Origin of the sequence: Arthrobacter oryzae, assembly GCF_003634095.1 — a bacterium.
Classification (GTDB): Bacteria; Actinomycetota; Actinomycetes; order Actinomycetales; family Micrococcaceae; genus Arthrobacter; species Arthrobacter oryzae.
Genome location: NZ_RBIR01000010.1, coordinates 1 through 57671, shown reverse-complemented (window position 1 = coordinate 57671; position 57671 = coordinate 1). Strand labels below are relative to the sequence as shown.

50 protein-coding genes, 1 tRNA gene and 2 riboswitches (1 of these 53 running past the window's edge) are annotated in these 57671 nt (G+C 67.1%); of the genes, 34 read left to right on the top strand and 17 right to left on the bottom strand.

All coding sequences use genetic code 11. The features are described 5' to 3' along the window. Together C8D78_RS17370 and C8D78_RS17365 are read right to left on the bottom strand one after the other, a co-directional pair. Positions 1–1786 carry the 5' portion of a helicase-associated domain-containing protein gene (locus tag C8D78_RS17370; RefSeq protein WP_120955194.1) on the bottom strand. Its footprint begins 713 nt before the window's first position, so 1786 of the gene's 2499 nt are visible here — the first part of the coding sequence; the start codon lies at positions 1784–1786; its stop codon lies beyond the left edge, outside the window. 10 nt (positions 1787–1796) lie between these two features. Then, positions 1797–2030 carry a hypothetical protein gene (locus C8D78_RS17365; RefSeq protein ID WP_120955118.1) on the bottom strand — a complete coding sequence of 78 codons (234 nt, stop codon included), beginning with the start codon at positions 2028–2030 and terminating at the stop codon, positions 1797–1799. A gap of 177 nt (positions 2031–2207) precedes the next feature. Here C8D78_RS17365 and C8D78_RS17360 point away from each other — a divergent pair, with 177 nt between their 5' ends. Genes C8D78_RS17360 through C8D78_RS17350 form a run of 3 tightly spaced genes read left to right on the top strand, consistent with a single transcriptional unit; the run spans position 2208 to position 4707 of the window. Continuing rightward, positions 2208–2591, top strand: a complete 384-nt coding sequence (locus C8D78_RS17360; RefSeq protein WP_120955117.1) for a cold-shock protein — start codon at positions 2208–2210, stop codon at positions 2589–2591. A gap of 8 nt (positions 2592–2599) precedes the next feature. Continuing rightward, positions 2600–3235 carry a DUF3027 domain-containing protein gene (locus tag C8D78_RS17355; protein WP_120955116.1) on the top strand — a complete coding sequence of 212 codons (636 nt, stop codon included), beginning with the start codon at positions 2600–2602 and terminating at the stop codon, positions 3233–3235. A 44-nt stretch (positions 3236–3279) separates the two neighbouring features. After that, on the top strand, positions 3280–4707 hold the full coding sequence (locus C8D78_RS17350) for an MFS transporter (RefSeq protein WP_244208470.1): 1428 nt from the start codon (positions 3280–3282) through the stop codon (positions 4705–4707). On the opposite strand, the gene serC is transcribed toward C8D78_RS17350, so the two are convergent. Further along, entirely contained in the window at positions 4697–5827 is a 1131-nt protein-coding gene (serC, locus tag C8D78_RS17345) for a phosphoserine transaminase (RefSeq protein ID WP_120955115.1), read from the bottom strand. The genes C8D78_RS17350 and serC overlap by 11 nt on opposite strands. 335 nt (positions 5828–6162) lie before the next feature. Between serC and C8D78_RS17340 the strand changes: the two genes are divergently transcribed. The 9 genes from C8D78_RS17340 (at position 6163) to C8D78_RS17300 (ending at position 16987) form a co-directional block, all read left to right on the top strand. Further along, entirely contained in the window at positions 6163–6858 is a 696-nt protein-coding gene (locus C8D78_RS17340; RefSeq protein WP_120955114.1) for an iron-dependent transcriptional repressor DtxR, read from the top strand. 150 nt (positions 6859–7008) lie between these two features. Further along, a riboswitch (cyclic di-AMP (ydaO/yuaA leader) is annotated at positions 7009–7219 on the top strand. Between the two features lie 4 nt (positions 7220–7223). Further along, positions 7224–8045 carry a M23 family metallopeptidase gene (locus C8D78_RS17335; protein WP_120955113.1) on the top strand — a complete coding sequence of 274 codons (822 nt, stop codon included), beginning with the start codon at positions 7224–7226 and terminating at the stop codon, positions 8043–8045. Positions 8046–8180: 135 nt separating this feature from the next. Further along, positions 8181–8350, top strand: a riboswitch (cyclic di-AMP (ydaO/yuaA leader). A 296-nt stretch (positions 8351–8646) separates the two neighbouring features. Next, positions 8647–9396: an NlpC/P60 family protein gene (locus C8D78_RS17330; protein ID WP_120955112.1), complete on the top strand. Its 750-nt coding sequence runs from the start codon at positions 8647–8649 to the stop codon at positions 9394–9396. Between the two features lie 223 nt (positions 9397–9619). Continuing rightward, a complete protein-coding gene (locus C8D78_RS17325) occupies positions 9620–10120 on the top strand; it encodes an HNH endonuclease (protein ID WP_120955193.1) in 501 nt (166 codons plus the stop codon). Between the two features lie 125 nt (positions 10121–10245). Further along, on the top strand, positions 10246–11034 hold the full coding sequence (mobA, locus tag C8D78_RS17320) for a molybdenum cofactor guanylyltransferase (RefSeq protein WP_120955111.1): 789 nt from the start codon (positions 10246–10248) through the stop codon (positions 11032–11034). Between the two features lie 21 nt (positions 11035–11055). Further along, on the top strand, positions 11056–11343 hold the full coding sequence (locus tag C8D78_RS17315) for a DUF6457 domain-containing protein (protein ID WP_120955110.1): 288 nt from the start codon (positions 11056–11058) through the stop codon (positions 11341–11343). Positions 11344–11441: 98 nt separating this feature from the next. After that, a complete protein-coding gene (locus C8D78_RS17310) occupies positions 11442–12863 on the top strand; it encodes a molybdopterin molybdotransferase MoeA (RefSeq protein WP_244208469.1) in 1422 nt (473 codons plus the stop codon). 112 nt (positions 12864–12975) lie between these two features. After that, positions 12976–13848, top strand: coding sequence for a formate dehydrogenase accessory sulfurtransferase FdhD (gene fdhD, locus C8D78_RS17305; protein ID WP_120955108.1), 873 nt, complete (start codon positions 12976–12978; stop codon positions 13846–13848). Positions 13849–13951: 103 nt separating this feature from the next. Then, positions 13952–16987 (top strand): alpha-mannosidase, encoded by a 3036-nt coding sequence (locus C8D78_RS17300; RefSeq protein WP_120955107.1) that lies wholly within the window; start codon positions 13952–13954, stop codon positions 16985–16987. 245 nt (positions 16988–17232) lie between these two features. Here C8D78_RS17300 and C8D78_RS17295 read toward each other — a convergent pair whose 3' ends face one another. Genes C8D78_RS17295 through C8D78_RS17285 form a run of 3 tightly spaced genes read right to left on the bottom strand, consistent with a single transcriptional unit; the run spans position 17233 to position 19494 of the window. Beyond that, positions 17233–17976, bottom strand: coding sequence for a hypothetical protein (locus tag C8D78_RS17295; protein ID WP_120955106.1), 744 nt, complete (start codon positions 17974–17976; stop codon positions 17233–17235). Positions 17977–18004: 28 nt separating this feature from the next. Next, on the bottom strand, positions 18005–18751 hold the full coding sequence (locus C8D78_RS17290) for a hypothetical protein (protein ID WP_120955105.1): 747 nt from the start codon (positions 18749–18751) through the stop codon (positions 18005–18007). Further along, positions 18748–19494: a hypothetical protein gene (locus C8D78_RS17285; protein WP_120955104.1), complete on the bottom strand. Its 747-nt coding sequence runs from the start codon at positions 19492–19494 to the stop codon at positions 18748–18750. The genes C8D78_RS17290 and C8D78_RS17285 overlap by 4 nt, the downstream gene beginning before the upstream one ends. 271 nt (positions 19495–19765) lie before the next feature. On the opposite strand from C8D78_RS17285, the gene C8D78_RS17280 reads away from it, so the two are divergent. Together C8D78_RS17280 and C8D78_RS17275 are read left to right on the top strand one after the other, a co-directional pair. Continuing rightward, entirely contained in the window at positions 19766–21433 is a 1668-nt protein-coding gene (locus C8D78_RS17280; protein ID WP_120955103.1) for an ABC-F family ATP-binding cassette domain-containing protein, read from the top strand. After that, positions 21430–23343 (top strand): ABC transporter ATP-binding protein, encoded by a 1914-nt coding sequence (locus tag C8D78_RS17275; RefSeq protein WP_120955102.1) that lies wholly within the window; start codon positions 21430–21432, stop codon positions 23341–23343. The genes C8D78_RS17280 and C8D78_RS17275 overlap by 4 nt, the downstream gene beginning before the upstream one ends. Positions 23344–23464: 121 nt before the next feature. Here C8D78_RS17275 and C8D78_RS17270 read toward each other — a convergent pair whose 3' ends face one another. The 3 genes from C8D78_RS17270 to C8D78_RS17260 all read right to left on the bottom strand — a co-directional run bounded on the left by C8D78_RS17270 (position 23465) and on the right by C8D78_RS17260 (position 24479). Then, positions 23465–23875, bottom strand: coding sequence for an NUDIX hydrolase (locus C8D78_RS17270; protein WP_120955101.1), 411 nt, complete (start codon positions 23873–23875; stop codon positions 23465–23467). After that, a complete protein-coding gene (locus C8D78_RS17265) occupies positions 23872–24405 on the bottom strand; it encodes a DUF6314 family protein (protein WP_120955100.1) in 534 nt (177 codons plus the stop codon). Before C8D78_RS17265 ends, C8D78_RS17270 begins: the two co-directional genes overlap by 4 nt. Before the next feature lies 1 nt (position 24406). Continuing rightward, positions 24407–24479, bottom strand: a tRNA-Arg gene (locus tag C8D78_RS17260). Between the two features lie 83 nt (positions 24480–24562). Between C8D78_RS17260 and C8D78_RS17255 the strand changes: the two genes are divergently transcribed. Beyond that, positions 24563–25315: a DUF998 domain-containing protein gene (locus C8D78_RS17255; RefSeq protein ID WP_120955099.1), complete on the top strand. Its 753-nt coding sequence runs from the start codon at positions 24563–24565 to the stop codon at positions 25313–25315. A 79-nt stretch (positions 25316–25394) separates the two neighbouring features. On the opposite strand, the gene C8D78_RS17250 is transcribed toward C8D78_RS17255, so the two are convergent. Beyond that, a complete protein-coding gene (locus tag C8D78_RS17250) occupies positions 25395–26996 on the bottom strand; it encodes a chitinase (protein ID WP_244208462.1) in 1602 nt (533 codons plus the stop codon). Between the two features lie 212 nt (positions 26997–27208). On the opposite strand from C8D78_RS17250, the gene C8D78_RS17245 reads away from it, so the two are divergent. The 3 genes from C8D78_RS17245 to C8D78_RS17235 are packed head-to-tail and all read left to right on the top strand — an operon-like array spanning position 27209 to position 31474. Then, positions 27209–29554: a glycosyltransferase family 2 protein gene (locus C8D78_RS17245; protein WP_425266717.1), complete on the top strand. Its 2346-nt coding sequence runs from the start codon at positions 27209–27211 to the stop codon at positions 29552–29554. Continuing rightward, entirely contained in the window at positions 29551–29955 is a 405-nt protein-coding gene (locus tag C8D78_RS17240; protein WP_120955097.1) for a DUF7793 family protein, read from the top strand. The genes C8D78_RS17245 and C8D78_RS17240 overlap by 4 nt, the downstream gene beginning before the upstream one ends. Beyond that, positions 29945–31474 carry a putative bifunctional diguanylate cyclase/phosphodiesterase gene (locus C8D78_RS17235; protein ID WP_120955191.1) on the top strand — a complete coding sequence of 510 codons (1530 nt, stop codon included), beginning with the start codon at positions 29945–29947 and terminating at the stop codon, positions 31472–31474. The genes C8D78_RS17240 and C8D78_RS17235 overlap by 11 nt, the downstream gene beginning before the upstream one ends. A gap of 126 nt (positions 31475–31600) precedes the next feature. On the opposite strand, the gene C8D78_RS19760 is transcribed toward C8D78_RS17235, so the two are convergent. Beyond that, positions 31601–31750 carry a hypothetical protein gene (locus tag C8D78_RS19760; RefSeq protein ID WP_167467947.1) on the bottom strand — a complete coding sequence of 50 codons (150 nt, stop codon included), beginning with the start codon at positions 31748–31750 and terminating at the stop codon, positions 31601–31603. 221 nt (positions 31751–31971) lie between these two features. Here C8D78_RS19760 and C8D78_RS17230 point away from each other — a divergent pair, with 221 nt between their 5' ends. Continuing rightward, the gene (locus C8D78_RS17230; protein ID WP_120955096.1) at positions 31972–32994 is read left to right on the top strand and encodes a tetratricopeptide repeat protein; all 1023 of its coding nucleotides are present in this window, start codon (positions 31972–31974) and stop codon (positions 32992–32994) included. 256 nt (positions 32995–33250) lie between these two features. On the opposite strand, the gene C8D78_RS17225 is transcribed toward C8D78_RS17230, so the two are convergent. After that, positions 33251–33901 carry a hypothetical protein gene (locus C8D78_RS17225; protein WP_120955095.1) on the bottom strand — a complete coding sequence of 217 codons (651 nt, stop codon included), beginning with the start codon at positions 33899–33901 and terminating at the stop codon, positions 33251–33253. A 77-nt stretch (positions 33902–33978) separates the two neighbouring features. Here C8D78_RS17225 and C8D78_RS17220 point away from each other — a divergent pair, with 77 nt between their 5' ends. From C8D78_RS17220 to sucD, 4 genes are all read left to right on the top strand, one after another. Next, positions 33979–34836, top strand: a complete 858-nt coding sequence (locus tag C8D78_RS17220; protein ID WP_120955094.1) for an inositol monophosphatase family protein — start codon at positions 33979–33981, stop codon at positions 34834–34836. Between the two features lie 461 nt (positions 34837–35297). Then, entirely contained in the window at positions 35298–37871 is a 2574-nt protein-coding gene (gene pcrA, locus C8D78_RS17215) for a DNA helicase PcrA (protein WP_425266719.1), read from the top strand. A 376-nt stretch (positions 37872–38247) separates the two neighbouring features. Continuing rightward, on the top strand, positions 38248–39417 hold the full coding sequence (gene sucC / locus C8D78_RS17210; protein WP_120955092.1) for an ADP-forming succinate--CoA ligase subunit beta: 1170 nt from the start codon (positions 38248–38250) through the stop codon (positions 39415–39417). A 12-nt stretch (positions 39418–39429) separates the two neighbouring features. Further along, entirely contained in the window at positions 39430–40332 is a 903-nt protein-coding gene (sucD, locus tag C8D78_RS17205) for a succinate--CoA ligase subunit alpha (RefSeq protein WP_120955091.1), read from the top strand. Positions 40333–40454: 122 nt separating this feature from the next. Here the strand turns inward: sucD and C8D78_RS17200 are convergent, their stop codons facing one another. Together C8D78_RS17200 and C8D78_RS17195 are read right to left on the bottom strand one after the other, a co-directional pair. After that, entirely contained in the window at positions 40455–40937 is a 483-nt protein-coding gene (locus tag C8D78_RS17200) for an SRPBCC family protein (protein ID WP_120955090.1), read from the bottom strand. Continuing rightward, positions 40934–41296, bottom strand: a complete 363-nt coding sequence (locus C8D78_RS17195; protein ID WP_120955089.1) for an ArsR/SmtB family transcription factor — start codon at positions 41294–41296, stop codon at positions 40934–40936. Before C8D78_RS17195 ends, C8D78_RS17200 begins: the two co-directional genes overlap by 4 nt. Positions 41297–41573: 277 nt before the next feature. Here C8D78_RS17195 and C8D78_RS17190 point away from each other — a divergent pair, with 277 nt between their 5' ends. The 9 genes from C8D78_RS17190 (at position 41574) to C8D78_RS17150 (ending at position 52341) form a co-directional block, all read left to right on the top strand. Next, the gene (locus tag C8D78_RS17190) at positions 41574–41978 is read left to right on the top strand and encodes a tautomerase family protein (RefSeq protein WP_120955088.1); all 405 of its coding nucleotides are present in this window, start codon (positions 41574–41576) and stop codon (positions 41976–41978) included. 213 nt (positions 41979–42191) lie between these two features. Next, a complete protein-coding gene (gene iolC / locus C8D78_RS17185) occupies positions 42192–43193 on the top strand; it encodes a 5-dehydro-2-deoxygluconokinase (protein WP_120955087.1) in 1002 nt (333 codons plus the stop codon). After that, a complete protein-coding gene (locus tag C8D78_RS17180) occupies positions 43190–44149 on the top strand; it encodes a Cgl0159 family (beta/alpha)8-fold protein (RefSeq protein WP_120955086.1) in 960 nt (319 codons plus the stop codon). Before iolC ends, C8D78_RS17180 begins: the two co-directional genes overlap by 4 nt. A 6-nt stretch (positions 44150–44155) precedes the next feature. Continuing rightward, complete coding sequence (gene iolD, locus C8D78_RS17175; RefSeq protein WP_208641999.1) at positions 44156–46105, top strand: 3D-(3,5/4)-trihydroxycyclohexane-1,2-dione acylhydrolase (decyclizing); 1950 nt, start codon at positions 44156–44158, stop codon at positions 46103–46105. A gap of 64 nt (positions 46106–46169) precedes the next feature. Then, positions 46170–47684, top strand: a complete 1515-nt coding sequence (locus tag C8D78_RS17170; RefSeq protein WP_120955084.1) for a CoA-acylating methylmalonate-semialdehyde dehydrogenase — start codon at positions 46170–46172, stop codon at positions 47682–47684. A 203-nt stretch (positions 47685–47887) separates the two neighbouring features. Then, positions 47888–48799 carry a sugar phosphate isomerase/epimerase family protein gene (locus C8D78_RS17165; RefSeq protein ID WP_120955083.1) on the top strand — a complete coding sequence of 304 codons (912 nt, stop codon included), beginning with the start codon at positions 47888–47890 and terminating at the stop codon, positions 48797–48799. A gap of 38 nt (positions 48800–48837) precedes the next feature. Next, a complete protein-coding gene (locus C8D78_RS17160) occupies positions 48838–49851 on the top strand; it encodes a Gfo/Idh/MocA family protein (RefSeq protein WP_120955082.1) in 1014 nt (337 codons plus the stop codon). 94 nt (positions 49852–49945) lie between these two features. After that, positions 49946–50821 (top strand): sugar phosphate isomerase/epimerase family protein, encoded by an 876-nt coding sequence (locus C8D78_RS17155; RefSeq protein ID WP_120955081.1) that lies wholly within the window; start codon positions 49946–49948, stop codon positions 50819–50821. Continuing rightward, complete coding sequence (locus C8D78_RS17150) at positions 50818–52341, top strand: sugar porter family MFS transporter (RefSeq protein WP_120955080.1); 1524 nt, start codon at positions 50818–50820, stop codon at positions 52339–52341. The genes C8D78_RS17155 and C8D78_RS17150 overlap by 4 nt, the downstream gene beginning before the upstream one ends. An 80-nt stretch (positions 52342–52421) precedes the next feature. Here C8D78_RS17150 and C8D78_RS17145 read toward each other — a convergent pair whose 3' ends face one another. Continuing rightward, entirely contained in the window at positions 52422–52871 is a 450-nt protein-coding gene (locus C8D78_RS17145) for a MarR family winged helix-turn-helix transcriptional regulator (protein WP_120955079.1), read from the bottom strand. A 165-nt stretch (positions 52872–53036) separates the two neighbouring features. Here C8D78_RS17145 and C8D78_RS17140 point away from each other — a divergent pair, with 165 nt between their 5' ends. Then, complete coding sequence (locus tag C8D78_RS17140; protein ID WP_120955078.1) at positions 53037–54266, top strand: MFS transporter; 1230 nt, start codon at positions 53037–53039, stop codon at positions 54264–54266. A 103-nt stretch (positions 54267–54369) separates the two neighbouring features. Here the strand turns inward: C8D78_RS17140 and iolB are convergent, their stop codons facing one another. Then, positions 54370–55266 (bottom strand): 5-deoxy-glucuronate isomerase, encoded by an 897-nt coding sequence (gene iolB / locus C8D78_RS17135; protein WP_120955077.1) that lies wholly within the window; start codon positions 55264–55266, stop codon positions 54370–54372. Between the two features lie 163 nt (positions 55267–55429). Further along, on the bottom strand, positions 55430–56170 hold the full coding sequence (locus C8D78_RS17130; protein ID WP_120955076.1) for a GntR family transcriptional regulator: 741 nt from the start codon (positions 56168–56170) through the stop codon (positions 55430–55432). A 361-nt stretch (positions 56171–56531) separates the two neighbouring features. Between C8D78_RS17130 and C8D78_RS17125 the strand changes: the two genes are divergently transcribed. Next, positions 56532–57527, top strand: a complete 996-nt coding sequence (locus C8D78_RS17125; protein ID WP_120955075.1) for a substrate-binding domain-containing protein — start codon at positions 56532–56534, stop codon at positions 57525–57527. The last annotated feature ends 144 nt before the right edge of the window (positions 57528–57671 follow it).

Sequence of the window (57671 nt, the reverse complement as noted above, 5' to 3'; positions counted from 1 at the left end):
CCTGGCCGGCGTCGAGGGCCCGGCGGACCGATGCGACGGAAAAGCGGTAGATGGTTGCCGGGCCCTGGCCTTCTGCCGCGGCCATGGTCAGCAGCCGGTCGCTCAGTTCGGGATCCAGATAGCCCGGTGCCACCGCCGTCAGGTCCGCCTGCAGCAACACGTGCTGCAGGGCCGCGGGCAGGTGCTCGCCCAGGATCCCCAGGGCAGCATCGGGCTGCTCGCCGGCGATCGCGGCGCCCAGTTGGCTGAGCGCCCCGGAACCGATCAGGCCCAGCATCTCGGCCTCCATGAGGAGACCGCGGATCAGCGAGCTGAAGCGGCGGGCCATCCGCGGCTGCGCCCATTCGGCACGTTCCAGCACGGCTGCGGCATCCAGGACGGGCGCCTGCCCGTCCGGCGCAGCGGCCTCGAGGGTGAGCTCGTGCAGGATTTCCAGCACGCGTCTGCGGACCACCGGGGCGTCGGGCCGCTGCGCCTCGGCGGAGAGCGCGTTGATGGTGGTTCCGGCCGGCCCGCGGTGGCCGGCCGCCCCCGGGGCGGCCGCATTCACGGGCTGTCCCACGAGGGAAGGCGCGCGCTCGCTGGCCAGCCAGGCATTGACCAGCCACAGCCACTGTTCCTGGCGCGGAAGCGACAGCCACTCCAGCTGCGGCGGCTGCACCCACGCGGAACTGTCGACGTCGAGCCGCAGGAGACCGGCCATCCCGCAGAGCTCCGCGAGCACGCCGGCCTGGTGCACGTCGATCCGCAGGGAATCCGCCAGCCGCCGCATCTCCCGCACGCCGACGCCCCCGCTGCGCAGCGTCGCCAGAGGCTGCGCACGCACGGCGTACAGCACCTCGCCCACAAGCCGCAGTGTCTCGGCGATGGCGCCCAGGGCGGCGTTGCGGCGCAGCCCTGCGCTCGTGTGGCCAAGGTGGGGGACCGGAGGCAGCAGAGAAAAGTTCTCAATGACGAACCCGCCGCGCAGCGACACTCCCACGCTGTGCGGCAGTTCGACGTGGGCGGCGTCCAACGGCACCAGGAGTCCGCGCGCCAGAAGCCAGTCCACCGGGCCGACGTCGGCACTTTCGTGGACCACTGAGGCGCGGCGCTGGGCCTGGGGAACGGCGCCCATAGCCCAGTTTCCGAACCGGGCCAGGAGCGCGGGGGTCCGGTCCGGCGCCGTGGCCAGGATGGCCTGGAGCGACTCCGGTGTTGCCGTCCAGTGCTGCAGCGACAGGGCCGCTTCCATCGGCGTCGTGGCGGGCGAGACGGACGCGCCGCTGCGGTGCAGTTCGCCGACCAACTGCACCACCCGTTGCGCGAAGGCCGGCTGGAGCCGCACGAGTTCGGTGTAGCTGCGCCCCAGCCCTGCCGGGTAGATGCCAATGACATCCTTGAGGCTGCCGACCGGAAGGTAGTGCCGCTGTTTGGCGGCCGCGGAGGTCACGCCGTGCGGGGGCTCGGCGCGGTGGACGAGGGCCAATTCCTGCAGCGAAAGGAGCAGCCGCTCGATGGCGGCCATCGAGGAGCCGTTGATCAGTTTCTTCAGCATCGCCGCCGACGCGCTGTGCCCGGTATCGGCGTTCGTGCACAGGTGCAGGGTCTCCAGCACCTGCATCTGCGGACGGTTGAGCCGTTCGAGCGCGCGCTGCACGCTGACCCGTCCGCTGGCACGCGCGGCGAGGGCCGCGAAGTCCGGGACGCCGGGAGAAATCAAATCCGGCCGCGCGCAGAACAGGGCCCGCAACGAATCGTCGCTCCGTGCCTGAAGTTCCTTGCTGAGCGCGCGGATGAGGGACATCGTTCCCACGTTACCTTTCGTCAGGCCGGCGCGGGCCGCGCCGGGCGACCACGCCGTCCACAATGAGCGCGAGCATGAGAATGAACGCCACGGGGAGCCCGTAGAGGGCCAGTGAGGTAATCCAGGCGGGCGCCACCGCATGGTTGACGGCCATGGCCATGACGGTGCCGACGGCAACAAGGGACAGCACAGCAAGGGTGGCCGCGATGATAGTTACGGGCCGCCGGTAACGCGTGAGTGTCATGTGGGCAACGCTAACAGTCCGGCCTCGCCCGCGCCTCAAACCATCAAAGTGAACAAGGCAGGATAACCTTGGAGATACAGACCAACACGGTCCGGGCAGTCATACCCTGAACCCGCGTATCCATGCGGATGCGGTGGCCGCCGGTCGTGTCCCCGCAGAACGAAGAAGGTTGATTACGTGCCTACCGGCAAGGTCAAGTGGTATGACAAGGAAAAAGGCTTCGGATTCCTCGCTGGCGAGGACGGCCAGGAAGTCTTCCTGCCCAAGTCCGCGCTGCCCGAGGGCATCACGGAGCTGAAAGCCGGAACCCGCGTTGAATTCGGGGTAGCCGACGGCCGCAAGGGCGCGCAGGCGCTCGGCCTGCGTGTGCTGGACAAGACGCCGTCCATCGCCAAGGCAAAACGGCCGAGCGCCAAGGACCTCGCCCCGCTGGTCCAGGACCTCGTCAGCGTGCTGGACAACCTGTCCGGGACCCTGTCCGCCGGAAAGTACCCGGAAGGCAACAAGGGTAAAGCAATAGCGGCCGCCCTCCGTAAGGTTGCCGACGAGCTGGACGTATAAGGCTCTTGATGACTCAGGAACCTGATAACTTGCCGGCGCCGGATGCCGGATCCACAGCGACGGCCGGATCCAAGGGAGCCGGCTCAAAGCAGGGGTCCCGCCCGCGCGCCGGTGTGCCCGTTTGGCGAACCGGCAAGCCTGACGCCTTCCTGGCCGCCGCCGTCGACGTCGCCCGCACCGCTGTGGAGGGCATTGCCCCCGCCGAACAAATCGGCCAGCACCTCGGTGCCCGCAGCGAAGGCGACCGCCTGGTGACCCATCTCTTCGAATCCAAGCTGCCCGGCTACGGGGGCTGGCAGTGGTACGCCGTGCTGACCCGCAACTCGCGGTCCAAGGTGGTGACGGTCGACGAACTCGGCCTCCTGCCCTCGGAGGACTCCATCCTGGCTCCGGCCTGGATCCCTTGGGCTGAGCGGGTCCGCCCGGAAGACGCGCAGGCGGACGAGGCGGCCGGGGAAACATCGGGCGCCGAAACGCCGGCACAGGACTCAGGCGCCGGGCACGCCTACGATGACGCTGCCGCCGCCGCCGACGACGCTGATGACGACGACGACGCTGACGCTGACGACGCCGACGCCGCCGCTGACGACGCTGAGGCGGGTCCGGACGACGAACGGGAACGCCCCGCCGATGAGGCCGACTAGCGGTTGAAAGAATCCGGGAGCGGGCAGGGGGAGGGCTGGGCATGATGTCCACGTTCAGATCCCTGCGCATCCTGAACTACCGGCTGTGGTTTGTTGGCGCGCTCATCTCCAACATCGGCACCTGGATGCAGCGCACCGCCCAGGACTGGCTGGTGTTCGCCCACCTGACGGACCACGATGCCGGGGCCGTGGGGATCACGATGGCCCTTCAGCTGGGCCCGCAGCTCTTCCTGGCGCCGGTGGCCGGGCTTCTCACGGACCGCTTCAGCCGCAAGCGGCTCCTGGTGCTGACCCAGTCCTCCATGGCGCTGCTGAGTGCCGGGCTGGGCATCCTTGTGCTGTCAGGCGCGGCACAGCTCTGGCACGTGTATGCCTTCGCCCTGATGCTGGGGGTGGTTTCCGCGCTGGACGCCCCCGTGCGCCAGACCTTCGTCTCGGAACTGGTCCAGGACGACTACCTCCCCAACGCCGTGGCCCTCAACAGCGCCTCGTTCAACGTCGCCCGCATGATCGGCCCGGCAGTCGCCGGCGTTCTCGTGGCCATTATCGGACCGGGCTGGGTCTTCCTCCTCAACACCCTCACCTTCGTCGCACTGTTGCTGAGCCTGGCGAAAATCCCCTCGGAATCGCTGCGGCGGCTGCCCCGGGCGCCGGCGGGCAAAGGCAGGATCCGGGAGGGGCTGCAGTATGTGCGGTTCCGCCCCGACCTCGTCGTGGTGCTTGTTGCCGTCTTCATTGTGGGAACCCTCGGGCTGAATTTCGCCCTGTTCATTGCGGCCATGGTCGGCACGGAGTTTGGCCTCGATGCGGGGGCTTTTGGCCTGATGAACTCGATCATGGCCATCGGCTCGGTCGCCGGGGCGCTCTTGTCCGCCGGCCGCGGCAAACCTCGGCTGCGTGTCATTTTCGCTGCGGCCGGAGCCTTCGGCGTGACATCGGGCCTTGCGGCGCTGGCGCCAAGCTACTTCTGGTACGGCATCGCGCTGGTGCCGGTCGGGCTGTTCGCGATCACCATGATGACCAGCGCCAACGGCTACGTCCAGACCACGACGGACCCGGTGATGCGGGGCCGCGTGATGGCCCTGTACATGGCGATTTTCATGGGCGGAACGCCCATCGGGGCGCCGTTTGTCGGCTGGGTGGCCAACACCGCCGGACCTCGCTGGTCCATGGCGGTCGCCGCCGGCGCAGGGCTGCTCGCGGCGCTGATCGGGCTGCTGTGGATCATCCGGGCGAAGCACCTGCGGCTCCACTTCAACCGCCGGGCGCGCGGGCTGCGCTACTTCCGCCTGGAACCGGGCGCCAGCCCGGCCGGCTCGCCCGGCGACCGGTCCGGTGCGGAGCCGACCGGACATGCTGACGCAGCGTTGGACCCAGCTTCGGAAGCAATGGACCCAACGGCGGACACAACGACGGCGCCATCCGGGCACCGGGCCGGGACGACGCCGTCGGACGCTGAGGCTACTTCTTGAGTTCGGCCACAACGAAATCGATGCATTCGAGCAGCGCCGAGACATCGTCCGGCTCGATCGCGACGAAAGTGGCGATGCGCAGCTGGTTCCGGCCCAGCTTGCGGTAGGGCTCAGTGTCCACCACGCCGTTGGCCCGGAGAACCTTCGCTATGGCCGAGGCGTCGATCGATTCGTCGAAGTCGATCGTGGCGATCACGTTGGAGCGGTCCTCGGCCTTGGCCACGAACGGCGTTGCGTAGCTGGACGCCTCGGCCCAGCGGTAAATCCGGCCGGCCGAATCCGCGGTCCGTGCCGCGGCGAAGTCCAGGCCGCCATTGGCGTTGAGCCACTGCACCTGAGAGTCCAAGGTGACCAGGGTGGCCAGTGCCGGGGTGTTATAGGTCTGGTTCAGCCTTGAGTTCTCGATTGCGGTCTGGAGGTCCAGGAAGTCGGGGATCCAGCGGTTGCTGGCCTTGATCCGTGCTGCCCGCTCCAGTGCCGCCGGGGAGAACAGGCCCAGCCACAGTCCACCGTCGGATGCGAAGTTCTTCTGCGGCGCAAAGTAGTAGACATCGGACTCCGCGACGTCCACGTCCAGCCCGCCGGCGGCCGAGGTCGCGTCCACCAGCACCAGCGACCCTTCGTCGGCCCCTGCCACGCGCCGGACGGGGGCGGCCACGCCGGTGGAAGTCTCGTTCTGCGGCCATGCGTAAACGTCGACGCCGGACTCCGCCTGGGCGGTGGGACGGGTGCCGGGCTCGGCCTTGAGGATGGAGGACTCGGCGAGGAACGGCGCCTTGTTGGTTGCCGCGGCAAACTTCGAGCCGAACTCGCCGAAGGACAGGTGCTGTGCTTTGTTCTCCACGAGGCCGAAGCTGGCAATGTCCCAGAACGCCGTGGAGCCGCCTACACCGAGGATTACTTCATAGCCCTCGGGGGCGCGGAAGAAATCGCTGAGACCGCTGCGGACGGAGCCGACCAGGTTCTTCACGGGTGCCTGCCGGTGCGAAGTCCCCAGAAGCTTCGCCGATGCCGCGGCGAGGGCCTCCATCTGCTCCGGCCGGACCTTGGACGGGCCGGCGCCAAACCGACCGTCCTTGGGGAGGAGGTTGGCGGGGATCGTGATGCTGGTGTCGCTCACAGTGGCTCCAATTTTTCGGCTGGTTTCGTAGCGTGGCGGTGAGGTGGCCTGGTTGGGGCAGCTACAACGGATGCCCCTTTTCATTCTGCCTGACGGGTCCCGGGGACGCGGAAAAGGATCTGTCATAGTCCGGTCATTGAGACGCCCCAGGCTGCGCAGTACACCTGGTGCCGGACCAGCGCCCGGGGATGGAGGAGAGATTATCCGGAGTAATTCAAAATAGGCTAGGCTGTCCTGCGAACGTACGGCGGATCCCGCCAGGGCGCATCCTGCAGGCAGCCCGCCCGCGGTACGGTGGGAATGACGCAAGTACTGCGCTCGAGGAGCTGAGCTGAATGACGGATCTGATCGATACCACTGAGATGTATCTTCGGACCATTCTGGAACTTGAAGAAGAAAACATTGTCGCCCTCCGCGCCCGCATCGCCGAACGGCTCCGCCACTCCGGACCCACTGTTTCCCAGACCATCGGCCGCATGGAGCGGGACGGCCTGGTGGTTGTTTCGGGCGACCGGCACCTTGAACTGACCGAAATCGGACGGAAACGCGCCATCGGGGTCATGCGCAAGCACCGCCTCGCCGAGCGCCTGCTCGCAGACGTGATCGGGCTCGACTGGGCCTACGTCCATGAGGAAGCCTGCCGCTGGGAGCACGTGATGAGCGAACGCGTCGAGCGAAGAATCTTCGAACTGCTCAACCACCCGACCGTTTCGCCCTACGGCAATCCGATTCCGGGGCTGGCGGAACTCGGCGGCGCGCCCTCCGGGGCCCTCGCTGACGGGATCGTGAACCTGCTGGACGCCATGGCCGGTTATGGTCCGGGCTCGCGGATTACGATCAATCGGCTCGCGGAGCCGATCCAGGTGGAACCGGAGCTTCTGGCCCAGTTGGACGAGGGCGGAATCCGGCCCGGCGCGCCTGTGTCGCTGGAGCGCGTGGGGGAGTACATCTCGGTCCGCGTTCCTGATATCGAAGGCGCACTGGAGTTGCCGCCGGAGGTTGCGGCGCACGTCTTTGTAACCGTCGGCTGACCAGCCACGACGTCCCGGTCATGGGACAACCCATGTGTTCTGCACAGGAGCGATTACGGATTTATTACCGGGCGGCTTGATCCCCTATAGTTAGTGCCCAGTACCGATATCAAAGCGTTACCTGATCCGAAGCCGAGCCCTGCCAGCGGATCAGTAGCAGAACCACCTCCTGGCAGGGGCGGGGGAACCACTTTCGGCTGCTTCACGGCAGCCTCGGGGTGAAGTCCGTCAGCGGCAAGCAGCTTCCACAGTGGTCCCCAGGGGTGCCTTTGTGGCCGGGTGCTTGCAACGGCGGACCGGGTCTGTGAACTCTCTGACCCGAATCCGACAGCTAACTTCGCAGGCTCTCCAGAGAGGAACCGTTCTTGACCACCCAGACCGCCAGAGGCCGTCGCCGCGCGATCGGTCCGGCTCAAGAGCCGCGTCCCGTTCCCGCGCAGACCGCCGAACGTCCGCGCGACCCGCACCGCGATGAACGCCGTCGACGACGCAGTGCGTTCCGTCAGGTAACGGACTTTGCCGCTGCCAGCGGCGTCGGCCAGAAGGCCGGAATAGTCCTGGCCGCAGCCGGTCTGATCCTCACGGCCACGGCCCCCCTCACAAGCCCGGTCATGGCCGCGAACGCGGGCGGATCGGGCGCGCTCTCCGCCGCTGTACAGCCGGATGTCACGGCCGCCGCCGCCGCAAAGATCGATTTCAGCCGGACCGCGATCACCACCAAGGGCGACCCGGACGGGAAGCTCAAGCAGCTGCTCAGCTCCCAGTCGGTCGGAAGCATCACCCGCGCGGCATCGGCCGGCACGCTGGGTCCGCCGCTGGACCAGCTGATCACAGCCTCGCCGTTCGGCTACCGGGTCAGCCCCATTACGGGCACAGTGGGTGAATTCCACCGCGGCCAGGATTTCGTCGCCCAGTGCGGCACGCAGGTCCATGCCGCCGCCAGCGGCACCGTGACCTTCAATGGGTGGCACCCCTACGGCGGCGGAAACCGAGTGGTTCTTGATCACGGCGACGGCCTGGAGACCACGTACAACCACCTGTCCTCGTCCCTGGTCAAGGTCGGCCAGAAAGTCTCCCGCGGCGATGTCATCGCGCTGAGCGGGACCACCGGCGCCTCCACGGGCTGCCACCTCCACTTTGAAGTGATGGTCAACGGCAACGTCGTTGATCCGCTCGGCTGGCTCTAAAAGACGATGGACCGCTCTCAAATGCATGTGACACGCCGTGATCTGAATGTGACATTGACTCCAGACTCCTGTAGGGTTTGAAGCACGCCAACTTTTCCGAAGTTGGCGCTCTTGAGTGGATTGCCTAGCTCTGCCACCGCTCAAGGTCCGTTCGCATTACATCGTCTGGCAGGGGCGGGGGAACCAATTTTGGCCTTCGAAAGAAGGCCTTGGGGTTAAGTCGCAAAGCTTCCCAGGAAGCAGCGCGGCCGGGTGACTCCCATCCGAATCCGACAGCTCACCTCGTAGGCATTGGGAGAGGCTACTTTCGTGTCTTCACGCCACAATGCTGCGCGTCTGCGCACAGGCGCGGCTCTTATGAGCCCGCTTGAATCCTTATCACGTACCGCCCTTGCCGGCGCCCTGATTAGGTCACGTTCCGCAGGCTCATTCTCTATCGAGCCCGGACAGCATGCAGTTCCCGCTTTTGGCGCGTCTTCGCAGTACACCCTTCGCTAAGTAACCCATTTCGGGGCGATCCGGCGTACCCCCAAGATGCCGGAGCGTCCTCAGCCCGCGCCCAAAAACGCGCGGTCCTCAGGATCACGAAAGAGAGAACTTAATGACTACTCGTGCGACCATTGCACGGCACCGCGCCGAGGTCACCAAGACCAACTCGCTGGCTGTTATTGCCAAGGCAGTCGGCGACAACGCCGGCGGCATGGGCCGTCAGGCAGCGGTCATCGCCGCAGCCTCCGGTCTGGTTCTGACCAGCGGAATCGCAGCCAACGCTGCTGAGACCAACGTTCAGCGCGAATCCACCTCCGCTTCAGCCCTCGAAGTCCAGGCGTCCGCTCCGGCGACGATTTCTGCCGCTTCCAGCATCGCGATCTCGTACGAGAAGCCCGCTGTGCACACGTCGCCGGCTCCCGTCGTCGAGGCTCCCAAGCCGGTCGTGAAGGTCCAGGAAGCCGCGACTGCAACCACCCAGGCCGGCGCCACCGCCGCAGTGGCAGCCCCGGCTGCAGCCGGTGTTGCCAGCGGCATGGGCGCCACGATCGCTGCCGCCGCTTACGCCCAGCTCGGCGTGGCGCAGGACTGCACCGCACTGGCCACCAACGCCCTTGCCGCCGCCGGCATCCACTACCACGGCTGGCCGGCAGGTTACCTGTCCCTCGGCCGTACCGTGAGCGCCGCCGAGGCTCGTCCGGGCGACCTTGCTTACTACCAGAACGGCGGCGTGGGAATGGCCCACATCGCGGTTTACGTTGGTAACGGCATGGCCGTTCACGGCGGCTGGAACGGTGGGACCACCGCGCTGTACAGCGTGAACATCGGCTCCGGCCCGGTCTTCATCCGCGTCGGCGGCTAGTCACAGGCACCCCGCATTTTCGAAAGACCCCCGCCTCTCGAGGCGGGGGTCTTTCGCGTATCCGGGCCCCGGCCTTTTCGGGTCCGCCACCGCACCGGCGAAAAAATATTCGGTGATCGGGCAGTTGAGTGTTTACTCTTGTCTTGTCGATCCATAGCCCGACCATGCACAGGGCAGCCGGCCCTCGTGCCCCTGGCGGGTGCGGCCGTGAAGAGGTATGCGGATGCGCACTCTCGTTCTGAATGCTGGATATGAACCGCTGGCGGTAGTCACCTTCCGCCGGGCGCTCGTCCTTGTCCTGACCGGAAAGGCCAGCGTCGTGGCCGAAGGTGAGGATCCCGTCGTCGGCCCCCAGGACGTTCTGGGCCGGCCGTCAGTGATCCTCCTGCACCGCTACATCCGGCCGCGGTACAACACCATGACGGCAGTCAGCCGCCGCGGGGTGCTGCGTCGGGATGCCCACCGCTGCGCCTATTGCGGCAAGGCGGCCCACACCATCGACCATGTCCAGCCCAAGTCCCGGGGCGGCGCCGATTCTTGGGAAAACCTGGTCGCGGCCTGCCTGCGGTGCAACAACGCCAAGGGCGACCACACTCCGGCGGAGATGGGCTGGAAGATCGGGTTTGTGCCGGGGCAGCCGAAGGGTGCCATCTGGCAGATCAAGGAACTCGAGAAGCCGGCGCCCGCCTGGGATCCGTTCCTGTTGCCGGAATCGGCCGCCTGAACCGTCCGCCGGACACATCGCCTGCAGCTCCGTCGCAAACACCGCCTCACGTCGCCGCTGCGTGGGCGGCCATGCGCCATGACGTCAGGATTCGCCGGCAGCCCGCACCGCGATAGGCTGAATCGGTGGAGTTCGATGCCATCATTCTCGCCGGGGGGAGATCGTCCCGCCTCGGCGGCGTGCCCAAGGCCGGGCTGATATACGGCGGCGCCACGCTCCTTGAGCGGTCACTGCACGCAGCGGGCGCGGCCGCGCGCACCGTCGTCGTCGGCCCCGACCCCGGCAACCTGCCCGACGGCGTGCTGAGCTGCCGGGAAGAACCGCCATACGCCGGGCCGGCCGCGGCTATAGCGGCGGGCCTCGGAGCGCTGGCCGTGAGCCGCGCGGGCCGCGACGGAACCGTTGCCCCGCCGCCGCCGCCGCCGTTCGTCCTCGTCCTGGCCTGTGACATGCCGCGATCGGCCGCCGCCGTCCGCGTCCTGTTCAATGCGCTGGCCGGTGCGCCGGCCGAGTCCCCGGCAGCCGAGCAGGGCAGGGCCAGCAGCGACGCCGACAGCAAAGGCGGTGTTAGGAGCGGCGTGGACAGCAACGACGTTTACGGCAACGGCGGTGACAGCAGCGGCGGTGACAGCCGAGACGGAGTCATGGCCGTCTCGGCCGACGGCCGAAAACAGCCACTCCTGGGACTTTATAGCACAGCTGCGCTACAACGATGCGCTGCAGACGCCGCGCGCAGCGGCAGCCTGGAAAACGCCTCGGCCTTCGCCCTTCTTGCTAGGCTGGACGTGCAGGAAGTTCGCGTTCCTTCCGGGTCCACGGATGACGTTGACACGTGGGACGACGCTTCCGCACTAGGGGTATCCGGCACTATTCCAGACCTCGGTCCGGACTCCGGCCCGGAACTCCGCAGCTGAACCCGACCATGGAGGCAAACGGTGAAAAGCCAGGATGAAACGCTGGAAGACTGGTGCCGTGCCCTGCTCCAGGCTCTGGAGCTGGAAGATATTGAGATTGACGTGAACGAGGTGCTGGCTCTGGCAGGCGTGGCCGCCCATTCGGTGGTCCGGCCGGCGGCGCCGCTGACCACGTTCATTGCCGGCTATGCCGCCGGACTGGCCTCGGGCTCCGGGCAGACCACGGACGCCGCATCAATGCAGGCCGCCATGGCCGTGGCCCGCCGCCTCGCCACAGACTACGCAGCCGCCGAAGCTCCCGGGGCATGACGCCTGCCCTCCCGGACGGCGGCGGACCGGCTTCCGCAGGCGGGGACGGGCCCACCGCCCCTCCCGATTCTGTAAACCAGGACGCGGCCGGCACGGCCATGGAAGACCAGGACACGGCTGCAGCGCCGCATCGTCACCTGGCGCACACCTGGCAGGAGGCCCGGCAACTCGCCTTCGACTGTGCCGTTCCGATCCCGGCCGCCCCCGTCCCCCTGCGACAGGCCCTGGGCCGGACCCTGGCAGCCGACGTGGTTGCCTCGCAGGACATACCTCACTATGCCTCCTCGGCCATGGACGGCTGGGCCGTCAACGGCAGCGGTCCCTGGATCCTGGCCGAACCCAACCAGCGGCTGGCTCCGCATCAGGCCAGTCCGATTTCCACCGGCGGCCTCATCCCGGGCGGGGCCAAGGCGGTGCTGCGCAGTGAAAGCGGCGTCATCGACACCGACGACGACGGCTTGCCGGTCCTGAAGCTGGGCGGCAGCGCCAAGCCGGGGGACCCGCGCAACGGCGACCACATCAGGAAAGCAGGGGAGGAGGCCGCCGCCGGTGACCTCCTGATCAAGCGCGGCACCGTCCTGAACCCTGCGCACCTGGCCCTCGCCGCGTTGGCCGGCAGCGACACCCTCCCCGTGCTCGGCAAGGCCGTGGTGCGGCTCGTCCTCACAGGCTCAGAGGTCGTCACGTCCGGAATGCCGGCCCCCGGGCAGGTGCGCGACACCTTCGGACCCCAACTGGCCGCCGTCGTGGGAATGCTCGGCGGGATCTGCACCGAAGAAGTGAAGATCGGCGATACCTACGCCGAATGGCTTACCGCGCTCGAGGACAGCGAGCCGGCCCGGGGGGACAGCGAGCCGGCCGGCCATACGCCGGGCGATACCTCCGGCGGCGGGGCCCCCGCACCGGCAGCGGAACCTGCCGGTGAAAGCCTGCCAGCCGACGTCGTCATCACCACCGGTGGCACGGGCCGCTCCGGAACGGACCACCTGCGGCGTTCGGTCGCCGAGCTGGGCGGACGCCTGCTGATCGACGGGATCGCGATGCGGCCGGGCCACCCCGCCGTGCTGGCTGAACTGCCGGACGGCAGGTACATCCTAGGCCTGCCAGGAAACCCGCTCGCGGCCATGATGGCGCTCTCCACCGTCGGGGCACCCCTTCTGGCCGCCCTGGGACACGGGCCCATGCCTCCGCTTAGCGAGGTGCCCTGCGGATCAACGATTGACCCCGATCCCGGCCGGACGCGGCTCATGCCCTTCCGGCTTCTCTACGGCATGGCGTCGCCGGCGCAGCACACCGGACCGGGCATGATGCGGGGCCTCGCCGCCGCCGACGGCGTGCTGGTGGTTCCACCCCACGGCGTGCAGCTGGGGGAGCTGGTCGCCGCTTTCGCGCTCCCGTGGAGTGCGCCCCTCCCGGACCCCGCGGCGGCGTCGGCCGCACCGAAGCCTGCCGCCAAGCGGCCGGCGCGGAAGCCGGCAGCCAGCGACGGGCCCGTGGACTGGAGTGCCCTCCTCGGCTGAAAGCCGCCGGGAGGCTGGCTAGGACGGGGCCCGCTGGCTTCGGGGTCAGGCGCTTGCAATGATGGAACTAACAGAGAACCAACCCGCACAACATGTTGCTTAGGAGTACCGGATGGGCCGTGTCACCCAGCGCCGCAAGGTGCACAAGATCGTCCTGGACGGTTCCCCGCAGGCCCTCGAATTCCCGGTCCGGCACCGGGAGGACGTCCTCGCCGTCGAGGAACCGCTGGAGATCCGGCTTGGAAGCATGTCCTTCTCCGTCACCATGCGAACGCCGGGCAACGATTTCGACCTCGTCGCCGGATTCCTCGTCTCGGAGGGGATCATCTGGGCTCCCGAGCAGCTGGTCTCGCTCCGGTTCTGCGCCGGCGAGGACGCCGACGGCATGCAGACGTTCAATGTCGTGGAGGCCCAACTGCGGCCTGACGTCGTCCGGCCGGAGACCGGACGCAGCTTCTTCACCTCCAGTTCCTGCGGCATTTGCGGGACGGACTCGATCGACGCCGTGCGCAAGTCCTCGCACTTCAGCCCGGCCGGGGATCCGTTGACCGTCCCCGTGGAAACGCTGGCGGCCCTCCCGGACGCCCTCCGGTCCGCGCAGGACATCTTCGACGTCACCGGCGGCGTGCATGCGGCCGGCCTCTTCCGGATCTCCGACGACGGCTCGGCCAAGTTGCTGTGCCTGCGCGAAGACGTCGGACGACACAACGCGGTGGACAAAGTGGTTGGCTGGGCGCTCCGGGAAGGCCTGCTCCCGCTTCGGGGAACCGTGCTGCAGGTGTCCGGCAGGGCATCGTTTGAGCTCGTCCAGAAAGCATCCCTGGCCGGGATCCCGGTGCTCGCCGCCGTCAGCGCTCCCTCCAGCCTCGCCGTCGAGCTCGCCGAGGCCAGCGGGATGACCCTGGCCGGGTTCAGCCGCCGGACCAGCTTGAATGTGTACGCTGGCCAGCACCGTGTGGTGGTTCCGGTCCCCGCGGCCGGCTGACGAGGCAAGCCGGCGGCGCGACTTGGCCGGAAGGGTGCCCGCGACGTAAGTTTTATCCATCGATTGGAGCCAATCGGGTCCCCCGGCGCTGAAGAGGATCACATTGCACGACGACCGCCGTCTTACGGAAGTCCGGCTGGACCGCTTTCTGCGCGACCGCATAACCCCCGCGGTCTACCCGCGCACGGTGCCCCTGACGCTGAGCAGCTGGGACGCACCGGACGAACCAGTGCCGGCACTGGAGGCGCTGCGGCAGGAGTTTACGCCGCAGGAACACGGCGCGGCCTGGGGCCGGCCGTGGAGCACCAAATGGCTTCGGCTCCAGGGTGAAGTGCCGGACGCCTGGGGCACGTCTCCCGGCACATCCGTGGAAATCCTCGTCGACCTGGGTTTCAGCGGCGATCTCCCGGGCTTCCAGTGCGAAGGCATCGCCTGGCGGTCCGACGGGACCATCATCAAGGCGATCTCTCCGCGGAACCAGTACATCCCGCTCAAACTCCTGGGCGGCGGCATGGCCGTCGATTTCTACGTCGAAGCCGCCGCCAACCCCGACCTGTCGCAGAACTGGACATTCGCGGCCACCCCCTACGGCGACAAGGCGACGTCGGGCAGCGAGCCGAAATACCGCCTCGGCCGGATCGCCATCGCCGAGCGCAACCAGACGGTCTGGGAGTTGCAGCAGGACATCCTCGCCCTGAGCGGGCTCATGCACGAACTTCCCATGGAGCTGCCCCGCCGGCATGAGCTCCTGCGGGCGCTCGAACGCATGCTGGACATCATGGACCCCGACGACGTCGCCGGGACCGCGGCCGCCGGACGGGCTGCCCTGGCCGAAGTCCTGTCCCGGCCGGCGTATGCCTCGGCACATCAGCTCGTGGCCACAGGGCACGCCCACATCGATTCAGCGTGGCTCTGGCCCGTGCGGGAAACGATCCGCAAGTGCGCCCGGACGTTCTCCAACGCCGTCGCGCTGATGGACGAGCACCCTGATTTCGTTTTCTCGTGTTCCTCGGCCCAGCAGCTCGCCTGGATGAAGGAGTATTACCCGGAGCTCTTCGAGCGCATCCGGGACAAGGTCCGGGCCGGCCAGTTCGTACCCGTGGGCGGCATGTGGGTCGAATCAGACTCCAACATGCCCGGCGGCGAGGCCATGGCACGGCAGTTCCTCGAGGGCCAGAGCTTTTTCCTGGCCGAGTTCGGCGCCGAATGCCAGGAGGCATGGCTCCCGGACACGTTTGGGTACTCCGCCGCGCTGCCACAGATCATCAAGGCCGCGGGCAGCCGCTGGTTCCTGACCCAGAAGATCTCCTGGAACCAGGTCAACCGGATGCCGCACCACACGTTCAACTGGGAGGGAATCGACGGCACCCGCGTGTTCACCCATTTCCCGCCAGTGGACAGCTACAACTCCGACCTCAGCGCCAAGGACCTGGCCCACGCGGAACGCAACTACCGGGACCACGGACACGGAACCACTTCCCTGGTTCCGTTCGGGTACGGCGACGGCGGCGGCGGCCCCACGCGCGAGATGCTCGCCGCGGCGCAACGCACGGCTGACCTGGAAGGGTCCCCGAAAGTCCGGGTCGGCTCGGCGGCCAGCTTCTTTGACCGGGCCCAGGCCGAGTACGAGCCCCTGCCGGTCTGGGTGGGGGAGATGTACCTGGAGCTGCACCGCGGCACGTACACCAGCCAAGCCAAGACCAAGCTCGGGAACCGGCGCAGCGAGCACCTCCTGAGGGAAGCCGAACTTTGGAGTGCCACGGCGGCTGTGCGTGCCGGCCACAGCTACCCGGCTGCGGAGCTCAAACGCCTATGGCAGCTGGTCCTGCTCCAGCAGTTCCACGACATCCTGCCCGGCAGCGCCATCGCCTGGGTCCACCAGGACGCCGAACGCAATTATGCCGCCGTCGAACGGGGGCTGGAGGCGATCATCACGGATGCCACCGCCGCGGCACTGGGTTCCGGGAACCGGGAATTCCTCCTCAACGCTGCCCCGCACGAACGCCTGGGCGTGCCGGCCCTGGCCGTTGCCGAGCCGGTCCGTTCCGGTACTCCGGTGACGGTCACCGAGGCCGACGGCGGCTTCATCCTGGACAACGGCATCATCCGGGCGGTGGTGGACGCCAACGGGCTGCTGGCCTCGCTCATGGACCACGCCACCGGCCGCGAGGCGATCGCGGCCGGGGAGTCCGGCAACCTCCTGGAGATGCACCGGGACACGCCGAACGAATGGGACGCCTGGGACATCGACGCGTTCTACCGCCGGAACGTGGTCAGGCTGGTCGAGGCGCGCTCGGTGACGCTGGAGCGGGACCCCCGGGGGGAAAGCCCGAACGCCGTCGTGGTGGTGGAACGGATGGCGGGCTCCTCGGCCGTGACCCAGAGGATCGCGCTGGATGCCGGGGCCGGCTCACTCGCGATCACCACGGCCGTGGATTGGCGGGAAAGCGAAAAGCTACTCAAGCTCGGCTTTGCGCTGGACGTCAAGGCGGACCGCTCGGCGGCGGAGACGCAGTTCGGGCACGTCTTCCGCCCTACCCATCTCAATACATCCTGGGAAGCCGCGAAATTCGAGATCTGCGCCCACCGCTGGATCCACGTTGCCGAGCCCGGCTACGGGGTGGCCATCTCCAACGTGTCCAGCTACGGCCACGACGTCACCCGCAACGTCCGGGAGGACGACGGCGGAACCACCACCACGGTGCGGGTTTCCCTCCTGCGGGCACCGAAGTTCCCGGATCCCGGCGCGGACCAGGGCAGGCACGAACTGCACGTCACGATCCGGCCGGGCGCTACCATCGCCGACGCCGTCGAAGAAGGCTACCGCACCAATCTGGCCCCGCGGGTTGCACGGGGCGCCCACGGAGTGGAGCCGCTGTTCACCGTTGCGAACCCGGGGCTTGTCATTGAGGCGGTCAAACTTGCTGAGGACGGATCCGGCGACGTGATCGTCAGGCTGTACGAATCGCTGGGGGAGCGGTCTGCGGGTCGCGTCACGGCCAATTTCCCGGCCCACGGAGTGCAGGCCGTGGATCTGCTGGAACGCCCCGCTGCGGCCCCCGGGGTGGCGACCGGCCTCGATTCCGCCGAGCTCACGCTCCGGCCGTTCCAGTTGGTCACCCTCCGGTTCACGCGCTGATACCGGCAACCGGCAGGCTCCGCGACGGCCCCCAGCGCGGTCCTGGCCTCCTGCGGGCAGCGGAAAACCAGGGAAATCCCCTTAAACAGGCTGAGTGGGAGCGGTCCTTGCGGACCGCTACCACTCATCCCCCCAATGGCGTTTGGACGACTGCCTCTGCTTTGCACGGCTGACTTCCGTACGCAAAGCGGTGTCGCTTTCACACAATCATGATTCTTTCACGGTCTAATGATTTTGTGAATGGCCTACCCCTTGTTCTTACGAAATGTTGCCCTAGCGTTACCGGATTTGTTCGCAACCAGCCCGGAAACCCAGAACAGGCACAGTCCCAGGACATAACCGAGGACGGCCAGGTTGTTGACCGTCACCTGCGCTGGGATCCAGGAATCCGGGGCGAAGGAAGCAGGGAGGCCGAGGACGGCCGCCACCGCACCGAGGGATGTCAGGACGGCCCCGGCGCGCACCAACCGCGGCAATTGGCTCCGGGCGGTGGCCAGCAGGGCCGGCAGAAGGGCGAGCGAGACAAAGGCCGGATAGGTGCGGCCGGCGGCGGCATAGAACGGTGCCAGGACGGCATTGTGGCCACCGTTGTCCGCTATGCCCAACAGGCCCACCGAGGACCCGCGGGTGTCCATGAGGGCGAACGCCCCGGCCACCGCGGCACAGCTTAAGGCCAGAGCCCAGCGTCCGGCCGGGCCCGCAATGAGGCGGTAGCCGCGTTGATCTGCCAAGCCCCGGGCAATCCGCAGGCCAACCAACAGAACTGCGGCGAACACCAGGATGCGCAGGACGAGATGGGTGAGGTTCCAGCCCCCCAGAGCAGCGTCGATCGCCTCATAAGGCCCCGGCACCGAGAGGAGGCTGCACAGCGTCGCGAGAACCAGAATCCCAAAGACCATCCTGTTCCGCCCCTGGACCGCGTCCGGAACGCGGAGGAGGAGGGCCACGGAACAGATGATCAGCGTGCCCCACTGGAGGGTTGCAATCATTCCGGGTTCTCCCACATCACTTGCCGGCTCAGCGCCGAGGCACGCCGGAGAGGCTAGCTTGCTTCTTGGGGGCCCGCTGCGCAAGGGCCTTGGCCAGCCAGAACAGGACCAGCCCCAGGACCACGCAGAGCACCGCCATGTAATTGATAACGTAGCGCAGGAAGCCGAGGGGCGGCGGAATAACGGGAAACAGCAGGCTCAGGGACATGGCCACGGTACCTACCGCCAGCAGTGCCGCGCCGCACCGCACCAGGACGGAGAGGCCGCTGCGAAGTGTCCGCACCATTGCCGGAAACAGGGCCAGCATGATGAACGCCGGATAGAGCCGCCCGGCGGCACCGTAGTACTCCACCAAGGCAGCATTGCGGGCGCCTTTGGCGGCCACGGCGACCAGCCCCGCCGAGGAACCGGCCGTGTCCGTCATGAGGAAGACCACCACCACCGCGGCCGAGGCGGCTGCGGCTGCCGCGATGCCGACGGGCCCGGTGATGAGCCGGAGGGAATCATCCGCGCCAAACCCCCGGGCCATCCGCAGCCCGAGGAAGAAGACGGCGGCGAATATGACGAACCGGAGCACAAGATTGGCGACGTTCACGCCGCCCAAGGCCTGGTCGACGGCCACATACGGGGCATCAATGCTGAGCAGGATGGCCAGGGTCAGCAGCGCCAGGATGGAGAACAGGGACCGGTTCTCACCCCGAAGGGCACTCGGAACCCGGAGAAGCGTGGCGATGCCGCATACCGCCAGCGTGCCCCACTGCAGGACGCCTATCATCCGAGATTCTCCCAAATTTTCTCTGTTTGTGCTTGCTCCTGCTCCTGGCGGCGCAGCGATTTTCCGAGCGCTTGAAGCCGCTCTCCGGCGAGGGCGGTGAGTTCTCCGTCGGAGAGCGCGTCCAACGCCGTCTGTTTGGCCCCTGGCGGCCAGCCGGCCTCCTCCTCGGTTATCAAGCCGGTGGCGACGAGCCCGCCTGTGAATCCTACGCCCGCAGCCCGGGCCGTCGCGACGGCCAATTCGGGGGACAGCCTGTTGGCCGTGAGCTGGGCCGAATAGTTTTGCGGCGCCACGCCTGTGGCCGCCGAAACCCTGTGGCGCAACTCGCCGTCGTCGATCGCATCCACCCAGTTCCGCACGGACGTGGCGTGGGGGGCCGGAGTCAGATCGGGGGTCATTGAGCTGCCGTTGTCGCCATAGCCGCCGTAGGCCGGCGAGGACCGCGATATGACCGCCCGCAACAGGTCCATGGTGGCGATCTGGCTAACGAGTTCGGCGGCGCTGGGAGGCTGCTGCCGGGTGGCCAGCTCACCGTACTGGTCGAACGAGGCCAGGGCCGCCAGCGGACTCAAATCCAAGGCCCGGCTGATGCTGACCAATGTCGATTCGGCCACCTTGCCGCGCACCAGTTGCTGCGCAAGAGTGGTGCGCTTGATCCCGGAGATCCTGCAGATATCGGCGGTGCTCGCGGACGGGGCAACCTGATGAAGCCAGAGTTGGAACGCCTTTGCGGGTAGTGGCATCTAGGGCTTCCTGCGGAGTCGACGGGCAGTGTGGCTACTGGTATGCGGTGGGGCAGTGGAGGCTGGTGGTTGTGGTGTGGCGGTACATCGTGCGGAGATTTTACGTGAGGTCCTAATTCAACTATGCTAAATGGTCGAACCCGCTGGTCCGTACACCCCCCAAGTCCGGACCGGCGGGTTCTTCTATGCCCGGGTGGTTTCGGCCCGTCGCGACGGCCGGTTTCTGCCAGTCGGGACGACCCGTTTTGGCCCGCAGTGAGAGGATGAAGTAATGACTGCAACCCTTGTTGCCAAAGACCTTTCCGGCGGTCACGACCACCGCACCCTCTTCTCGAAACTCTCCCTGACGGTGGCCCCCGGTGACGTCGTCGGCGTCGTCGGTGCCAACGGTGCCGGCAAATCCACCCTGCTGCGGCTGCTGGCCGGCGTCGACGCCCCCCAGGACGGCACAGTGAGCCTGGCCCCCGCCGACGCCTTTGTGGGCTGGCTGCCGCAGGAGCACGAGCGGATTGCCGGCGAAAGCGTCGCCGGGTATATCGCCCGGCGCACGGGCTGCGCCCAGGCAACCGCAGCCATGGAATCCACCGCCGAGGCTCTCGGCTCCGGCGCCCCGGGCGCGGACGACGCCTACTCCCTCGCATTCGACCGCTGGATGGCCTCCGGCGCCGCCGACCTGGAAGACCGGATCCCGGCCGTTCTGGCGGACCTGGGACTTGAGGTGGGCCCGGACGCCGGGATGACGGGACTGTCCGGGGGCCAGGCCGCCCGCGTCGCCCTCGCAGCGCTGCTGCTCAGCCGCTTCGACATCGTGCTGCTCGACGAGCCCACCAACGACCTTGACCTCAATGGCCTGGCCAAACTGGAAGCCTTCGTGCAGGGCCTGCGCGGCGGCGTCGTCCTGGTCTCGCACGACCGCGAGTTCCTGGCCCGCTGCGTGACCACCATCGTGGAACTGGACCTGGCCCAGAATTCGGTGGCGGTGTACGACGGCGGGTACGAGTCGTTCCTGGAGGAGCGCGCCGTCGCGCGCCGCCACGCCCGTGAACGCTTCGAGGAATTCGCCGCCACCAAGGCCGACCTCGTCTCCCGGGCCCGCACGCAGCGCGAGTGGAGCTCCCAGGGCGTGCGGAATGCCATGAAGAAAAACCCGGACAATGACAAGATCCGCCGTGCGGCCAGCACCGAGTCCTCGGAAAAGCAGGGGCAGAAGGTCCGGCAGATGGAATCGCGCATTGCCCGGCTCGAAGAAGTGGACGAGCCGCGCAAGGAGTGGCAGCTGCAGTTCAGCATCGGGGCCGCGCCCCGGTCCAGCGCGGTCGTGGCCACCCTGCGCGACGCGGTCGCGCAGCAGGGCGACTTCACCCTGGGCCCGGTGAACCTGCAGCTGAACGCGGGGGAACGGATCGGGATCACCGGGCCCAACGGCGCCGGCAAGTCCACCCTGCTCCGGCTCCTGCTGGGCGTCCAGCGTCCCGACGCGGGGGACGCGTCCATGGGCGCGTCCGTGGCCGTCGGGGAGATCGACCAGGCCCGCGGGCTGCTGGCCGGCGAGCTGAAGCTGGGAGACGCCGTCGAGGCCGTGCTGACCGAGCAGACCCCGGCCGAGGTGCGGACCCTGCTGGCAAAATTCGGGCTCAAGGCCGATCACACCAGCCGTCCCGTCGACTCCCTCTCCCCGGGGGAACGGACCCGGGCCGCGCTGGCCCTGCTGCAGGCCCGGGGCGTGAACCTCCTGGTCCTGGATGAACCCACCAACCACCTGGACCTGCCCGCGATTGAACAGCTCGAGGAAGCCCTCGAGAGCTACGACGGCGCCCTGCTGCTCGTCACCCACGACCGCCGGCTGCTGGAAAACGTGCGCCTTGACGCGCGTTGGAACGTCGAAAACGGCGTCGTCACCGAACTGCACGCCGATGCCCCGAAAGGCAACACCAAATGAGCATGGACCGGGTCGCCTGGAGCTCCCTTTACAACATCACCCGCGCATCGAGCGGGTCCAAGCCGTTCTCGAAGGAGACACTCAAGCGCGTCTTCGGTTTTGCCCGGCCGTACCGCGGCAAGCTGATCGCGTTCGTGCTGCTCTCCATCGTGATGGCCGTGCTGGCCGTCGCCACCCCGGTCCTCGCCGGGCAGGTGGTTGACGAGATCATCGCCCACGCGGAAGCGTCGAAGGTGATCTGGCTGGCCGTCCTGATCGCCATCGTGGCGGTCGCCGAGGCCGGAATCGGGCTCGTGACGCGCTGGCTGTCCTCCACGATCGGCGAAGGCGTGATCGTGGATCTGCGCACCAGGGTCTTCGACCACGTCCAGAAGATGCCGATTGCCTTCTTCACCAGGACCCGCACCGGGGCCCTGGTGAGCCGGCTGAACAACGACGTCATCGGGGCGCAGTCGGCCTTCGCCGGCACACTCTCCGGCGTGGTCAGCAACGTCGTGGCCCTGGCGCTGACACTCGTGGTCATGCTCAACAAATCGTGGCTCGTGACGATCCTCGCCATGATCCTGCTGCCGATCTTCCTCATCCCGGCGCGCCGGATGGGCTCGAAACTGGCCGACCTGCGGCGCGAGGCCGCCGAGCACAACGCCTCCATGGGAACCCAGATGACCGAGCGCTTCTCCGCCCCGGGCGCCACCCTGGTCAAGCTGTTCGGCCGCCCCGACGAGGAATCCCGCGAGTTCGCCCTCCGTGCCGGCCGGGTCCGGGACATCGGCGTCCGCACCGCCATGCTGCAGTTCACCTTCGTCACGGCGCTGACGCTGGTCTCCGCCCTGGCCCTCGCCCTGGTCTACGGGCTGGGCGGCTGGCTCGCGCTCGCCGGGCAGCTGGCGGCGGGCGACGTCGTCGTCCTCGCGCTGCTGCTCACGCGCCTGTACGCGCCGCTCACGGCGCTCTCGAACGCCCGGGTGGAGATCATGAGCGCCCTGGTCAGCTTCGAGCGGGTCTTCGAGATCCTGGATCTCAAGCCGCTGATCGAGCAGAAGCCGGATGCGGTGGCCTCCCCGCGCGGCCCGCTCTCGGTCGAGTTCGACGACGTCCGCTTCGCCTACCCCTCGGCGGACAAGGTCTCGCTGGCCTCCCTGGAAGACGTGCTGACCCTGGACACCCGCGGCGGCGAGGAAGTGCTGCACGGCATCAGCTTCCGGGTGGAGCCGGGCCAGACGGTGGCCCTGGTGGGCTCCTCCGGCGCCGGCAAGTCCACCATCGCGCAACTTCTTTCCCGCCTGTACGACGTCGACTCGGGGGCCGTCCGTTTCGGCGGCACCGAGCCCGGCACCGGCGTGGACGTCCGGGACCTTACCTTTGATTCGATGCGCGAGACCCTCGGCATGGTGACGCAGGACGGTCACTTGTTCCACGAGAGCATCGCCTCCAACCTGCGCCTGGCCCGGCCCGAGGCCACCGAAGAGCAGATGTGGGACGTGCTGCGCCGCGCCCGGCTCGAGGACATGATCCGGTCCCTCCCCGACGGCCTGAACACCGTGGTGGGGGAGCGCGGCTACCGGCTCTCCGGCGGCGAACGGCAGCGCCTGACCATCGCCCGCCTGCTCATCGCCCAGCCCCGGGTGGTCATCCTCGACGAAGCCACCGCCGCGCTGGACTCCACGAACGAAGCCGCCGTCCAGGAGGCGTTGGGCGCCGCGCTGGAGGGCCGCACCGCCGTCGTGATCGCCCACCGGCTTTCCACCATCCGCGCGGCAGACGCGATCCTCGTGGTTGAGGGCGGCACGATCGTAGAGCGCGGCACCCACAGCGAGCTCCTCGCCGCCGAGGGCCGCTACGCGGAGCTGTACCGGACCCAGTTCGCCGAGGCCAGCGCGGTGGCCGAGGAGGCTGTTCCCGGCTATTAGGCCCGGGTACTGAGCCGGGAACCGGGGCGGAGTCTTAGGTCCGGGCTTCGGGCCCAGTGCCGAGCCCCGCTCCGGGCCTTCTGCCCTGGTCTCCCTGCTCTGGGCCTCCGGGGCTGCGGGCTCAGCCGGCTGCCGGTTTGGCGGACAGCGCCGGCAGCACATGGTCCGTCAGGAGAGGGGCGAGGTCGCCGGGCAGTTCGGCGGTCAGGTCCAGCCAGCGGATCTCGGCGATTTCAGCCGACGGCCGGGCACTCCAGACCCCGGGAGCGGTGAAGACGGTGGCCTCGATCTGGGTGGCCGCCTCGTTTGCGGCGTCCGCCAGCCAGCAGCCCAGCAGGTCCAGCCGGTCCGGGGCCAGCACGATCCCCACTTCCTCCTGGAGCTCGCGCGCCGCGGCCTCGGCCGCGCTCTCGCCCGCCTCCGGTTTGCCGCCGGGATGCATGAACTTGTCCGTACCGCGTTTGCGGACGGTCAGCAGGCGTCCGGAGCCATCAAAGACGCACACGGCCGAGACCACAATGCGGGGGTTCACGCGGCAGGCCTGACGCCAGGGCCCCGGGCAGGGGCCGTGCCCCCGGCCGAATCCAGCCGGCGCAGGGCCGACTCGAGCAACTGGTCCTTGGCGGGCCCGGTGACGTCCCAGCGGTAGCCGCACTCGTCCGGTCCACGCAGCGTGTACGTCACCCGGTACGTGTCGGGGTCGCACCAATGCACATCGTGGTTGGACTGCCCGGCAAATCCCATGCGGTGGAAGGGACGGCCGTCCGGGAAGTACACGTCCAGGACTGCAGGGGTGTCCGCCGGCCGCAAAGCGTATTCCCGGCTGGCGGGCCCGCTGAACGGCCCGCCGCTCAAGGACGCCCAGCGCACGGTGCCTTCTTCACGCCACTGCAGGCCGCCGTCGGGCTGATCGATGAAGCGGACGACGCCGGTGAAGGTTCCGCGGGCCCCGGTGCTTCGGTCCAGGAGCGTGCGGTCGACGGACCAGGATCCACGCAGGTAGGCGCGGAGGTCAAAGTCCGGACCCAAGTCCGGGGTTTCGTCCGGGGCAGGAATATTCAAGTGCCCTCGATTGGAATCGAACCAACGACACCGGCTTTAGGAGAGCCGTGCTCTATCCACTGAGCTACGAGGGCGGGCGTCCGGGGCCGGAAAAGGGCCGGCCCGGTCGGACACGGATATAAGCATACAAGGTGAGCACGCGTACTACGCTCTTGGCATGACTGCAGGAACAACCGAGGTGTCCGCCGAAGCCCTCTATTACCCAGACATCGCCTCGACGCAGTTCTACGTCGGAGCCCTGGCGAAGCTGAGCGTGCTGCAGTATTTCGTGGCGGAGTCGGCAGTGATCGGCGCCTGGGCGGGCGCCGAACCCTACAGCCGCCGCACCGGCTACATCAGCGACCTCGGCGCCTCGGCCTGCGGGGACTTCTCGGGCCGGGACGTCTGCTCGCCGGCGCATCTGCTGATGAACGTGTCCTTCGTGGTCCAGGGCCTCGGCATGGTCATTGGAGCGCTCTTGCTCGGATCGGCGCTCCTGGCCTGCGCCGCGCGGCGCGGCGTTCCGTCCGTGCGGGGACGGATGACGGGCCGGATCACGGGCACGGCCCGGCTGCTGACCGGCATCGCCGGGGCGGGCACCGTCATCGTGGGGCTGGTACCCGAGGACGCCGGGTCCGCTTGGCACGTGGCAGGGGCCCTGATGTATTTTGCGGCAGGTGCCGTGGCGCTTCTGGTTCTGGGCGGACTATGGCTGCGGCAGACAGCGCTGGCGTGGATCATCCTGGCCTGCGGCGCGGTGTCCCTGACGGCGCTCATAGCGGGCGGCCTGACAGGCATGCACGTCCCGGAGCCGGGCACGCTGGAGAGGTTTATGGGTTACCCCATTACGGTTGGCGTGGCCGCGGCCGGCCTCGTGATCGCCCAGCGGGTCCAGCACGAGCGGGCGCTGCGCCGGCATGCCCGGTCCTAGAAACGCCGCAGCGGGCCCGCACACGCGGGCCCGCTGAACAGCCGCCAAACGCGGGCCGCTGAACGGCCCCGCGCGCCCCCTACGGAGCCGGAGCGGAAGCCGTCGTGCTTGCCGTCGGCGCGGAGGTTGCGGTCGCCGCGGCCATGACCTTGAGCAGTTCCTCGTCACGCAGCTTGGACCACGGCGAGTCGGGCGATCCCTGCAGCGAAGCTTCGGGGCTGTCGGTCTGGGTCCACCATTTTGCTTCGAAGACCCTGCCCTCGAACAACACCCGGTCGCCCTTGCGGTATACCTTGGCCGGCTGCCAGTCCGGGGCCGTGCCAGCCGGTGCCGTGAGCTGGGGCGTCGGCCGGTCACCGGCCAGGACCGGGCCTATGATCCGCCACGGGGTCGCGGTGCCCTGGAGTACGGGGTCGTCCGGGGTGTCGGCGCGGGTCCACCACTTGGCCTCGTACACGTTCGAATGCCACACGATCCGCTCGCCGGCGGTGTAGGCGGCGGTCTCCGACCACACCGGATAAGGGCTGGTGGAGGGATCGTCGCTGACAGCCGGGGCGGGAGTCTGTCCGGCCGTGGCGGCCGGGGCGGCAGACGGGCTCGCCATCACACCGGCGCCGAGGATCGTGGCGAAGGATGAGCCGCCCTGGTCCACGCCGCTGCAGCCATCGGAAACCTTCGTAACGTCCGGGAAGTTCTGGCTGCACGTGCGGTCGCGGTTCAGGGACCACATGGACAGCCGGCCGACGCCGTGCGCGCTGGCATAGGCGCTCAGTTCTTGGGCGTCCTTGAGCGTGAAAATTTCGCCGGCGATGTCGTTCTGGCCGATCATCGGCGTCAGGCCGACCTTCCGCCACACCGTTTCGCTGCCGAGCTCGCTGCCGGCCGCCCGGTACAAGCCGGTCAGCTGCCGGTGGGTGGCTTCCGCGGCGGACACCGCGTTCTCATACATGGACCGGCCGGGCAGCTTGCTCCCGCCGTAGTCCATCGTCATGGCGTTCACGCCCGCGAGGTCGACGCCTGCGGTGATCATCCGGCTCACGGCATCCGTGCCCGCCGCCGTGAGGCCGTTGGGATCCGCCGGCAGGGTCAGCCACACGCTGAGGGTCTTGCCTTCGCGCTGGCGGTCCTGCTGGATCGCGGCGATGGCCGCCGACCGCCGTTGAAGGGCCGCGGAGTTGGACAGCGCCTCGCCTTCGACATCAAGATCGATGCTGCTGACGTTGTAGCGCGAAACGACGGCGTCATAGGCCGACTTCAGCTTGGCGGGATCCGTGCAGCTCACGGCCAGTTCCTGGTTGGTCAGCCCGCCAAAGGACACGGCCACGGTGCCGCCGAGCTGCTGGAGCCGGGCCACGCGCCGGTCCAGGTCCAGCGAGGCCGCCGCGTCGGAGAGCGAGTAGGCGGCGCCCCAGGAAGGCGTGCATGGATCCTTGGGATCGGCGACGACGAAGGACAGCACAACCTTGTCGGCCTCCTTGGAGACCGGGGCCTCGAAGGCGTACCGCGGAGTCGCGGTGACGTCCACGTATCCGGAGAATACGGACGGAATGGCCTCGGCCGCCCGGACGTCCTGGAAGTTGCCCCACGCGGCCACTCCGCCGGCGGCCGCAGCCACCACGGCGCCGATGAGCACGCCCACCCGGACTACCGATAGCTTGCGGCCTGGGAATCGATCGGACACAGCGCCCCCTATGTGCATAATGCGTAATTGGTTGACAGCCGGGATGTGCCGGCGGCCGGTATCAGCTCGTGTGATTTTCCGGGGTGTCTGATGTCCGGCAAGCGTCTGACCTTGCATTATCATAAGGGCACTCACCGGAACATCCGGTGCGGCGTGCGGGCTTTGACGTAGGTGCGCACCAATATGCCGAATTTGCAGTCTTATGGGGACTAATGCCAGATCAGCTTGTCTTGCCGCGCGTAGAAGCGGAAAGCGTCACCACCGAACAAAAGGGTGTGGTCCGGCGCCGCCAATGGGGGGCCGAAAGGCGTTCCGAACCGCTATCAATTGTTCATCCGAGGCCCTCCAGGCGCAAAATAATCCTCGGCCGGCTGGGAATTCTCACCACCCTGGGGGCCTGGGTAACGTACGTCATCTCCACCATCCTTAAAGAGCTCGCGGACAACCCGAACGCGGGCTTCAGGTTTCAGTTTGAGACGATTTCCTATCTTGTCGTCGTAACATTCCTGACATTTTCCGCCCTCATGTATCTTCTGGCCCGGCAAGGGGCCCTTTACCGGTTCCGTGACCATTCCCGGGTGCCGCGCGGCGAGCTGGACCGCCACTTCGCCGAGTACTCCGAGGGCATCACCGTCCTTGTTCCCTCCTACGCCGAGGAACCCCAGGTGGTGCGCGCCACGCTGTGGTCCGCGGCCCTACAGGAGTTCCCCGAGCTCAAAGTGGTCCTGCTCCTTGACGACCCGCCGCACCCCTCGGACCCTGCCGACCGGGCCCGGCTGGACAAGACCCGCGCGCTGACCTCGGAGATCGCCGCCGCGCTCAGTGTCCCGGCCGCCCGTTTCAACGCCGCCCTGGCCGAGTTCCGGCGCCGGGGCAAGATTTCCGGCGGGCATGAGGCGGCCGAGCTCGGCATGCTGATCGATGAATACGAGGCCGCCGCCAGATGGCTTGAAACGATGGCCGCCGCCGAAAATGTGGACGACCACGTCGACGAGTTCTTTGTCGACCTGGTCCTCATGGGCCTGGCCCGCGAGTTGAGGCTCGTACTCCTGGGCCTGAACGCAGCTTCGGTGCAGCAGGCCTCACCGCCGCGGTCCCGGATCGAGGAGCTGTATCTCCGGCTGACCTGGATCTTCAACGTCTCCACCGAGACGTTTGAACGCAAAAAGTACGCCAGCCTGTCGCACGAGGCGAACAAGGCCATGAACCTCAACGCCTACATCTCGCTGATGGGGCACACCTGGATCAAGGAAACCACCGCTGACGGCGTGGTCCTCCGCAAGGCGACGGCCGACGTCGGGCTCGCCGGGCAGGACCAGGCCATGGAGGTCCGCGACACCACGTATCTGTTGACGCTCGACGCCGACTCTCTGCTACTGCGCGACTACTGCCTCCGGCTGGTGTACTTCCTGGAATCGGCCGGCAACGAGCAGGTCGCGGTGACGCAGACGCCGTACTCTTCCTTCCGCGGCGCCCCCACCCGCATCGAGCGGGTTGCGGGAGCTACTACCGACCTCCAGCACATCCTGCACCAGGGCATGAGCTATTACGGTGCGACGTTCTGGGTGGGTGCGAACGCGGTCATCCGCAAACGCGCCCTCGAGGACATCGTGGAGGTGGAAACCAACGGGGCCTTCGAGATCCGGACCTACATCCAGGACCGTACCGTCATCGAAGACACCGAATCCAGCATCGACCTCGGCCAGCACGGCTGGACCCTGGTGAACTATCCGGAACGGCTTAGTTACAGCGCCACCCCTCCCGACTTCGGCTCCCTCGTGGTCCAGCGCCGCCGCTGGGCCAACGGCGGTCTGCTGATCCTGCCCAAACTGTGGGCCCAGCTCCTCCAGCACCGGTCCGACCGCCGCAAAATCCTGTTCCGGGAGGTGCTGCTGCGGGTGAATTACATGGCGTCCATCGCCTGGGCAAGCTTCGGCCTCGTCTTCCTCCTGGCGTACCCCTACGACAGCCGGCTGCTGAGTCCCATCGTGTTCCTCGCGGCCCTGCCGTACTTCCTGGCGATGGGCAGCGACCTGCGTGACTGCGGGCACCGCTTCAGCGATATCTTCCGGATCTACGGTTTCAACCTGGTGCTGCTGCCGGTCAACCTGGCGGGCGTGCTGAAATCGCTGCAGCAGGCCGTCACCGGCGACAAGATTCCCTTCGCCCGCACCCCCAAGGTCAAGGACCGCACCGCGGCCCCGGCCATCTACGTGCTGACGCCCTACGCGATCGTGGCCTTCTCGCTGCTCACCGTGTGGCGGGACGCGCAAGTGGGGAACTGGGGCAACGTGGCCTTCGCGTCGCTGAACGCCGTCCTGGCAGCCGGCGCGATTCGTGCCTACATCGGAGTTTTCAATTCCGCCGTCGATGTGTTCCTCGGGATGGTTAACTGGCTGTATGTCAGTCCCCGGCCCAAGAGCGTGAAGGAGACCCCCGTGATTGCCAAGACAGCCGAGGAAGTCGACTGGGAAACCATCCTCTACCACGGCGACCGCCGGCTGAACCGTGACCTCCGCGGGTCCACGGACCGCCGCCGTCGAATCGCGGTCCGATGACGGCCGAGGCCCTGGCGGGGCCCGGTGCGGACCGCGCGGACCGCGCCATCGGGGTGCGCATGCTCGACGGCGGAATCATCGAAGTCCTGCTGCCCCCGAACCACGAAATCGAAGGTCCCGAGGCACGCGTTGCGGGGGACGCCGTCCGGTCCCTCGCCGCAGGCCGGCGGGTGCCCGTGCTCCTGGTGATCACCGGCGTCGTCGGCGTCAGTGTTGAAGCCCGGCAGGTCTATACCGGGTCCATAGCGGCGACAGCGTTCGCGCTGGTAGGTGAGAGCCCGGTGGACCGGGTCATCGCCCACTATCTCCTGCGGTCCAGAAGCGAAACGATTCCGGCGCAGTTCTTCGGCTCCGCACCCGAGGCCGTTGAATGGCTAAGGCAGTATGCCCGTGAAGAGTGACGCCCCGGACCCCCGGCTGCACGCCCTCGTGGAGGGCATTGTCCGTATTGCCGGCGGCGACCTAAGCACCAGAATCCCGTCGTCCGGGGCCCGCGACGACGTCGCCGCCGTCATTGCCGGCATCAACCTGATGGCTGATGACCTGCAGACCATCTACCAGGAGCTCGAGGAGCGCGTCGAAAGCCGCACGGCCATGCTGCGCGAGGCGCAGGTGGAACTCGAGCGCATGGCACTGACCGACCCGCTGACCCAACTCGCCAACCGGACCGCACTCAATTCGGTCCTGAGCCACGCCCTGGCCGAATCCTCGCGCGGCGAGATGCCGCCGGCACTGCTGATTCTTGATCTCGATTCGTTCAAGGGCATCAACGACACCCTGGGTCACAGCGCCGGCGACGACGTCCTGCGCGTGATCGCGCGCCGGCTCCAGGACGCCGTGCGCGAGACGGACACGGTGGCGCGCCTCGGCGGCGACGAATTCGCGGTGATGCTGCCGAAGTCCAACCTGGTGCGGGCGCGCCGGGTGGCAAACAGGATCCTCAAGGCGCTCAACGAGAGCCTCGACGTCGGCGACCTCCGCATCACCTGCGGGACCAGCATCGGCCTGCGGATTGCCGAACCCGGCCAGTCCGTCGATGACCTCGTCATGGAGGCCGACACGGCCATGTACGCCGCCAAGGCCCAGCCGCACAGCAGCATCAAAGTCTTCGAGCCGGCGCTGCTGTACGCGCGGCGGCTCCAGAGCGTCATGGTCACCGAAATGCGCGAAGCGATCCGGCAGGACCAGCTGACCCTGCACTACCAGCCGGTGGTGGACCTCGCCACGGGCAGGGTGGAGGGCGTGGAGGCGCTGGTCCGCTGGAACCACCCGGAGCGCGGCCTGCTCATGCCGGACCAGTTCATTCCCCTGGCCGAGGAAACCGGCATGATCGTGGACCTGGGCCACTGGGTGCTGCGCAATGCCGTGCGTCAACTGCGGCAATGGCAGCAGGATCAGCAGGTGGACAGCACCTTCAACGTCCGCGTCAACATCTCCACCACGGAACTGCAAAACCTCGAGCTGATCGAACACGTGCGGGACATCCTCAGGGAGACCGGGGTGGACGCGTCCAACCTGATCGTGGAACTGACGGAGTCCATGGCCGTCAACGGCGGGGACGTGGACCAGTATTCGCTCAACGGCCTCCGGCGGCTGGGCGTGCAGCTTGAGATCGACGACTTCGGCACCGGCTATTCCTCCATCAGCTACCTGCGGAAGCTGCCGGTGAACGTAGTCAAGATCGACCGGAGCCTGATCAGCGGCCTGGGCGACGACGAGCAGCAGCGGGATTTTGTGGCCGCCGTGTTGCACCTGATCCACGCCTGCGGACTCAAGGCACTGGCGGAGGGGATCGAAACGCTGGAGCAGGCGGACGTGCTCCGCGAGATGGGCTGCGGCAGCGGTCAGGGCTACTATTTCGGCAGGCCCGCACCGGCGGCCGAGATCATGACGCTGATCAACAGCAGCAAAACTACATAGGACGCGCTAGCGGGGCCGTTGGAGTCTCCGGCCCAATAGCCGTTGCTGGCGCTGGCCGAGGGTTAAACAACGACGGTGGGTGTTGGAATCACTTCCGACACCCACCGCCAGTCAATGCAGTCTCCGTTACTTCTTTGTGGAGTCCGGCCACCAGTTCACAGCTTGGACCGAGCCCTGACCTGAATTGCTGCCGCTAGCCGAGATGGCAGATGCAGCAGACAGGCCAGCGGCGGCCAGCGCACCGGCGACGAGGAGTGTTGCAAGGGTCTTCTTCATTAGGACTCCTGATACGTAAGAGGCTGATGTGACTCATGTGATGCAAGTTCAGTATAGGGGTAAGCGACACGCCGCGTTATAACAATTCGTTCATCCAATCACGGGCCTGTGCTATTCGGGCGCACCTGCGCGGGAGCTAGGGATTTCCTGCGGGAACATTGCGTAGGTCTTGCTTGCGCGGTTTGTTCGATTCCGCTTCCGCGGCAAAGGATAATTGAAGCATGCAACAAAACGCCGTTTCATCCTCGTACGTAGCTGCAGAGTTGCAGGCGCGCGAGCACCGGTCCAATCATGAGTTCCGAGAGGCCGCGATCACCGCGCAGGTGGCCGCTGAGATCGGCCGTGCGGAAGGCGACGGTGCGTCGTGGTGGGGCATGACCTTATTTGGGGCTGAGTGCCTGCTTGCCGCTGGCGACTTTGAGGCCAGCGCCGGAGTTGCTGGCTCCCTGCTGGAGCAACCCGGAGACGCAATGCCGCAGCTCCGAGCGCAGGTGCACATTCTCCTCGCAAAGGCGTATCAAGGACTCGGCCTCTTGGAGCAGGCAGCCGACGAGGCCAGGGCGGCGGCCGACCTCATGAACGGCGAGGACGACGTCGAAATCGCCGTCAAGGCCCGGCAGGCGCTCATTGCGGCGCTTGCCGACAGCGGGAGACTTGACGAAGCGTGGGCGGAAAGCCTCGTCATGGCCGACGTCATTTCGGGCGAAGTCGACGACCAAATCGTGGGTAAGGCGTACTGGGTCATCGGAAACGTCGCGTTCCTCTGCAGCAAAGTCGCGGAAGGGCTGCACTATCACGAGCTCGCCGCTGCGACCTTCTCACCGGCTCGAAACCTCACGGTCTGGGCCAAATTCAACAAGGCCTCCGCGGCCATGCGACTCGCTGCTGACGTTGCGGACTCTGACACTCTCCGCTGTATTGAACGCGCGGAACTTGCCACAGATGTCATTGGCGGCAGCCCCAACGACTTTCTGTTGTTGAAATTGAACCGCGGCCACTGGAACTACCTCGCAGGAGAATCCGCCGCAGCCGTCAAACTGCTCGAGCAGATTTCTGTAGATCTGGAAACGCCTTCGCCTCAGATTTTGGGAGAGGCATGCTTGCTGCTGGGCCGCTCCCACGCCGATTTGGGCAACTGGGCCGAAGCGCGGAAACACTTGCTGGAAGCCGCCGACCACTTTGAGAAGGCAGGAGCCCCGCAACGTGCGGAGCAGGCCCTTGAATTCCTCAAGGACGTACCCTGAACTCTCCACTGATGTGGAGTTGCCCTCCGCTGGTCGTGAGGACTGGACATAGGTCCACTTGGCCCAGTGTGCGTGCCGAGGAATGGGCATGTCCCGAGTTCTGCGCCCCGAGCTAGGGAGGAGTCCGGCGGGTGGATCCAGTGACGGACTTGTCCGGTGTTGGATCCTTGGTGAAAGCCGACCCCCTGTTGAGGCTCAGGAGCGGACATGTCCCGTGTTGGAAACCTGGTGCAAGCAGCCGGCCCCCTGTTGAGGCTCAGGACTGGGCATGTCCCACGGTCGGAGAATCGGCCGCGGCCTTGCGTCCCAGGAAGACGGCCGCGACGCCAGCCAGGAGGCTAAGCGCCAGAAGTGCCCAGCCGGCCACGGTGAGCCCGGACGCCAGGGCGACCTGACCGGCGTCGACGGTGCGGGCGGACATCATGGCATCGATCGCCGTGTTGCCCCACAGCCTGACCGCCGCAAAGAGCAGCGGCAGCGCCCACAGCGCCCAGCGCAGCGGCCTGCGCGCCACATTGGTGCCGATCAGCAGGAGCCACGTGAAGCCAAAAATCAGCGGGAAGAGCGTGCCGGCCGTCTTGTGGACGTAGCTCAACTGGCCCAGGGCATCGGCGTCCATGGCCGCGCGCAGGTGCGCCACGAACCCCGGGTCGAAGCCGCCGACCAGCGAATCGGGCATGGCCTGGCCGTCCGACAGCTGGGTGAGCTGGTTGAGCGTCAAGAGGTGCAGGTACCAGAACAGGAACACGCAGGCCACCACCCCGGCGATCACAATCAGGTTGCTGTTGCTCTGGGCCTTCTGCGGCGTCCGGCTGGTGGTCGGATTGATCACCGGAGGCAGATGGTGCTGGGGGACCGCCGCGTTCGCGCCGTGCTTCTTGATCCGCTGTGCGGGTGTCTTGGCCATGGCTCCATTATCGCCCGCCCGGCGCCGCGCCCCGCGCCGGCTGTTCAGTGCGAACGGGCGCCGATAGGCTGGAACGCGTGACCGAACTAGGAAAACACCGGCTTGGCCGGCACAGCACCGCAGATCTTGACCCGTCTTTGGATGACTATCAGCTGGCCGAGGCCCTGGTCCGTGAAGCCGGCACGCTGGCGTTGCTGATGCGGCAGGCGGGGCTTGAGGGCAGGCAGAAGACCTCCGTTTCGGATGTGGTGACGGCCGCGGATCACGCCGCCGAGTCGTACGTGCTGGAGCAGCTCCGGCGCTGCCGGCCCGATGACGCCGTCCTGGGCGAAGAGGGCGCCTCCGTGGCGGGCAGCAGCGGCCGGACCTGGGTCATTGACCCGGTGGACGGGACGTACAACTTCCTGCACGGGTCCACGTACTGGTGCTCGGCCATTGCCCTGAAGGACGCAACCGGGGCCAGGCTCGGAGCCGTCTTCCAGCCGGATGAGGACAAGCTCTGGCTCGGCGGGACGTCCCGGCCGGCCACGCTCAACGGCGAACGGCTGCTCACGTTCCTCCCCGGCGCCGCCGGAGGCACGGGGCGGTCGAACACTCCGGTCTCCGAACTCGGCGCCGCCACCTACATCCACCCGACCTGGCTCGCCGACCCGATGTGCGCCATGCCCTGGCACGCGGCGGCGACCTCGGCGGCTGCGCTGCGCATGTTCGGCTCCGGCTCCTGCGATCTCGGCCGGGTGGCAGACGGCGAGCTCGGCTGTTGGTTCCAGCACAGCTGCCCTGAATGGGACTGGCTGCCGGGCCAGGCCATCGTCGAGGCGGCCGGCGGCGCGACGGACGTCGTGCGGGTCAACGGACTCGACTGGTTCATCGCGGGAGGCACGACGGCGGTGCAGCAGCTGCGCGCCGCGCTCGCCTCAGGGGCGGTCCACTAGGCTTCCCGCGAGCAAATGGCGCCCCTCTGGCGGACATGCCCATTCCTCGGCGCAGGTCCGGGACATGCTCATTGTTTGGCCCAGGGCGCGGGGGACATGCTCATCCTTCACGCCAGGGGCCGGGCGTATGGGGATGGTGTCCGGTGGTGGCGGGCTCCGCGGGACATGCTCATCCCACAATCCGGCCCGCGGGGGACATGCTCATCCTTCACGCCAGGGGCCGGGCATATGGGAATGGTGTCCGGTGGTGGCGGTTTTCGCGGGACATGCTCATTCCTAGGTCCAGCGTCCGCGGGACATGCTCATTCCTCGGTCCGGCCTCCGGAGGACATGCGCATTATTCGCGCTGAGGGCCGCGCAGAAAGGGAATATGCCCATCGGGCGCGGGCGGCGGAGGGCATGTCCCGACGGGGCGGACGCGGCCGTCAGTGCCACCGCCTAGACTTAGATACACCATGGATATGTTGTTTGACCCTTACGCCGACGGACCCTTCCAAGCTGCCTCCACGGCGGCGGCAGGGTCTAAATCGCGGGCCGGGACCGGCCTGGCGGGCCAGGATTCAGCCTCGGGGCCGGCCCCGCACGGCACCGCCCAGACCGGCACGGGACACGGTACCGGACACGGCGCGGGGCACGGCACCGCCCGGGCAGGCGGCGCATCCGGCGCCCACGACGGAGACTGGGACCGTCCCCGGCTGCCGAACGCCAGCGAGCTCCTTGAGGGACTGAACCCGCAGCAGGAGGAAGCGGTCAAGCATGCCGGCGGTGCCCTGTTGATCGTCGCCGGTGCGGGGTCGGGCAAGACCCGGGTGCTCAGTAACCGGATCGCCTACCTCATCGCCACGGGCCGGGCGCACCACGGCGAGATCCTGGCCATCACGTTCACCAACAAGGCCGCGGCCGAAATGCGCGAGCGGATCGAACTGCTGGTCGGCGGCCGGGCCAAAACCATGTGGATCTCCACCTTCCACTCCTCCTGCGTCCGGATCCTGCGCCGCGAGGCCAAGAACGTCGGGCTGAACTCCAACTTCTCGATCTACGACTCCGCGGACTCGCTGCGCCTGATCACGCTCGTGGCCAAGAACCTGGACCTCGACCCCAAGCGGTTCGCGCCCAAGGCCATCCAGCACAAGATCTCCGCGCTGAAGAACGAGCTGATCGACGCCGACAGTTATGCCTCCAGCGCCAACCACAACGATCCCTTTGAGTCCGCCGTGGCTGAGGTCTTCAAGGGCTACAGCCAGCGGCTGCGCCAGGCCAACGCCATGGACTTCGATGACCTGATCGCCGAGACCGTCTACATGTTCCGGGCCTTCCCGGCGCTCGCCGACTCCTACCGGCGCCGCTTCCGGCACGTGCTCGTGGACGAATACCAGGACACCAACCACGCCCAGTACGCCCTGGTGCGCGAGATCGTCGGCGAGGGCCCCGGCGCCGCCGAGCTCACCGTCGTCGGCGATTCCGACCAGTCCATCTATGCCTTCCGCGGCGCGGACATCCGCAACATCGTGGAGTTCGAGAAGGACTATCCGGACGCCCGGACCATCAAGCTGGAACAGAACTACCGCTCCACCCAGACCATCCTCAGCGCCGCCAACTCGGTCATTTCCCGCAACCCCAACCGGCCGGAGAAACGGCTCTGGACGGCCGAGGGCGACGGCGAAAAGATCGTCGGCTACGTGGGCGAGAACGAGCACGACGAGGCCCAGTTCATCGCGAAGGAAATCGACCGGCTGCAGGACGAGGGCAACCTGCGCCCCGGCGACGTCGCCATTTTCTACCGCACCAACGCCCAGTCCCGGTCCATCGAAGATGTCCTGGTGCGTGTGGGCCTGCCGTACAAGGTGGTCGGCGGCACGCGCTTCTACGAGCGCAAAGAGATCAAGGACGCCCTCGCGTACCTCCGGGTGCTGGTCAACCCCGACGACGACGTCAACCTCCGCCGGATCCTCAACGAACCCAAGCGCGGCATCGGCGACCGCGCCGAGGGTGCCGTGGCCTCCCTCGCCGAGCGGGACCGCACCTCCTTCATGGCCGCGGCGAGGCGCGCCGACGAGGCCCCGGGCATGGCCACCCGCTCGGTCAACGCCGTGCTCGGCTTCGTGAAACTCCTCGACGACCTCGCCGAGGTCGCCTCCGGCTCGGGTGCGGCCGCCGCGTTGGAAGCCGTGCTGGAACAGACCGGCTACCTCGCGACGCTGCGCTCCAGCACCGACCCCCAAGACGAATCGCGGGTGGAGAACCTCGCCGAACTGGTCGCCGTCGTCCGGGAATATGAACGCGACAACCCCGAGGGCTCCCTCGGCGCCTTCCTGGAGCAGGTCTCCCTCGTGGCCGACGCCGATCAGATCCCCGATGCCCCGGGCGCGGACATCGACGCCGCGGTCGCGGAGGCGAAGCGCCTGGGCGTCGTCACGCTCATGACCCTGCACACCGCCAAGGGACTCGAATTCCCGGTGGTGTTCCTCACCGGCATGGAGCACGGGCTGTTCCCGCACCAGCGCTCGGCCACGGATCCCAAGGAACTGGCCGAAGAACGCCGGTTGGCCTACGTGGGTCTGACCCGCGCCCGGAAGCGTCTCTACCTGACCAGATCCGAGGTCCGCAGCATGTGGGGCCAGAGCCAGTACAACCCCGCCAGCCAGTTCATCGAGGAGATACCGGCCGAGCTCGTCGAGTGGAAGCGGGAAGGCACCAGCCGCCAGAGCGGCGGATGGGGCACCGGCGCCGGGATCGGTTCGAGCCGGTACGGCGGATCATTCTGGGGTGCCGGAACGGCCCGCGGCGCCGGCACCGGCCCGTCCGCAGGATTCAACGCCGATGTTCCCGCCGCGGTGGCCAAAAACAGGGTCCAGCCGCAGAAGGAAATCGTGGCCGTCAGCGTGGGGGACAAGGTCAACCACACGGCCTTCGGCAACGGCACGGTCCTGGCGGTGGAGGGCGCCGGGGACAAGACGGTCGCCAAGGTGAAGTTCGACGTCGGCGAGAAGCGGCTCCTGCTGCGCTACGCGCCGCTGACCAAGCTGGACGCCTAACCTCCCGGACGCCTAACCTCCCGCACCGGATGCCTAACCGCCGGCGCCCGCAGGCCCTACTGCGTCGGCTCTCCCGCCTCCGTGACGCATGCGGATCCGACGCCGCCGCGCAGCCCGTCCGCACGCCGTCGTGCACCCGAAAAGCCGCGTAATCTAGCGGTTTTTCTACGCTTCATAGAATAGTGTCCTTACTCACATAACGGGTACTCTGGGACGGGCTGGTCCGAACAGAGGACTAGAGTTCCCAGAGGAGCATTGCGCCGTGTGGCTCGTTTCCAAGCTTGTCGCAGGGTGCGTTTATTCCGCAGCCCGGTAACCGCGAGAACGTGGGGTCCGGCTGTACAGAAACTACTTCGACGTAGAAGGACACTAAACCGTGGACCTGTTTGAATACCAGGCGCGCGATATGTTCGAGGCGCACGGTGTACCCGTGCTTGCTGGCATCGTGGCGCACACCCCTGAAGAAGCAAAGGCAGCTGCCGAGAAAATCGGCGGCGTAACTGTCGTCAAGGCACAGGTTAAGGCCGGAGGCCGCGGCAAGGCCGGCGGCGTCAAGGTCGCCAAGACCGCTGACGAGGCATTTGAACACTCCACCAACATCCTCGGGATGGACATCAAGGGCCACACCGTTCACCGCGTGATGATCGCCCAGGGTGCTGACATCGCCGAGGAATACTACTTCTCTGTCCTCCTGGACCGGGCCAACCGCAACTACCTGGCCATGTGCTCGGTTGAAGGCGGCATGGAAATCGAGCAGCTCGCCGTTGAGCGCCCCGAAGCCCTGGCCAAGATCGCGATCGACCCGGCTGTCGGCATCGACCAGGCCAAGGCCGACGAAATCGTCGCCGCCGCAGGCTTCGCCGAGGAACTGCGCGGCAAGGTCGCCGGCGTAATCCTCAAGCTGTGGGATGTTTTCAAGAAGGAAGACGCCACCCTGGTGGAGGTCAACCCGCTCGTCCTCACCGGTGCCGGTGACATCGTTGCCCTCGACGGCAAGGTCTCCCTCGACGAGAACGCCGACTTCCGTCACCCCAAGCACGCTCACCTTGAAGACAAGGACGCTGCTGACCCGCTCGAGGCCAAGGCCAAGGCGCAGGACCTCAACTACGTCAAGCTGGACGGCGAAGTCGGGATCATCGGCAACGGTGCCGGCCTGGTCATGTCCACCCTCGACGTCGTTGCTTACGCCGGCGAGAACCACGGCAACGTCAAGCCCGCCAACTTCCTGGACATCGGCGGTGGAGCGTCCGCCGAGGTCATGGCGGCAGGCCTCGACGTCATCCTGGGCGACCCGCAGGTCAAGTCCGTCTTCGTCAACGTCTTCGGCGGCATCACCGCCTGTGACGCTGTCGCCAAGGGCATCGTCGGCGCCCTGGCCGAACTGGGCCACTCTGCGAACAAGCCGCTGGTAGTCCGCCTCGACGGCAACAACGTTGAGGAAGGCCGCCGCATCCTGGCCGAGGCCAACCACCCGCTGGTTACCCTGGCCGCCACCATGGACGAGGGCGCCGACAAGGCCGCCGAGCTCGCCTACGCAGCTAAGTAAAGGGACCCGACTATGTCTATTTATCTGAACAAGGACTCCAAGGTCATCGTCCAGGGCATCACCGGCGGCGAAGGCACCAAGCACACCGCCCTGATGCTCAAGGCAGGCACCAACATTGTCGGCGGCGTCAATGCCCGCAAGGCAGGCACCACGGTCCTGCACGGTGACAACGAAATCACCGTCTTCGGCACCGTCAAGGAAGCCATGGCCGAGACCGGCGCCGACGTCTCCATCGTCTTCGTCCCGCCGGCCTTCACCAAGGACGCCGTCGTTGAAGCCATCGAGGCCGGCATCGGCCTGGTAGTCGTCATCACCGAAGGCGTGCCGGTCCAGGACTCCGCCGAGTTCTGGGCCCTGGCCCAGTCCAAGGTGGACGCCAACGGCAAGCAGGTCACCCGCATCATCGGGCCGAACTGCCCCGGCATCATCACCCCGGGTGAGGCCCTCGTCGGCATCACCCCGGCCAACATCACGGGCAAGGGCCCCATCGGCCTCGTCTCCAAGTCGGGCACCCTGACCTACCAGATGATGTACGAGCTGCGCGACCTCGGCTTCTCCACCGCCATCGGCATCGGCGGCGACCCGGTCATCGGCACCACGCACATCGATGCCCTCGAGGCCTTCGAAGCCGACCCGGAGACCAAGGCGATCGTCATGATCGGCGAAATCGGCGGCGACGCCGAAGAGCGTGCCGCGGACTACATCAAGGCACACGTCACGAAGCCGGTTGTCGGCTACGTGGCCGGCTTCACCGCCCCGGAAGGCAAGACCATGGGCCACGCAGGCGCCATCGTCTCGGGTTCCGCGGGCACCGCACAGGCCAAGAAGGAAGCCCTCGAGGCCGCCGGCGTCAAGGTCGGCAAGACGCCGTCCGAGACCGCCAAGCTCCTGCGCGAAGTCTTCGCCACCCTCTAAGCTCGAAGCTCCACAAGCAAGACAGCATCAAAGCAACGCGGGGTCACTTACGGCCCATTCCACTCGCTGGGATGGGCGCGAAGTGACCCCGCGTTTCTTTGTTTAAGTCCGGGGTGTGATTCCTAGACCTTTGCCCCGGTTAGGACTTCTTCGAGCCGTTGGTAACCCTCGGACATGCCGCCCTCCATCCCGGACTGCGCCATGCCGTCGCGCGCCTCCATGCTGGGGTAGACCGCGCGGGCGATGAGCCGGGAGCGGCCGCCGCCGAGGTCTTCGAAGGTCAGGAACTCGATGCTCACCACGTCCGGATAGCCGTCGAATTCGAAGGTCTGGATGGCGAAGTCGTTCTCCCGGACGGTGTGGAAGACGCCGTTGAAAACGTAGGCGGTTCCGTCCGGGGCCGTATGGGTATAGCGGTAGCTGCCGCCGGTCCTGAAGTCGTAGTGGTCGATGCTCATCGCCATCCGCCGCGGACCGAGCCACTGGGCGAGGAGCTCGGGGTCCTTGTGCGCCCGGAAGACCTCGGAAACGGGAAAATCGAACTCGCGCTCGAAATCGATGAAGGGCAGCCCCTCGGGGACTGTCAGTGTCAGTGCATTGCTCATGATGCATCCTTTGCCTGGGTGCCGCCCCGGGCGGCGCGGGTTTCAAGCACGGCGTCGAGGCTGCGGAACTGCCCCTCGCGGACCAGCCGGTACTGGTCGATCCATGCGGTGAGTGCTTCTAGCCGTGCGGGATTCAGGTGCACGGGCCGGCGCTGGGCGTCACGGGTGCGCGTGACCAGCTGCGCCTGCTCAAGGACCTGGATGTGTTTCGAGACCGCCTGCTTGGTGATCGCGAAAGGTTCCGCCAATTCATTGACTGTGGCCGGACCCCGGCTCAGCCGGGCAATGATGCGGCGGCGGACCGGATCGGCAAGGGCCAGGAAGGCCGCGTCGAGCTCACCGTCGTCGCTGGAATCCATGGGTGCGGGGACCTCCTCGTCAGTTACCAACACTCAGAAATCAACTGCCCTGCAGCCAACCGAGTAATCAACGCATTCATTGATCAATCTCTAGGTTGTTAACGCTACGCCTCACCCATGGTCCGCGCAATACCCAAATGCGGGGTCACTTAGCGCCCGTCCTGCGCCCCGGGATGGGCGCTAAGTGACCCCGCGTTGCTTTGGGCGGCCGGGGATCCTTGCGCCGTCGGGAGAAGCTTTGTTAGTATGTCAGGACAAACTACAAAAGGAGATGCGAGTGCCTCTCGTGCGAATCGACGTCAACCAGGGCCGCACCCCGGAGCAGCTCCGCGGGCTCAGCCGGGGAATCCATGCCGCCATTGTGGCCGAATATGGCATCCCGGAGCGGGACTACTTCCATATCCTGACCGAGCACCCCGCGGGCCAGATTGTCGCCCAGGATGCCGGACTCGGCTTCGAGCGGACGCCGGATGTGGTCATGATCCAGATCTTCACCCAGGCCGGGCGCAGCCAGCCGGCCAAGCAGTCCCTGTTCGCCGCCATCGCGGAAAGGCTGGCCGCCGAGGGGGTCGCCGGCGAGGACGTCTTCATCGGATATGTCGAAAACACGGCGGGGGACTGGTCGTTCGGTTTCGGCCAGGCACAGTACGTCACGGGCGAACTCGGAGTCCCCGGCAAGTAGCCGGAAGAACCGTTCTGGGCCCCCGCGGCACCCAAGCCGCGGGGCCGTCGGGGCCCTCTGTGTCAAGTTGTAAATATGTCAGTACAAACCTTTGACAGTACATAGATTCTAAGGCAAAGTAGTGGATGTGGCCCGGCTCACGCCGGCCCCTAAGCACCGAAGCTCAGGCTGCGCAAAGGTACCGAGTTCACACCAGAAAGGTCCGCGATCACCGTGACCCACGAACTGCTCACGATCGGGCGCATCAGCGTTGATATCTACCCGAATGACATCGGGGTTGATCTGGAGGACGTCACGTCCTTCGGAAAATACCTCGGCGGATCACCGTCCAACGTGGCCGTCGCCGCCGCCCGCCACGGCCGCCGCGCCGCCGTCATCACCCGCACCGGCGACGACGCCTTCGGCAAATACCTGCACCGCGAACTGCGCAAGTTCAACGTGGACGATTCCTTCGTCACCGCCGTCAAGGAATGGCCCACCGCGGTCACGTTCTGCGCAATCAAGCCGCCCGAGGACTTCCCGCTTTACTTCTACGGACGGTTCCCCACGGCCCCGGACCTGCAGATCAAGGCCGAGGAACTGGACCTGGACGCTATCAGGGACGCAGGCATCTTCTGGTCCACCGTCACCGGCCTTTGCCAGGAGCCCAGCCGCACCGCCCACCTGACGGCACACCAGGCGCGGCCCCGCACCGGGCTAAAGCCGGGCCAGTTCACCATCCTGGACCTCGACTACCGGCCGATGTTCTGGGCCTCCGAGGAGGAAGCCCGGGAACAGGTCGCCAAAATCCTGCCGCACGTCACCGTGGCGATCGGCAACGACAAGGAATGCGCCGTCGCCGTCGGCGAGGGCACCCCGGACGAACAGGCCGACCGGCTGCTGGCCGCCGGCGTCGAAATCGCCGTCGTGAAGCTTGGCCCCGAAGGGGTCATGGCCAAGACCCGCACCGAACGCGTCGTCTCCGCCCCGGTCCCCGTGGAAACCGTCAACGGCCTCGGCGCCGGCGACTCCTTCGGCGGGGCCTTCTGCCACGGGCTGCTCTCCGGCTGGCCGCTGGCCCAGGTCCTGGACTTCGCCAACGCCGCCGGCGCCCTCGTCGCCTCCCGCCTGTCCTGCGCCGACGCGATGCCGACGCCGGAGGAAGTCACGGGCCTGCTCGCCGAACGCGGCCGCCTGGTACCCGGCACCTACGCCTCCGAAGGAGCATCACTGTGAGCGTCAACTCCGCCGCCGCCGCCACCCTTGGCGTGGACGATGATCCCCGCCGCTACGAGCACCTGAGCATCATCAGGCTCGAGGACCCGGGCGCGATCGCCCGCGCCGCGCAGGCCCGGCGCCGCCATCCCGGCCCCAAAGCCGGCAAGCAGAACTTCATCGTCGCCGCCGACCACCCCGCCCGCGGGGCCCTCGCCGTCGGCAGCGATCCCGTGGCCATGGCCGACCGCCGCCAGCTCCTGGACCGCCTGCAGATTGCCCTGGCCGACCCGGACGTCGACGGCGTGCTCGCCTCGCCGGACATCATGGACGACCTCCTGCTGCTTGGCGCACTCGAGGGCAAGCTGCTCTTCGGCTCGATGAACCGCGGTGGCCTCTCCGGCCTGGTCAACGAGTTCGACGACCGGTTTACCGGTCACACCGCGGCGGCGCTCGAGGCACTGGGCGCCGACGGCGGCAAGATGCTCACCCGCATCTGCCTGGGCGACCCGGACACGGTGGCCACCCTCGAAGCGACCGCGCGGGCCATCGACTCCCTCGCCGAGCGCAAGCTGATCGCCATGGTGGAGCCCTTCCTCTCCGTCCGCGAGAACGGTAAGGTCCGCAACGATCTCTCCACCAACGCGGTGATCAAGTCGGTCGCCATCGCCGAAGGCCTCGGTGCCAGCAGCGCCTACACGTGGATGAAGCTGCCCGTCGTGGCCGAGATGGAACGCGTCATGGCGTCCACCACCATGCCCACCGTGCTCCTCGGCGGAGACCCGGAGGGGAGCCAGGACGACGTCTTCGCCAGCTGGCAGGCCGCCCTCGCCCTCCCGGGCGTCCAGGGCCTCACCGTCGGCCGGACCCTGCTCTACCCGCATGACGGCGACGTCGCCGGAGCCGTGGCCACCGCCGCCACGCTGCTGCACCATGCCACCTCAGAATCCACCCGCACCGAAGAAGCATCGGAGTAACGTCCCATGGGAACAGCAACCCGCAGAATGACAGTCGCCCAGGCTGTGGTGGAATACCTGTCCAAGCAATACACCGTCGATTCGATCGGCGGCCAGGACTTCCGGGAACGCCTGATTCCGGGCACCTTCGGCATCTTCGGACACGGCAATGTTGCCGGCGTCGGCCAGGCCCTGAAGCAGTACCAGCAGCTCGATCCGACGATCATGCCGTACTACCAGGGTCGCAACGAACAGGCCCAGGCGCACCAGGCTGTCGGCTACGCCCGCCACACCCGGCGCCGCCAGACCTTCGCGATCAGCACCTCGATCGGCCCCGGCTCCTCAAACCTGCTCACCGGTGCAGCGCTGGCCACCACCAACCGGCTGCCGGTCCTGTTACTGCCGAGTGACACCTTCGCCACCCGGGCCGCCGACCCGGTGCTGCAGCAGCTCGAACAGCCCTATGCCTACGACATCACCGTCAACGACGCCTTCCGGCCGCTGTCCAAGTTCTTCGACCGCGTCTCCCGGCCCGAGCAGCTGTTTTCCGCGTTCCACCACGGCCTGCGCGTCCTGACCGACCCGGCCGAGACCGGCGCGGTCACGATCTCGCTGCCCCAGGACGTCCAGGCCGAGGCCTTCGACGTGCCCGAGGAATTCCTCGCCGAGCGCGAATGGCGGATCCGCCGCCCCGACGCCGACGACGAGGACATCCGCCGCGCCGCCGACGCCATCCGCGCCGCCAAGCGCCCGCTGATCATCGCCGGCGGCGGCGTGCTCTACGCCTACGCCAACGAGGAACTCGCGAAGTTCGTCGACCTGACCGGCATCCCGGTGGGCAACACCCAAGCCGGCGTCGGCGTCCTGCCGTGGGATCACAAGTTCTCCCTCGGCGCCATCGGCTCCACCGGCACGACGGCGGCCAACGCCATCGCCGCCGAGGCCGACCTGATCATCGGCATCGGCACCCGCTACGAGGACTTCACCACCGCGTCCCGGACCGCGTTCCAGAACCCGGACGTGAAGTTCATCAACATCAACGTCGCCGCGATCGACGCCTACAAGCACGGCACCTCCCTGCCGATCGTGGCGGACGCCCGCAAGGCCCTGATCAAGCTGAACCAGGCCCTCGGCGGCTACCGGATCGGCGTGGACCTCGAACAGCAGATCGCGAACGAGAAGACCCGCTGGAACGCCACCGTGGACGCGGCCTTCGACACCCGCTTCACCCCGCTGCCGGCGCAGAACGAGATCATCGGCGCCACCAGCCGGGCCATGGATCCCCGGGACGTCGTCATCTGCGCCGCCGGCTCCCTGCCGGGCGACCTGCACAAGATGTGGCGGGTCCGGGACCCGTTCGGCTACCACGTCGAATATGCCTACTCCTGCATGGGCTACGAGATCCCCGGCGGTCTCGGCGTCAAGCGGGCGGCCCTGGCCGAGGCCGCGAAGGGCGGGGCCCAGCGCGACGTCGTCGTCATGGTGGGGGACGGCTCCTACCTGATGATGCACACCGAACTCGTCACCGCCGTCGCCGAGCGGATCAAGCTGATCGTGGTCCTGATCCAGAACCATGGCTACGCCTCGATTGGCTCGCTCTCCGAGTCCCTCGGGTCCCAGCGCTTCGGCACCCAGTACCGCGCCCTGGACGAGGAACACCACAGCTTCGACGACGGCGAACGGCTCCCGGTGGACCTGGCCCTGAACGCCGAAAGCCTTGGTGTGAAGGTGATCCGGATCGAGCCGGGCGAAAAGGTCATCGCCGAACTCGAACAGGCCATCCGCGACGCCAAGGCCGCCCCCGAAAACGGCGGACCGATCGTTATCCACGTCGAATCCGACCCGCTGCTGGATGCCCCCAGCTCCGAGTCGTGGTGGGACGTCCCGGTCTCCCAGGTCTCCGAACTCGAGTCCACGAAGCAGGCCTTCCAGACCTACGTCGACCACAAGAGCCGCCAGCGCAAGCTGCTCGGCTGACCCTCCTTCATCACCACGAACCGCCCCAGACAAAGATAGTCACCGACCAAGGAAGTCCATCACCATGTCAACGACGACCGTCACCACCAAGACCATTCAGCACTTCATTAACGGTGCCGAAACCTCAGGCACCGGCACCCGCACCCAGCCCGTCTACAACCCGGCCACCGGCGCCGTCTCCGCGGAGCTGCGGCTGGCCAACCGGGCAGACCTGGACGCCACGGTCGCCGCCGCCCGTGCCGCCGCCGATTCCTGGGGCGATATTTCCCTGGCCAAGCGCACGGCCGTGCTGTTCAAGTTCCGTGAGCTCGTCGCGGCGCACGTGGACGATCTGGCCGAGCTGATCACCGCCGAGCACGGCAAGGTCCTTTCCGACGCCAAGGGCGAGATCGGCCGCGGCCTGGAGGTCATCGAATTCGCCTGCGGCATCCCGCAGCTGCTCAAGGGCGACTATTCGGACCAGGTCTCCACCGGCATCGATGTCTTCTCCTTCCGCGAGCCGCTCGGCGTCGTTGCAGGCATCACCCCGTTCAACTTCCCGGTCATGGTGCCGCTGTGGATGGCCCCGATGGCGATCGCCACCGGCAACGCCTTCATCCTCAAGCCCTCCGAGCGCGACCCCTCCGCCTCCATGCTGCTGGCCAAGCTGTGGAAGCAGGCCGGCCTGCCCGACGGCGTCTTCCAGGTTCTGCACGGTGACAAGGAAACGGTCGAGGGTCTCCTGACCCACCCGGACGTGGACGGCATCTCCTTCGTCGGCTCCACCCCGATTGCGAAGTACGTCCACGAGACCGCCACCGCCCACGGCAAGCGCGTCCAGGCCCTGGGCGGGGCAAAGAACCACGCGATCATCCTGCCCGACGCCGATCTCGACAACGCCGCCGACCACCTGGCCGCCGCAGCCTTCGGCTCCGCCGGGGAACGCTGCATGGCGATCTCGGTCGCCGTCGCCGTCGGCGAGGCCGCCGACCTGCTGGTCAAGAAGGTTGAAGAACGTGCCCTGGCCGTCAAGGTCAACAACGGCACCGTGCCCGACGCCGAAATGGGACCGGTCATCACGCCGGCGTCCAAGGAACGCATCGTGCGGATCGTCACCGAAGCCGAAACCGCCGGCGCCGCCATGGTGGTGGACGGCCGCGACCTCGTCGTCCCCGGCCACGAGGACGGCTTCTGGGTCGGCCCCACCGTCCTGGACCACGTCAAGACCGAGATGACCGCCTACACCGAGGAAATCTTCGGGCCAGTCCTGGTCGTGGTCCGGGTGGAGGACCTCGACGCCGGCATCGCCCTGATCAACTCCAACCCCTACGGCAACGGCACCGCGATCTTCACCTCCTCCGGCGCCGCAGCCCGGAAGTTCCAGCGCAGCGTTACCGTGGGCATGATCGGCATCAACGTTCCGCTGCCCGTGCCGGTGGCCTACCACTCCTTCGGCGGCTGGAAGGCCTCGCTGTTCGGTGACAAGCACATCTACGGCCCCGAAGGCGTCTCCTTCTACACCCGCGGCAAGGTGGTCACCTCCCGCTGGCCCGAGCCCACCCACGCCTCGGGCGCCTCCTACAACTTCCCGTCCAACTAGTCCCCACCGCCACCCTCGCCTCGCAAGTCCCCACCGGCTCCCAGCCTTCGCAAGCTCAGGCAGGGGCCCTCGCCGGTGGGGCCCCACGGCTAGGGAACCCTGGCGGCGTGGGCCCACCCAACAACCGAGATCGACTGCTCCGCAACCGCCGTTTTGAGCGTCCAAAACGGCACCTGCGGAGCAGCCGATGAGAAGGAATGGAAATGACAGAGAACAAGCTGATCATCGGCACCGCGCCGGACTCCTGGGGCGTCTGGTTTCCGGATGACCCGCAGCAGACCCCGTGGGAACGTTTCCTGGACGAGGTGGCCGAATCCGGCTACAAGTGGATTGAACTGGGCCCGTACGGCTACCTCCCCACCGACCCCGCCCGCCTCGCCGAAGAGCTCAAGCAACGCGACCTGAAGGTCACGGCAGGCACCGTCTTCACCGCCTTCCACCGCGGCGCCCACCAGTACGACGAAGCCTGGGAGCCGGCCCGCAAGGTTGCCGAACTCACGGCAGCCATGGGAGGCGAACACATCGTGGTCATTCCCGCCATGTGGCGCGACGACGTCACCGGCGAGGCAGTCGAGAGCGGCACGCTTACCGAGAAGGCGTGGAGCGACCTCTTCGTCGGCCACAACCGTATGGGCAAGACCCTGTTGGAGGATTTCGGCCTGAAGCAGCAGTTCCACTCGCACGCGGACTCCCACGTCGGCGCGCAGGAGGACATCGAAACCCTCCTCGCCGCCACGGACCCGAAGTACCTGAACCTGTGCCTGGACACCGGCCACGCCGAATACTGCGGAGCGTCCAGCCTCGACCTGATTAAGAACTACCCGGACCGGATCGGCTACCTGCACCTCAAGCAGATCAACCCGGACGTCCTCAGACAAGTCAACGAGGAAAACATGACGTGGGCCGCCGCCAACCTGGCCGGCGTGATGACCGAGCCGCCGAACGGCCTGCCGGACCTGCGCGCCGTCATCGAAGCCGTTGAGGCGCTCAACCGCCCGATCTTTGGCATTGTGGAACAGGACATGTACCCCGTGGCCTTCGACGTCCCGATGCCGATCGCCAAGCGCACCCGGAACTACCTGCTCTCCTGCGGCTCCCGCACCGCCGTCAACTAGACGTCCACTAGACGTCAACTAGAACTGAGGACAAGACCATGACAAAGACCCTCCGCGTAGCTGTCATCGGCGCCGGCCGTATGGGCGCAGACCACATCCAGCGGCTCAACACCCGCATCCACGGCGCGGAAGTTGCCGCCGTCGTCGACGTCGACCTCGCCCGGGCGCAGGCCGCCATCGAAGGAATCCCGGGCGCCGTCGCCCTCGCCGACGCCGAGGAGGCCCTTAGTAACGGCGACGTCAACGCCGTGCTGATCGCCACCCCCGGCTTCCTGCACGAGGACATCCTGCTCAAGGCGATTGCCAAGGACATCCCGATCCTCTGCGAGAAGCCGCTCACCCCGGATGCCGAGACCTCCTGGAAGATCGTCGAGGCCGAGCAGAAGCTGGGCCACAAGCGCATCCAGGTCGGCTTTATGCGCCGCTTCGACGCCGAATACGCCGCCCTCGGCAAGATCATCCGCGACGCCGAGCTTGGCGAACTGCTCATGCTGCACCACCAGCACCGGAACCCCACCACCCCGGCCGGCTTCACCAACGAGATGCTGATCAACGACTCCGTGGTGCACGAATTCGACGCCATCCGCTACTTCACCGGCGAGGAAATCACCTCGGTCCAGGTCCGCCTGGGCAAGCCCACGCGGAACGCCCCGGCCGGGCAGCACGATCCGCAGCACGTGCTGATCGAGACCGAGTCCGGCGTCCTGGCCGACGTCGAGATCTACGTCAACGCGAAGTTCGGCTACGAAGTGGCCACCCAGGCTTCCTTCGAGGACGGCATCGTCAGCATCGGCGGCGACAAGGGCCCGTACACCCGCAGCAACGGCCACTGGGGCGGCAACATCACCCCCGGTTTCGAGGAGCGCTTCGGGGCTGCCTACGACGTCGAAATCCAGTCCTGGGTCGACGCGGCCCTCCGCGGCGAGATCGGCGGCCCCACCGCCTGGGACGGCTACGCCACGGCCGCCTGCTGCGAGGCCGGCGTCGAGGCGCAGAAGAACGGCGAAAAGGTTGCGGTGAAGCTCAACGCCAAACCCGCGCTCTACAGCTAGAAACCCTTCCGGCCGGCCGCCTTCTATTACACAGAGGGCTGCCGGCCGGCCGCACGCCCGTCCACAATGGCCAGATCCACAATGGAGTGTTCCCGTGAAAATCGCCCTTGACCCCACGCCGTTCCACCACAGCCACGGACTCCTGGAGTTCCCGCGCGTGGTGGCAGACCTCGGCTACAAGTACATGCAGATGACCCCGCATGCCGATTTCATCCCCTTCTTCAACCACCCGAAGGCCGACGACGAGCTCGTGGGCAAGCTGAAGGCGGCCTGCACGGACGCGGGAATCGAAATCGCCTCGGTGCTGCCCGTGCTCCGCTGGTCCGGCCCGGACGAGGACGCCCGCGAGGCCGCCGTCCGCTACTGGAAACGCGCCATCCAGATCACCGTGGACCTGGGCGTCAGCACCATGAACACCGAATTCAGCGGCCGGCCGGAGAAGGCCGAAGAGTCCGAACGGGCCTTCTACCGCTCCATGGAGGAACTGCTCCCCATCATCGAACGCGAAGGCATCGATCTGCTGATCGATCCGCACCCGGATGACTTCGTCGAGGAAGGACTCGCCGCGATCCGGGTGATCCGCGGGCTGAACTCGAAGAATGTGGGACTGGTCTACGTGGCCTCGCACAGCTTCCACATGAAGAACGAACCGCTGGAGATCATGCGGGCCGCCGGGGACAAGCTGCGCCTGGTGCACGTCGCGGACACCATGGACCACCACGCCTCACATGGCCTGCGCTACATCACCAACCCGCCCGGCAACCCCGTCCGGGTGCACCAGCACCTGAAGATCGGCGACGGCGACGTCAACTGGGACGAGTTCTTCGGCGGACTCAAGGAAATCGGCTTCCTGGACCGCGAGGACACCGTCATGGTCTCCAGCGTCTTCGCCGAGGACGACAACGCCGCGGAGGTCTCCCGTTACCAGCTGGAGACGATGACGCAGCGCGTTGAGAAGGCGAGCCTATGACGTCGCCTGACACAACGTCCCCTGACAAAGCGGAGCCTGACACAACGTCGCCCGGCACAACACTCACCGACGCAGCTCCGGCCGGTGGCCCGACCGAACCCGATGCCCGGGAAGCGGTCCGGAGAACCGGCGGAGCATCGAATCCCAAGAGATTCATGCGGCGCGTGGCGCTTTTCTCCACCTTCGGCGGGCTCCTCTTCGGCTATGACACCGGCGTCATCAACGGCGCCCTGCCGTTCATGCAACGGGACCTCGGCCTCACCCCGCTGACCGAGGGGCTCGTGACCTCCACGCTGCTCTTCGGCGCGGCGTTCGGCGCCATCTCGGCGGGCCGGCTCTCGGACCGCTTCGGCCGGCGCAGGACCATCATGGGCCTCGCCCTGATCTTTGCGGTGGCCACCATCGCCTGCTCGCTCTCGCCCGGCACCGGGATGCTTATCGCCTCCCGCACCCTGCTGGGCCTCGCCGTCGGCGGGGCGTCGGTAATCGTTCCGGTCTACCTTGCGGAAATGTCCTCGGCGGCCCAGCGCGGGCGAGTCGTCACGCAGAACGAGCTCATGATTGTCACCGGGCAGTTCCTGGCGTTCACGTTCAACGCCGTGCTGGGCAACGCCTTCCCGGAGGCCTCCCACGTCTGGCGGTGGATGCTGGTCATCGCCACGCTGCCCGCCGTCGTCCTGTGGCTCGGCATGCTGCTGCTGCCCGAAAGCCCGCGCTGGCTGGCGTCGGCCGGCCGCTTCGGTGAAGTCCTTGACGTGCTGCGCCGGACCCGCGCCGGAGAGGACATCTCCACCGAGTTCGATGAGGTCCGGCAGGCCGCCAGGGAGGATTACCAATCCAAGCTCGGCACGTTCCGCGATCTTACGGTTCCGTGGATCCGGCGCATTTTCGTCGTCGGGCTGGGCATGGCCGTGATCAACCAGATCAGCGGCGTCAACGCCATCATGTACTACGGCACGTCCATCCTCTCCAGCTCGGGCTTCGGTGACCAGGGCGCACTGATCGCCAACGTCGTCAACGGGGTCACCTCGGTGGTAGCCGTCGTCGTCGGGATGTCCCTGATGTCGAAGTTGCCCCGGAAGTCCATGCTGATTGCCGGCCTGATCGGCACGGCATCGTCCCTGCTGGCCATCGGCATCATCTCCATGGTCCTCCCGGAGAGCACCCTCCGCGGCTACCTGGTGCTGCTGTTCATGGTGACATTCCTGGCCTCGATGCAGTCCTGCATCGGCACCGTGACGTGGCTGACGATGGCTGAAATCTTCCCGTTGCACGTCCGCGGCATTGGCATGGGCATCTGTGTCTTCGTGCTGTGGATGATCAACTTCCTGATCGGGTTCTTCTTCCCGCAGATGGTGTCCTGGATCGGCGTCTCGGTGACGTTCTTCATTTTCGTCGCGATCCAGCTGGCAGCGATCGTCTGGGTGAAGCGCGTGGTCCCGGAGACCCAGGGCAAGAGCCTGGAGGACCTTGAACACTTCTTCAAGCACGCGGCCGTGAAGCAGCCCGCCACGGTGTAGCTCCGCAAGCAGACAGCCCCGCCCCGCGATCGTCGCGGAGCGGGGCTGTCTGCGTTGTAGCTCTTGCGGCGGGTGCGGCCCTAGACCCGGGCGTGCAGCCGGGGGAGGGCGTCCACCAGCGGTGCCAGTTCCGGGACTTCCTGGGCCTCGGCCAGCGCCCGTTCCAGCGTGGCGTCGTGCACCGGCCGGCTCTGCTCGAGCAGTGCGATGCCGCTGGGTGTGAGCTCGGTGTAGATTCCGCGGCGGTCATCCGCGCAGAGGATCCGGGTGAGCAGCCCGCGGTCTTCGAGCCTGTTGACCAGCCGGGTGGTGGCGCTCGCGCTCAACGCCGTGGCACGGGCCAACTGCTGCATCCGCATGTGCCAGCCGTCCTGCCGGCTCAGCGCATCCAGCACGGTGTACTCCACCACGGAGAGCTGCGCCTCGGCCTGCAGGGCACGCTCCAACTCGGCCTCGATCAGCCCGTGCAGGGCCGCCAGGGTCCGCCAGCCTTGTGCCCGGACCTCGACGGCGTCGTCCTTGATGCCCATCTGCTGCTTCCCTTCGGCTCGAGGGCCCGGCGGAGGTGATGCCGGACCCATCAAATAATAGTTGCTTGCGCGCTGTATCTGCTTGTGCAAGAATAAATAACGCGTCTGCAACTACTAGCTTACGCGCCATACTCCCTTCCGTACAGCTTTGTAAGGAGCACCTTCATGCCTGTTGGCCTGATAGCCCTAGCCCTTGGCGGGTTCGGCATCGGACTCACCGAGTTCGTCATCATGGGCCTGCTGCCGCAAGTGGCCGCAGACTTCCACGTCACCGACGCCAGCGCAGGCTGGCTCATCTCCGGCTACGCGCTCGCCGTCGTGGTCGGGGCGCTGGGCCTCACCGCCGCCGTGACGCGCTTCGAACGCAAACCGGTGCTGGCCGTGCTGATGGTGCTGTTCATCGCCGGCAACCTCGTCTCGGCCATCGCTCCCGACTACGGGACCATGATGGCCGGCCGCATCATTGCAGCGCTCTCGCACGGAGCGTTCTTCGGCATCGGCGCCGTCGTGGCCGCCAGCATGGTGGCGCCCAACAAGAAGGCCGGCGCCATCGCGATCATGTTCACCGGCCTGACGGCGGCGAATGTCCTCGGTGTCCCGTTCGGCACCATGCTGGGCCAGGCCGCGGGCTGGCGCTCCACGTTCTGGGCCATCACGGTGATCGGGGTCCTCGCCCTGGCGGGCATCGTGACGCTGGTCCCCAGGACCGGGTCGGGGGACGCTGCCGCTGATTCCGCCGCCAATTCTGCCGCCGGCAGCCTGCGCGGCGAGCTCCGCGCCTTCCGGTCCGGGCAGGTCTGGCTCTCCATCTTCGTCACCATCCTCGGCTACGGCGGCATGTTCGGCGCCTTCACCTACATCGCCTTTACCCTCACCGAGGTCACCGGATTCTCCGCCACCACGGTCCCGTGGCTGCTGATTCTCTTCGGCGTCGGACTCTTCATCGGCAACACCCTCGGCGGCAAGGCCGCCGACAAAAATGTGGACCGCACCCTGCTCGTGGTGCTCGCCGTCCTGGTGGTGGTGCTCGTGACCTTCGCCCTGACTGCCGGAAACCAGCCGATGACCATCGCGTCCATGGTGCTCCTGGGCGGCTTCGGCTTCGCCACGGTGCCCGGACTGCAGATGCGCGTCATGAAGTATGCCAGCAGCGCCCCCACCCTGGCCTCCGGCGCCAACATCGGCGCCTTCAACGTCGGCAACGCCCTGGGAGCCTGGATGGGTGGCGTCACCATCACCGCCGGCCTCGGCTACACCTCGCCGATCTGGGCGGGCGCCGGTATTACCCTGCTCGGCCTGGCCGTGATGGCGTTCGCGGCAGCCGCCGCGAAGAAGCGCGACGCCGGGCGGCCGGCCGACGTCGACAGCTCCCAGGCGGAGCTGCAGCCGGTCTAAGGCAAGCCGGCCTGGAGGGCTACCGGCCGAATTGTCCGGCCGCCGCCTGCGGGGGAGCGGCTGGCCTAACGGGCCATCGGCCCGGGCTGGGGGAGCGGCCGGCCTACCGGCCGAAGGGCAGCCGCGGGTCCAGGTCCTGGCCCTCCCACGTCTGGCGGATCCAGCCGTGGTGCGGATCGTCGCTGATGAGCCACTCGCGCACCGGGCCCGGGCCCGCCATGACATTGAGGTAGTACAAGTCGTAGCCGGGCGCAGCCATGGCGGGCCCATGCCAGCCATAGGGCACCAGGACGACGTCGCCGGTCCGGACTTCGGCCGCGACGTCGATGGGGCGCTCGTCGGAGGCGTAGACGCGCTGGTAGCCGATGGCGTCGTCGGGTCCCGGATGCTGGGGCGCCCCGGGCGTCACGCGGGTTTCGAAGTAGTAGATCTCCTCGAGGTTGGTCTCGCCGTCCTTTTCCTCGTCGTGCTTGTGCGGGGGATAGGAGGACCAGTTGCCGGCCGGCGTGAGGACCTCGCAGACGATGAAACGGTCTGCCTCCAGGGCGGCAGGGGTACCGAAGTTGTGAACCTGGCGGGAGCAGTTGCCCGCTCCGCGAAGTTCCACCGGCGTCTCGGCGGCCGTGATGAGGCGGGTCGGGTAGGAGGCCTTGGCCGGCGCGGTGGCAACTGCCACCCGTCCGCCGTCGGCCGAGGTGATGGTCGCCGCCTTGCCGGAACCCGTGTAGAGCACATCGCTGGGGCCGCTGAAGACACTGTTCCGGCCGGCCAGGGGATAGTCCTGGCCGTCCACGGTGGCCACGAAGGCGCCGTTGAGAGGGATCACAATTCGTTCCTCCGCCGCCGCGTCCAGCCCGACGCCGCCGCCGGCCGCCAGGGAGGCGACCTTCAAGCCGGTGTGCGCCCAGCCGTCCACCTCAAGTCCTGAATCGGACGTTCCGATGGAAATGTCCCACTTGCCTTCGGCGGCGGTGCCGAGCGGATAGACCCAGTTGGCCATGGAAGATGCCCTTTCGTTGTTGCGCCGGAGGGAGGCGCGGGTGTGACGGATTGGAGCCGGCGGCGCTCGTGGTGCGCTGCCGTGCGGGTGCGCCTCTTGCGAGGCGGCAAGATCTGAATGTTTAGTGCTGAATGTCCATCTCTGAGCGCCTAGCTCTGAACGCCTATCTCTGAACGAGCGTCATTTCAAAGCTGTAGGAATCTGCCCGGTAGACATGGTGGCCGGTTTCCACCATGCGCCCGGTGTCGTCCACGGCGGTGCGCTCCATGGTGACCAGCGCGGAACCGGGAGTGGTCTCGAGCAGCGGCGCCTGGTAGTCGTTGGCGATCATGGCGCCGATCCGCTGCGAGGCGAGGCGGAAGTTCACGCCGCCGTTGCGCAGGATCCCGTAAAGGCCCTGCGACGCCAGGAGCGCCTCGTCGATTGTGGTGATGTCGTCCCGCACCCAGTTCTCCATCAGGGCCAGCGGCTTGCCGCCCACTTTCCGGAGCCGGGTGAAGTGGTAGACCTTGGCGCCGGCGGGAAGCTGGAGCGTCGTCCGGATCGAGGCGTCCGCCTCAACGTGGGAGAAGCTGAGCACCTCGGTGGTGGGTTTGCTGCCGTTGTTGCTGAGGTCGTCGTAGAGGCTGGAGAGTTCCAGCGGGCGGCGGACCTGGCTGGACACCACCTGGGTGCCCACGCCACGCTTGCGGACCAGGAGGCCGGAGCGGACGAGTTCATCCATGGCCTTGCGCATCGTGGGGCGGGACAGGTTGAGCTGGGCAGCGAGGTCGATTTCATTTTCCAGCCGGCTGCCAGGCTCCAGCAGCCCGGTGTGTATCGCGGCCTCGATCCCCTGCACCACCTGGTGGTACAGGGGTATCGGGGAAGAGCGGTCGATCTGCAGATTTAGTTGATTCGCCACTGGGCGCGCTCCCTTGTGCTCCACGGCGGCCGATAGTGCCGGCCTGTCCGCGTATGTCAGGCATATGTTCACTAGATTGTTCGCTTGATAGGACATACTGCCTTTTTCTGATAGTAGCAGGGCTGCCGGAGCGAGCCAAGGGTCGTCTTCTGGGCCGCGGCAGAGCGGCCCGGCCGGCGGGCCCCAGAGCGTGCATGCCCGCGACTGCGGTCATTTCGTCGCGTAGCGTTACGTCAAAACATCCTAATGTCAGGACAAACTATTGACATCTGTGATTGAAGTCACCATGATCTGTTGTAGATGGCTCACGGACCGACGCGATGAAGCGACCGGCGTGGCCCGGGATCAAAGGAGATTAATCGTGACCAAGTTCTCGTGGCGGAAGGCGGCCCTCGCGGCGGCCGTTGTACCCATGCTGGCCCTGAGCGCGTGTTCCAGCACCGGCGGCAAGCCCGCAGACACAGGCAATGCGGCCGGCGGAGGCCAGGTCGCCTCGACGCCCCGCATCAAGATCGCCCTGATTACCCACGCTCCGGCCGGCGACACGTTCTGGGACACCGTCCGCAAGGGCGCCGAGGAAGCGGCGGCGAAGGACAATGTTGAACTCCTGTACACGGGGGATCCGGAAGCTGGCCGGCAGGCGCAGCTGATCCAGCAGGCTATCGACCAGAAAGTGGATGGCATCGCCGTAACCTTGGCCACGCCGGACGCGCTGAAGGACTCGCTGAAGAAGGCTACCGACGCGGGCATTCCGATTGTCAGCCTGAACGCCGGCGAGGACGTTTCGGCGCAGCTGGGGGCGTTCACGCACTTCGGCTCGAATGAGAAGATCGCCGGCGAGGCCGTCGGCACCCGGCTCGCGGCCGAGAACTTCAAGCACCCGGTCTGCGTGATCCAGGCACAGGGTCATGTGGGACTCGAAGCTCGGTGTGCCGGTGTGAAGGCCAAGGTGCCCGGGACGGAGATCCTGTACGTGAACGGCGCGGACATGACCTCGGTCGAGTCGACGGCGACCGCAAAGCTGCAGGCATCGAAAGACGCTGATGTCATCATCGGGCTAGGCGCTCCCATCACCCTGACCCTCCTGAAGTCCGTCGCGACCGCCGGAAGTTCGGCGAAGGTTGCCAGCTTTGACCTGAACAAGGAGCTGGCGCAGAAGATCGTCGACGGCAGTGTCCTGTTCACGGTGGACCAGCAGCCGTGGCTGCAGGGCTACGGCGCTGTAGATGCGCTGTGGCAGAACAAGCGCGGTGGATTCAAGATCGGTGGCGGCCAGCCCGTCCTGACGGGACCCGCGATCGTCGACAAATCAAATGCAGCCGATGTCCTGAAGTTCGCCGAACAGGGTATCCGCTAACAGCCCGCTGGCAGGGCCGGCCCCGCGCCGGCCCTGCAGCAAGGAGACATATTATGACCATCACCCAGACAAAGACACAGTCGCCGGCGCCCGATGAGCGCGTCGCCAAGCGTAGTCCGTTCCAGAAACTGCTCGGACGTCCCG

Coding starts and splice junctions, on each gene's coding strand:
- C8D78_RS17285 (WP_120955104.1), bottom strand. CDS start 19,494: ATGCCACTACCCGCAAAGGCGTTCCAACTCTGGCTTCATCAGGTTGCC.
- C8D78_RS17160 (WP_120955082.1), top strand. CDS start 48,838: ATGACAAAGACCCTCCGCGTAGCTGTCATCGGCGCCGGCCGTATGGGC.
- C8D78_RS17295 (WP_120955106.1), bottom strand. CDS start 17,976: ATGATTGCAACCCTCCAGTGGGGCACGCTGATCATCTGTTCCGTGGCC.
- C8D78_RS17330 (WP_120955112.1), top strand. CDS start 8,647: ATGACTACTCGTGCGACCATTGCACGGCACCGCGCCGAGGTCACCAAG.
- C8D78_RS17310 (WP_244208469.1), top strand. CDS start 11,442: ATGGAAGACCAGGACACGGCTGCAGCGCCGCATCGTCACCTGGCGCAC.
- C8D78_RS17140 (WP_120955078.1), top strand. CDS start 53,037: ATGCCTGTTGGCCTGATAGCCCTAGCCCTTGGCGGGTTCGGCATCGGA.
- C8D78_RS17200 (WP_120955090.1), bottom strand. CDS start 40,937: ATGAGCAATGCACTGACACTGACAGTCCCCGAGGGGCTGCCCTTCATC.
- C8D78_RS17150 (WP_120955080.1), top strand. CDS start 50,818: ATGACGTCGCCTGACACAACGTCCCCTGACAAAGCGGAGCCTGACACA.
- C8D78_RS17255 (WP_120955099.1), top strand. CDS start 24,563: ATGACTGCAGGAACAACCGAGGTGTCCGCCGAAGCCCTCTATTACCCA.
- C8D78_RS17225 (WP_120955095.1), bottom strand. CDS start 33,901: ATGGCCAAGACACCCGCACAGCGGATCAAGAAGCACGGCGCGAACGCG.
- fdhD (WP_120955108.1), top strand. CDS start 12,976: ATGGGCCGTGTCACCCAGCGCCGCAAGGTGCACAAGATCGTCCTGGAC.
- iolB (WP_120955077.1), bottom strand. CDS start 55,266: ATGGCCAACTGGGTCTATCCGCTCGGCACCGCCGCCGAAGGCAAGTGG.
- pcrA (WP_425266719.1), top strand. CDS start 35,298: ATGTTGTTTGACCCTTACGCCGACGGACCCTTCCAAGCTGCCTCCACG.
- C8D78_RS17240 (WP_120955097.1), top strand. CDS start 29,551: ATGACGGCCGAGGCCCTGGCGGGGCCCGGTGCGGACCGCGCGGACCGC.
- C8D78_RS17355 (WP_120955116.1), top strand. CDS start 2,600: ATGACTCAGGAACCTGATAACTTGCCGGCGCCGGATGCCGGATCCACA.
- C8D78_RS17170 (WP_120955084.1), top strand. CDS start 46,170: ATGTCAACGACGACCGTCACCACCAAGACCATTCAGCACTTCATTAAC.
- iolD (WP_208641999.1), top strand. CDS start 44,156: ATGGGAACAGCAACCCGCAGAATGACAGTCGCCCAGGCTGTGGTGGAA.
- C8D78_RS17290 (WP_120955105.1), bottom strand. CDS start 18,751: ATGATAGGCGTCCTGCAGTGGGGCACGCTGGCGGTATGCGGCATCGCC.
- C8D78_RS17365 (WP_120955118.1), bottom strand. CDS start 2,030: ATGACACTCACGCGTTACCGGCGGCCCGTAACTATCATCGCGGCCACC.
- C8D78_RS17325 (WP_120955193.1), top strand. CDS start 9,620: ATGCGCACTCTCGTTCTGAATGCTGGATATGAACCGCTGGCGGTAGTC.
- C8D78_RS17195 (WP_120955089.1), bottom strand. CDS start 41,296: ATGGATTCCAGCGACGACGGTGAGCTCGACGCGGCCTTCCTGGCCCTT.
- C8D78_RS17230 (WP_120955096.1), top strand. CDS start 31,972: ATGCAACAAAACGCCGTTTCATCCTCGTACGTAGCTGCAGAGTTGCAG.
- C8D78_RS17245 (WP_425266717.1), top strand. CDS start 27,209: ATGCCAGATCAGCTTGTCTTGCCGCGCGTAGAAGCGGAAAGCGTCACC.
- C8D78_RS17145 (WP_120955079.1), bottom strand. CDS start 52,871: ATGGGCATCAAGGACGACGCCGTCGAGGTCCGGGCACAAGGCTGGCGG.
- C8D78_RS17165 (WP_120955083.1), top strand. CDS start 47,888: ATGACAGAGAACAAGCTGATCATCGGCACCGCGCCGGACTCCTGGGGC.
- C8D78_RS17350 (WP_244208470.1), top strand. CDS start 3,280: ATGTCCACGTTCAGATCCCTGCGCATCCTGAACTACCGGCTGTGGTTT.
- C8D78_RS17340 (WP_120955114.1), top strand. CDS start 6,163: ATGACGGATCTGATCGATACCACTGAGATGTATCTTCGGACCATTCTG.
- C8D78_RS17280 (WP_120955103.1), top strand. CDS start 19,766: ATGACTGCAACCCTTGTTGCCAAAGACCTTTCCGGCGGTCACGACCAC.
- C8D78_RS17275 (WP_120955102.1), top strand. CDS start 21,430: ATGAGCATGGACCGGGTCGCCTGGAGCTCCCTTTACAACATCACCCGC.
- C8D78_RS19760 (WP_167467947.1), bottom strand. CDS start 31,750: ATGAAGAAGACCCTTGCAACACTCCTCGTCGCCGGTGCGCTGGCCGCC.
- sucD (WP_120955091.1), top strand. CDS start 39,430: ATGTCTATTTATCTGAACAAGGACTCCAAGGTCATCGTCCAGGGCATC.